We start from the raw sequence: 57671 nt of genomic DNA on the forward strand, positions 1-57671 counted from the left end.
GGGCGTGGTGGCCGAATGGGAAGAGTCCGACGAAATCCGGCGCTATCGCATAGGGCTTCGCGCTAGCTTCTGAAGCGCAGGGCCTGGTCAGCCGGCGTGTCCGCTCCTGGCCGATAGCGGACGTTCGGCAGCCGGGCTGCTAATGTCCGCTTTCGACCCGAAGCGGACATTGGATCTGGGATGCGACTCGGACTGGTAGGGGCAGTGCTCCGAATTGTTTTGCTCATGAGCCTCGCGGTGATTTCTGGTTGCGTACGGCCGCCAGATGAGTGCTCCCGATTAGGTAAGGTCGTGGAGGACCAGCTCAGTCTGGTTAAACAGCTGCGCCAAACGCTCGCGCGTCCTAATGGCGCTGATGAGGTCCGCAAAACCATCGAATCTGCCAGCGGTTTCAAGGAAACGCTCGATAGTTGTAGGCGGTTTTTCATTGCTGAGGGCCCATCGTGCGCGGAATTTGAACAGCTGATAGCGCTTTCGAACCTGTCCGGACAGCTCTCCGCGGTACACGAGGCGCTGCAGCCACCAAGTGAAAGAACGCACAGGCGTTTTGTCGAGCAAGTCCTTGCAGATGCAGAGAACGAGCCACGTAAGAAACCTGTTGCTGCGTCTTGCTGGAGATAGAAAGGCGCAGCGAGGAACGTCCGCTTCTGGCAGATAGCGGACAGTGCGGCGGTCGAAGTGGGCTCGCAGTGCTAATGTCCGCTTCCGACCCGAAGCGGACAGGCGGGACAATCCAAAATCGAGGTGTTCTGATGCAGAAGCGGGTGCTGACAGCCATCCTGGTGCTCGCTTCCGGATCAACCTTCGCGGAACAGGAGCGGGCCGCGATCCTCAGAAGCCCTCAGGACAGCGGTGTGGCCCTGAGTCGCGATGAGGCGCTGGCCGTTGCAAGGAAGGCCGCGGAGGCTCACGGATACGACCTTGCCAGATACGAGTTGGACCCGTTTCCGAGATCACTCTCGGAAGACGGGAGCGAGTGGTCCTTTTACTATCACTGCAAACCGTTGCCGCCACCTGGCTGCTTCTTCAACGTCACGGTGAACCGTAGGACGGGTGCCAGCCGGGTCTCCAAGGGCGAATGAGTGTATGTCCGCTCCTGGCCGATAGCGGACATGCGGGACAGGACGGGCGGGCGAGCAGTGCCAATGTTCGTGGTCGACGCATACCGGACATTCGTATTTCATGGAGGATGACCGATGGAGCGCGCTGAAACATCCGCAGGACGAGCCTCGGCCGCGGTGCTGTTCACGCTGGTTGCGTTCCTGTGCGCCGGGTGCTCGCGGGATACTTCGAGGGTGACGGGAAAGGCACCGGAGCAATCGATCACTTCAGCACAGCACTTCCCGCCCCCTCCGGACGTCGGGGACATCGGGCACTTTCACCAATGCCGGCAACGACCACAGCATGAGCTAAATCCGTATCAATCCTGTCTCGCGGCAAGGCTGGGCGCTGCGCAATGTACGCCTGCTGTCGACTGCGTGCTGACCTGCCTGGCCAGCCCGGACGGCCGGAACGTGGGAGGCGGCTGCGACCACGTGTGCTTCGGCTACAACGTCTACCACGAGTGGAAGGATCGACCTGCGGCGATGGACGAATGCCGGCAGGACCGCACTGCCGGCGAACGCTTCGAACGTGAGGCGTCCGCTCCGGGCCGATAGCCGACGTCGCCTCGATCGTCGGCGCAACGATGCTGAAGAGGTGTCGCCCCTGGCCGCCTCAATCCCCCACCTTCGCAAGCTCATCGCACCTCAGCGCAAGGCTCGTCGCCAGTTCGAGCGTCGCGGGAGACGCGCCGGCGGGATGGTGCATCGCCAGCCAGAGCGCGGGCGACTGCGCGAAGCCTTCCTTCTTTCCAAGCAGCCGATGGGAAGAGAGCACCGCGCGCAGCGGCAGCAGGCTGAGACCGAGGCCGTCGCCGACGGCCGCCTGCAGGTTCGCGAGGTTCGGGCTGCTGTAGGCCACGTGCCAGTTCCGGCGCTGCGCATCGAGCCAGCCGAAGATCTCCTCGCGGTACAGGCCGCCTTCCGGGAACACGGCCACCGGCACGGGATCGCGGTCCAGGCAGGGGTGGCGGAGGCTGTCCACCCACGCCAGTTTCTCCGGCCACGCGCGGACGCCGCCGGGACGACGCTGCTTCGCCAGGATCAGTTCGAACTCGCCGCGTGCGTACCGCGCGATCAGGTCGTTGCTCAGGCCGCTGGTGACTTCGAGCCGCACCACCGCGCCGCGGCGCCGTGAGAACGCGGCGAGCGTGGGCGTCAGTGCCCGTCCACCGAGGTCTTCCGGAAGGCCGATGCGGATGACCTCCTGCCGCGGCGCCTGGCCCATGGCGGCGCGCGCTTCCGTCCCCAGCGCCAGCAACCGTCGCGCGTAGCCCAGCAGGCGTTCGCCGGCTTCGGTCGTGGCCGCTTGCGGGCCGCTGCGGTCCAGCAGGACGTGCCCGGTGTCCTGTTCCAGGCGCTTCACCTGCTGGCTGACGGTCGACTGGGTCAGGTGCAGCGTCTCGGCCGCGCGGGTGAAACCTCCCTGTTCGACCACGGCGACGAAGGCGCGCAGCAGCGTGGGATCGTACATGGCTATTCGATTCTCCACTGGGGCGGATGGATTTATTTAATTTTACAATGATGCGGGACGACTCCTAGGCTTGCTCCATGGTCGCAGTCGGCACGACTGGAGCACGCATGCGTTCGGGAGCGAAGATCATGGCAACGATGGTGGGCGTCGCCTCGGCGGCGGCAATGGCGACGGGGTTCGCCCTGTCGAAGGACACGCTGCTGGTGGAGGCCGCGGAGTCGGGCCATACGCGCACGGTCGAGCGGCTGCTGCGCGATGGCGCCGATATCGAGCAGCGCGACTGGCGCGGACGCACGGCGCTGCTCGCCGCGACGCACGGCGGCCGCGTGGAGACCGCGCGTGTGCTCATCGGCGCCGGTGCCGACGTGAATGCGAAGGACGCGATCGACGACAGCCCGTACCTGTACGCGGGCGCGCGCGGGCACCTGGAGATCCTCGAACTGACGCTCGCGCACGGCGCGGACCTGCGCAGCACCAACCGCTATGGCGGCACGGCGCTGATTCCGGCTGCGGAACGCGGCCACGTGGAAACCGTGCGCAGGCTGATCGACACCGGCGTCGACGTCGACCACGTCAACCGGCTGGGATGGACGGCGCTGCTCGAGGCGGTGATCCTCGGCGACGGAGGCGAACGTCATCAGGCGATCGTGCGTTTGCTGCTGGAGGCGGGCGCGGATCAGGCGATCGCCGATCGCGAAGGCGTGACGCCGATGGAGCATGCGCGCCGGCTGGGCTACACCGGGATCGAAGCGATCCTGGCAGAGGAGGGTGCGCGATGAGTCGCGCCATGACATCCATCGATCATGCCCTGCGGGGCTGTGCCCGCGGGCTGCTGGCGTTCACCCTGTCGATGCTCGCGGCAGGGCCGCTGCTGGCGCGCGAAGCGGCCTCCGAACCGGTCGACGTGCTGGTGTGCGATGTGACCCTCATCGACGTGGTGGACGGAAAACGCCACGCGCACCGCGACATCGCGCTGAGCGACGGGCGCATCGTCGCCATCACCGGAACCGCCGCGAAGCCCGACCGCAAAGCGCGCCGGATCGTGGACGGCCGCGGCAAGTACGCGATCCCCGGCCTGTGGGACATGCACGTCCACTTCGGCGGCGGCGAGAAGCTGATCGAGGAGAACCGCGCCCTGCTGCCGCTGTACGTCGCCCATGGCATCACCGCGGTGCGCGACGCCGCCGGCGATCTCAGCCCCAGCGTCTTCCAGTGGCGCGACGCGATCGCGGCAGGGCGCGAAGCCGGGCCGACGATCTTCACCTCCGGGCCGAAGATCGAAGGCAAGGACTCGATCTGGCCCGGCGACATCGAGATCGACAGCGAAGCCGGACTCGACCAGGCCCTCGACCGCCTCGCCGCCGAGCGCGTGGACTTCATCAAGATCACCGACAACACGCTGAGCCCGGCGCTGTTCCTGAAGGCGCTGGAGAAGGTGAAGGCGCGCGGCATGATCAGTTCCGCGCACATTCCGATGGCCGTTCCGGTCGCGCAGGCCAGCGACGCGGGCCTGGGGTCCATCGAGCACATCGCCTACGCGTACAAGGCGGGCGCCCCGGGCGAGGCCGGACTGAGCCGGCGTTTCGGGGCGGGCGAACTGGATTCGCGCGGCGTCTGGGACCAGGTCGACGCGACGTTCGACGAGAAATCGGCACGCGTGGCGTATCGCCGGCTTGCCCGCAACGGCACCGCGGTGACGCCGACGCTCAACGGCAGTCTCGTCACGGCGTACCTGGACCAGAACGACCACGCCAGCGACGACTACCTCAAGTACATCGGCCCCGGCCTGCAGGCCACGTACGCGTGGCGCGTGGAGCGCGCATCGAAGGACGATGCGGCGGCCATCGCCCGTCGCCACCGGCGCTTCGAAACGCAGGCGGCGATCCTGCCGCTGTTGCAGGAGGCCGGCGTCACGATCCTCGCGGGCACCGATGCCGGCTTCCTCAATTCGTTCAACTACCCGGGCATCGCGCTGCACGAGGAACTGGCGTTGTTCGTGCGATACGGCCTCACGCCGCTCCAGGCGTTGCAGTCGGCGACGATCAACGGCGCGCGTTTCCTGCACAAGGACGCGACGCACGGCTCCCTGGTGGAAGGCAAGGCCGCCGACGTGGTGCTGCTCGATGCGGACCCGACGAAGGACATCGGCGCGATCCGCCGCATCGACACCGTCATTCTGCGAGGCGAGGTCCACGACCGTGAGGCGTTGGATGGCATGCTGGAAGATGTCCGCAAGCGTGTTGCTGCGATGCCTGCGGAAGGGTAACGCCGGCAAGGAGGATGTTGATGCTAATGTCCGCTTCCGACCGATGCCGCGCATGCTTCCGGGTCGTCTGGCTGTCTCTTGCTCGAGGATGGATCGACGTTGAATTCCCGCTGCAACCTCTGCGGTCGCACGCTCGGAATTGCAGCGGATCCGCTTTCGATCGATTGCGGCGGTGATTGCTGGGGATGCGTCGGTCCGATGGAAAGCGGGTGGCCCTCGTCTGGCGCCAGGGTCGTGGAAGAAATCGAGGCGGGGCTTCGCGAGCCGGACGGCAGTGCGAAGCCGCCGCCGGACGGATAGCCGGCAGCGCCAACGCGCCAGGCAGCGTGATTACAGCGCTACGGCCGCCCAGGCCCCATCGAGTCCCGCAGATCCAGCATCGGCTGCTGCGGCACATTGATCATCCCGGTGGATGGCCGATCCAGATCGATCACCAACGCCGCCGCCAGCGTGAACAGCGCAAGCAGCAACGTGGTGGACCTGCGGTGCGAAGCGCGTTCGTAGCCGGCCATCGCCGCGGCCAGCAGCGCGAACAGCCACAGCATGCGCAGGATGCGCGGCGGGACGTGCGCCTGGCGCGTGGCGAAGCGTTCGGCGGCCAGGTCGATGGAGTCGTTGGTCGTGCTCACCAGCAGCGATGCGCGCGGCGTGTCGCGGAAGGACGCGGTGGCCGACATCAGCGTCGTCCAAAGCTCGTTCTGCAGGGCTTCGGTACGCCGCTGCTGCTGCAATTCCTCGTCCGCATTGCGCGCCTTGCCGAAGGCGAGCCGCGCGTCCACGTAGCGCCGCAGCTGCGCCTGCATGCGCTCGCGGTCGGGTGAATCGAGCAGTTGCGTGCGCAGCCACGTCGTGCCGAGCGCATTGGCTTCCTTCACCACCAGTACGCGGCGCTCCTCGTAGCGCGACAGCGCGATGGAGAAGGTGAAGCCGATCAGCAGCGCGAACAGGCCAAGCACCGAGGTCATCGCGAAGGCGTCGGTGTCCGTCGCGGAAGAACCGCGACGCCGTCGCACGTAGGCGCCGACCTCGCGCGCGACGATCAGGCTCGCGAAGAACACCAGCGCCAGCAGCCACAGCGGCGCATAGGGGAACGACGAGGAGTACGTGCCCATCCAGCCTCCCGACAGCTTGACGAACGCACTGCGCCGCCTGGGCAGCGCAGTGCGACAGGAACGCGTCGATGCGAGAGCCGACGCTCAGTCCGCCGCCATCGCCGCCGCCGCGAGCTTCTCCAGGTCGAGGTACTGCGCCTTCTCGACCGTGACGCCGACGAACTGGATGCGTCCGCCCTTGAAGTCACCCGGCGTAATGTACTCCTCGCTTACCGCGTCGCCACTGTCGCGGCCGATGCACAGGCCATCGCCCGACAGCGTGAACTTGCCCAGCTGGGTCTTCATCCTGCCCTCGGCTTCCACCTGGTCGTTGACGTACAGGCGCGTGGAGCCCAGCGATTCGCCGTGCGGGCCGGCCTCCTCGCGGGTGAACTCCATGCCCAGCGTATAGCGGCCGGGTTTGAGCTGCGTCTTGGACACGAACTTCTGCTCCGGCTTGATGCCCAGGAAGTTCGATACGTAGTAGAGCTTGCGATCCTTGATGAACAACGCGTGCCCGCCAAAACGCGAACCGTGCGCGAAGATCACGCCCGAACAGTCGGCGTCGGCGATCTCCACGTCCGCGAGGATCTTGTACGAACGCCCGCGCGTGTTCACCGCCACGCCTTCCGGCACGGGCGAGGTGCCCGGGTAGTAGATGTAGCGCTCGCGCGGCGGCTCTTCGGTGGGGCGCTCCACGCCCAGCAGTTCGGCCGCGCTGCGATCGTCCAATGGCAGCACTTTGTTCTTCTCGGCTTCCTCGAACCACGCCTTCACCAGCGCTTCGACCTTCTCCGGATGCTGGTCGGCGAGGTTCGTCGATTCCGAACGGTCCTTGTCGACATGGAACAGCTCCCACTGGTCCTTGTCGAAATGCCCCTTGCCGGTGAGCGGTGCGTGCAGCGCCGCGACTTTCCAGCCGTCTTCCCACAAGCCGCGCGTGCCGAGCATGGCGTAGTACTGGCGTTTCTTCCGGGTCGGCGCTTCGGGCGTGGCGTCGAAGGTATAGCGCATCGAGATGCCCGACAGCGGATACTGCTCCACGCCGCGGTAGACCTTGGGCATTTCCAGTCCGCAGGCCTCCAGGATGGTCGGCACCAGGTCCACCGAATGATGGTACTGGTTGCGCACCTCGCCCTTGGCCTTGATGCCCCTGGGCCAGTGGATGACCATCGGGCACGCGGTGCCGCCGGCGTACTGCGAATAACGTTTGAACATCGGGTAGGGCGTGGAGAACGCCACGGCCCAGCCGGTGGGGTAGTGGTTGTAGGTCTCGGGTCCGCCGAGCACGTCGAGGTATTTCAGGTTTTCGGACAGTTCGTCGGGATAGTTGTTGAAGAACTTGTTCTCGTTGACCGAACCCGACGGGCTGCCTTCGCCCGATGCGCCGTTGTCGGCGCAATAGAACACCAGCGTGTTCTCCAGCTGGCCGCTCTGTTCGAGGTAATCGATGATGCGGCCGATCTGCGTGTCGGTGTATTCGGAGAATCCCGCATACACCTCGGCCATGCGCGCGAACAGGCGCTTTTCCTCATCGTTGAGCGAATCCCACGGCCGCACCGCATCGGCGACGTTCGCCACGCCGTCGGGAACCGGATTGATCGGCGTGAGCTTCGTTCCGGCCGGCAGCATGCCGCGCTCGATCATCCGCTGCATCACCCATTCGCGGTACGCCTCGTAGCCGTCGTCGAACTTGCCCTTGTACTTGTCGACGTATTCCTTCGGCGCATGATGCGGCGCATGGTTCGCACCCGGGCACAGCCACATGAACCACGGCTTGGACGGATTGCTCGCCTTCTGGTCGCGGATCATCTGCAGCGCCTGGTCGACCAGATCCTTCGACAGGTGATAGCCGTCCTCCGGCCCGTAAGGCTGGTCGATGAACCGGTTGTCCTCGACCAGGTCCGGATACCACTGGTTCGTCTCGCCGCCGATGAATCCGTAGAAGCGGTCGAAGCCCTTCTGCACCGGCCATTCGGAACGGTTGCCGCCGGCGCAGATGTCCTGCTCGGGCACGTTGTGCTGCTTGCCCAGCCAGAACGTGCTGAAGCCGTTTTCCTGCAGCACCTGGCCGATGGTGGCGCATTCCTCGGGCGTGCGCCCGCTCCAGCCGGGATAGCCCTGCGCGCCTTCGGTGATGCACGACATGCCGTTGAGATGGTGGTTGCGTCCGGTGAGGAACGTCGAGCGCGTCGGCGAGCACAACGCCGTCGTATGCCACTGCGTGTAGGTGAGCCCGCCGTCGGCGAGCCGCTGCAGCGTCGGCATGTGGATGCGCCCGCCATACGGCTCCCACGCGGCCTGGCCGGTGTCGTCGTACAGGATGATCAGGATGTTGGGCGCACCGTCCGGCGCCTTCGGTGGGGTGTACGGGTCCCAGTCCGGGGTGGAATCGCGAACGTCGAGCTTGATGACGCCCTTGAACGGTTTCCTCGCCATGATCCTGCCTCCTGAGTTGTTCACGCACGCTCGGTAGTGCGCGATGGGGGAACTTCGCCGCGCGCGGTTACGTGCGCTCGTCCTTGCGCTTGAGCTTCTTGTTCCTGGTGCCCACCGAACAACGGTTGAGCGCGTTGCGATGGAACAGGTGCTTGTCGTTGTAGCGCGTGAGCGACCAGCAGCCGTTCACCGGCGGTTTCCGGCCCGCCGGGAAGGTCACGCTGTGGCCATGCGCATGCATGCCGAAGCCCGCACCTGGCGCCAGCCTCGCAGCCGTGCCTTGGCCCGGGTCGACGCCGTTGACGGTCAACGCGTGCGAGGAACCCAACGGAACGAACAGCGTGCCGACGTCCGCCAGGCAAGCGGCTCGATCGAAGTTTCCAGCGACATCGTCGCCGTGCATCAGCATGACCGCGCCCGGTTCGACCGCGCGCAGGCGCCACGGCTGGCTCGCGGCCTGGAGGGGCAGGTAGCGCCCGTCCACGCCCGCGGCGCATCGGCGAACTCGTCGAATTCGGAACAGACAAGGCCGACCATGCCTTCTCCGGACAGGCGGGAATATTTGCCCGATTTACGTAGCGACGGCGCGCCACGCCGCGCATAGTCGCATCGTCCTGCGTGAAGACCGGGCATACGGACGTTAACAGGATCGCGCGTCGTGTTCTGGAGTGAGGGCTTCTGGTGTGCGTCATCACGCCCGCCGGTGAGCCGGTCGCGCGCGGATACGCGGCAACGCGTGCCCGCACGAGTCGAGCGCGACGAACCGCCGATCATTGCGGGTTCGACGAGGAAGCGGAACGCCGCCGCCATGCGGATACCGCGCTTGTCGCGCAACCGTGGCCTGCGATCCACACGCGCGATCGCTGGCGACGGGTGGACTTCGAGCGTGCGCAACGATCGTTCGAACGCACCGTGACCGCGTATACGGAAAAGGGATACCGCTGCTGCGTGATCCCCAGGTGTCGGTCGAAGCGCGGGTGGCGTTCGTTCTCCAGCAGATCGGGATGCGCGATTGAGGTGGCGCCTTGCCGTTGCGCAGGGGCTCGCAGGAAGTCCGCCTCTGGCCGAAAGCAGCGCGTGGGTGCTGCCCCATGCAAAGGCCCGCATCGTGCATCTGCCGCGACGTGGCGAGCTCAACCGCTCCGCACATCGTCCATACCGCAAGTCACGAAACCTCCATCACTCAGCCTCGTGAACACTGCGCGACAGCGCCGCTGTTCACCATGAACAAGCGTGCCTTTCCCCTCGGGCGGGACGATACTCGGCCGGTGCGTCGTCCACTGCCCGGGAGGGGACCATGTACGCGCATCCACTTCGTTTCGCGCCCGCCGCGCTCGCGGCGCTGATCGCCGCCGGCGGCTTTCCGTCGCCCGCCCACGCCGCCACGCGCGTGGTCGCCAACTGCAACGACAGCGGCGCGGGCAGCCTGCGCAACGCAATCTCCGTTGCGCAGAGCGGCGACAACATCGACCTGCTCGGACTCGCGTGCACGCGCATCCTGCTGACGTCCGGGCAGCTGGTGGTTCCGCAGGCGTCGTTGACGTTGCTCGGACGCAACCGCGACGCGCTCACGCTGGACGCCAACGCGAACGGCCGCGCGATACGGCACACCGGCACGGGCACGCTGCGCGTGTACCGCATGACGGTGGCCAATGGCCGCATCGCCGCGAGCGTCGCCGAGGGCGGATGCATCGCGTCGGCCGGCACGGTCGAGCTGATCAGTTCGGCGATCCACCATTGCCAGGCCATCGCGAGCGGCGGGCTGGATCCATGGGCCTACGGTGGCGCGGTGAGCGCGCGCAACGTGCTGCTCGCGCACAGCCGGGCCCACGCGAACCTGGCCGAAGCCGGCAACGGCGGCGCGTTGCATGCGTGGGGACACATCAACCTGCATTACAGCCAGGTGCTGGGCAGTTCGGCGTACTTCGGCGGCGGGGTGTACGCCAATTCGGTGGCGGCCACCTATTCGCTGGTCCGCAACAACGTGGCGAGCGGCGGCGGTGGCATCTACATCTCCGCACAGCAACCGGCGGAGCTGAGCCTGCTGCTGAACAAGAGCACCGTGGCGACCAACCATTCCACCGGCTGGGGCGGCGGGGTGGACGCCGGAGGCGCGCCGGATCCGGCGCTGATCATCGACAGCACGATCTCCGGCAACATCGGCTACTACAGCGGCGCTTCGCTGCCCGCGCGCACGCGCATCCTCAACAGCACGATCACCGCGAACGAGGAACGCAATCCGCAATGCAACGGTGCGCTCGATCCGACGCTCGAACTGCACATGGAGAGCACGATCGTCTCCGGGAACCTGTGTCCGTCGGGCGGCGTCGACATCGGCGCGATGTTCGACAACGCGCCGGTCACCGGCAGCCACAACCTGGTCGGAGCGTCGCTCGCGCCGCTGCCGCCCGGCACCATCGTGAGCAGCGATCTGCTGCTCACGCCACTGTTCAACAACGGCGGCCCGACGCCGACCCATGCGCCCGAGCACGGCAGCCCCGCGATCGATCGCGGCAGCAATCCGCAGAACCTCCAGTACGACCAGCGCGGTCCGGGATTCCCGCGCGTACAGGGGGCGTTCGCCGAGATCGGCGCCGTCGAGAGGCCCGCGCCGAGACCGTGACGCCGCGCTTGGCAACCGCCGATGGCACACGAGGAGCCCGCTCATGTCCCGCCATGCATCCACTTCGATGCTGCTGTGCGCCGCGTCGCTCGCGGCCGGCGCATTCCTTCCCGTCGCCGGCGCGCAGGCCGCCACGCGCGTGGTGGCCAACTGCAACGACAGCGGCGCCGGCAGCCTGCGCGGCGTCATCGCCGGCGCGCTGAGCGGCGACGTCATCGACCTGCGTTCGCTGGCGTGCACGCGCATCGCGCTGACCAGCGGCGAGATCGCGATCGCGCAGAACAACCTCACCCTGATCGGCCGCAGCCGCGATGCGATGACGCTCGATGCGCGCCAGTCGTCGCGCGTGCTCCGGCACACCGGCACGGGGACGTTGCGCCTCCAGGACCTCACCGTCGCGTGGGGCGATCTCGATCCCGTTCCGGGCGAGGTGAGCCGGGGCGGATGCATCGCCTCGGACGGCAACGTCGAACTGCACCTGACCCGCATCCACCATTGCCGCAACGCGGCCGGCGGCTGGCTCGATTCGCCGGCGGCGGCCGGCGGCGGCATCAACGCGCTCGGCAACGTGACGGTGACGCACAGTTCGGTGTTCCTGAACGTCGCCACGTCGAACTCGACCGGCGGCGGCATCGATGCGGAAGGCCGCGTGACGCTGCTGTACAGCCACGTCTTCGACAACTACGCCTTCTACGGCGGCGGCGTGCGCGCGGGGCAGGGCGCGAGCGTGACCTACTCGACCGTTCGCGACAACGACGGCGGCAGGGAAGGCGGCGGCCTGCTGCTCGAAACCGGCGACCTGCTCGTCAACAAATCCACGTTCTCGAACAATCGCCTCCATCAGGATCCGCCGTGGTCGCAATGGCCGCTCGGCGGCGGGCTGTATGCCGATGGCGTCGGCGCGCGCACGATCGTCGACAGCACCTTCTCGGGGAACGAAGCCGTGATCGCCAGCGCCGCCTACATCGAGGGCGATGCGCGGATCAACAACAGCACCATCGCCTTCAACATCGCGAAATGGGGCGACGATCCGCCCACGCCGCCGTGCGAGGAGCGCGGCGCGCTCTGGGCCGATACGCTGACGCTGTACAGCACGATCGTGGCGAACAACCCCTGCACGAACGGGGTGGGCTACGACGTGGGCATGGATGCGCCGGCGATCCTCGGCGCCGACAACCTGATCGTCCGCGCGAACGTCGCCGTGCCCGCCGACACGATCACCGCCGATCCGCGCCTGGCGCCGCTGAGCAGCAACGGCGGGCCCTCGCGCACGCACATGCTGCTGTCCGGCAGTCCGGCGATCGATCACGGCAACAATTTCCTCAGCCGCGCGTACGACCAGCGTGGGCCGGGATTCCCGCGCGTGAAGGGCGCCTTCCCGGACATCGGGGCGATCGAGCGTTGAGGGGGCGTTCGCGGACCGGCCGGGCCGGCCTCGCGCGATGCTAATGTCCACTCCGGACCGGGGCGGGTACCGCCCGCCGCGCGTCCGTTGCACCAGACGATCGCAGTCCCACGGCATGGCAGTCGTCGCCGCCATGCGCCCAGTGATGTGACCAAAGGATGGATGCATGACTACGACTCAGGAAGGAATTGCCGTAAACGCCCGGCTGGTGCGCGATGTGCGCATCCTCAAGCTGTACGCCGGGGCGACCACGCTCGCGCTGGCCGCGCTGGCATTGACCGCGGCGAAGACGCCGGATCCGGACGCGGAGATCACCGTCGAACGGATCAACATCGTCGATCCGACCGGCGTCAAACGCATGGTGATTTCCAATGCCGAGCGCTTCCCCCTGCCGAAGGTCGAAGGACGCGAGCTCCCGCGTGCGATGGCGCCGGCGGGGCTGGTGCTCTACGACTCCAAGGGGAACGAAGTCGGCGGCGTCGCGGCCAGCGATGCGAGTTTCGGCAAGATGAACGTGATGGCGTTCGATTACCCGAACTACGACGCGATCGGGCTTCTCACCCGCATCAGCCCGGACGGCAGCGACGCACTCGCCGGACTGGCGATCAACGCGCGTCCGCCGGCGAACCTGGACCCGATCGCGGCGGGGAAGGTGGCGCACACGCGCATCGCCATCCAGAACCAGAACGAGGACGCGCAGATCCTGATGGCCGATCCGCAGGGGCGCGACCGCATCCGGCTCATGGTCGATCGCAAGGGGCAGGCGAGGATCGAAGTCCTCGACGCGGATGGAAAGGTCACGTTCCGCGCGCCGGAAGGCGGCTGAGCGATCCGCATGTCGTGACCGGCAAAGGTCGCAGCCGGGATGACGCTTCGATGCACGACGTCATCCCGGTGCGCCTGGTTCGCGTGGATTACGACGTCGCTTCGAACGACGCGTGATACCGGACCGTTCCCGCGGGCACCTGGCCTTCGAAGCCGAGCGCCTGGAAGTAGGCGGGCGGTACGTCCGCGAGGGTGAGCGCGGAGTGCGCCGAGAAGCCGAAGCGGCCGTAGTAGGACGGTTCGCCGAGCACGACACATCCGCGCGCGCCGGACGCGCGCAGGCGATCCAGCGACGCGCGAATCAGCCGGCTGCCCACGCCGGTGCCCTGGCAGTCCGGCAGCACCGATACCGGGCCCAGTCCGTACCAGTCGCGGGCGCCATCGGAGATTTCCACGGGCGAGATCGCGACGTGGCCGACGATGCCACCGTCCATCTGCGCGACGAGCGACAGCGACAGCTGTCCGGCCGAACGCAGGGCCGCGATGATGAATTCCTCCGTGCCGCTGGAGTGCTCGGCGGTGGCGAACGCGGTGCGCGTCACTTGCGCGATCGCGGCGGCGTCGTCCGGGCGCTCGTCGCGGATCAGCAATGTCTGGGGATGGATCATGTCGCTCCTGTTCGCGATCAGGTGGGGGTGGTTGGGGAACGGTGCGTGCGTGCCCGGGGGCGTCTCGCCGCCGGGCCGTCGTAGGCCGCGCCCTGCATGAAGAAGTCCAGCGCGTGCGAGAACTCGTCGGCCAGCGCGACGTCCGCCTTGCCCAGCCATGTCATGACGGCGCACAGATAGAGGAAATGCAGGTACACCGCAAGGCGTTCGGCGGGCACGTCGGCCTTGAGTTCGCCGGTCTCCTGCGCGTGCGTCACCAACTGCACGTACAGGGGAATCATGCCGGACGCGTGCTGTTCGTCCGCGCCGTCGCGCACCTGCTGGAACCGATGACGGATGTACGGCGCCGCGTACTGCCGATGCGCTTCCCACCATTGCGCCGACGCCTCCAGCAGCGTCGCCACGCGTGAGACGAAGGAGCGCCGGCTCAGGACATCCTGCAGCACCGAGTGGAGATCGGCGCCCAGTTGCCCATGCATCCAGTGCACGAGCACCGCTTCCTTCACCGGGAAGTGGTTGTAGAGCGTGCCGCGCGCGACGTCCGCCTGCGCGGCGATCTGCTCCATGGTGACGGCCTCGTATCCGTCGCGTTCGAACAGCGCGTGCGCGGTGCTGGCGATGTGGTCGCGGGTCTGCCTGCGTTTGCGGGCGGCTCGGTCGTTGCCGGTCATGTGTGCCTTGCACTGAATTTGTACGTCGTACAATAATGGACAATGTCCAATTTCACAACGGGCCGATCCATGCGCAATCCAGAAGGACTTCCGGTGATCGTCATCGGGGCGGGGCTGTCGGGAATGGCGGCGGCGCTCGCCATCGCACGCCGGGGCAGGGACGTGATCGTGCTGGAGGCGCAGGACGCCACCGGCGGATGCTGTTCGACCACGAACGCGAACGGTTACACGTTCAACAACGGCGCGGTCTACGTCGCCGTGCCTTCACTGCTGCGTGCGGCGTTCCAGCGGCTTGGGCTCGAGTTCGACGACGAGGTTGCGCTCGCCGCGATCGAACGGCCGCATGTCACCTGCCTGGAGAACGGAACGGCGGTGCACCTGTCGACGGTGGAGGACTCGTTCGTCGACGGCGTGCGCGATGGGCCGCGGACGCGCGAACTCCGCGACGGCCTGCGCAGGCTGCGCGAGCAGTGGGGTCCGATCTACCGGACGCTGGTCGCCGACGTGCTGCCCGAAGGGCCTTCGCTGCTGCGCACGCTCGCGAGGCTCTGGCGATACCTGCCGCGCATGGGCGGGCATGCGGGCGATCTCATCGCGTCGTACTTTTCCGACGACGACCTGCGGGCCGCGGTCGCGTCCACGCTGCTGTACACCGGGCTGCCGCCGGAACGCCTGCCTTCGACGCAGATCATCGGACTGCTGGCGCTGCTGGAGGAAGGCTTTCACCTGCCGCGCGGCGGCATGGGCGCGATCTCCGCCGCGCTGGAGCGCGAGCTTCGCCGCCGTTCGATTCCCGTGCGTTCCGGCACGTGGGTGCGCGAGATCACGGTGGAGCACGGACAGGTGCGCGGCGTCGTCCTCGCCGACGGAGAACGCATGCGGACGTCCCACGTCGTGGCGACATGCGCCGGCTTCGATGTGCTCGAACGCCTGCTGCCGGCGGATGCGGTTCCTCGCTCGCTGGCGGCGAAGGCCGAAGCGGCACCGTTGTCGCATCGGGCCGTGTCGATCCAGCTCGGCTGCTCGGGCCTGCATGCGCCGGACGCCTTCATCGTCAATCACGTCCCGTCGATGCGCGAACAGGGCGCGATGCACGTGCTCGGGGCCGCAACGCCGCAATGGCTCTCGTACACGCGGCCGACGCAGGTGCTTCCCGAACTCGCTCCATCGGGGCGTCAGATCATCGAACTGTATGCGCCCGCTACCGGTATCCGGCGTGCATCGGAGTGGGACAGGGCGATGACCGATGCGGTGGTCGGCCGGTATCTCGAAGCGTTGCAGCGGCGATTGCCGGGCTTGTCCATCGACACCACCCGCGTGCTCGACCCACGGGATTTCGCGCGCGAGCGGAACCTGTACGAAGGCGCCCTCTACGGTATCGCGCCCGGTGTCGCGCCCAACCGGTTCTTCCCGCATCGCACGCGGATCGGTGGCCTGTACCTGGGCGGACAGACCACGTTTCCGGGCTATGGCGTGCCGTCCGCGATCCTGTCCGGCATACAGAGCGCCGAGGCGTTGCTTGGCGATGCGATGCGCTGAGGGCGCGCGGCGACCGCGGCGATGTCGTTACACCGCATTCCCCGCCGCATGCCCCGACGCCCACGCCCACTGGAAGTTGTAGCCGCCGAGCCAGCCGGTGACGTCGATGACCTCGCCGATGAAGTACAGCCCCGGCACGCGCCGGGACTGCATCGTGCTGGACGAGAGTTCGTCGGTGTCGACGCCGCCGAGCGTCACTTCGGCCGTGCGATAGCCCTCGGTGCCGCTGGCGACCAGCGCCCAGTCGCCCAGCACCTGCGCGATCTCGCGCAGTTGCGGCACGTTGTACTGCTTCATCGGACGATTGGGCAGCCAGTGCTCGCACAGCCGCTGCGCGAAACGCTTCGGCATCGCCTCGCCGAGCAGCGTCTTGAGTTCGGCGGCGGGCCGTTCGCGCTGCCATTGCTGCAGGGTTTCCAGCGCGTCGCGGCCGGGGAGCAGGTCCAGGCGCAGGTCATCGCCGGGTTGCCAGTACGAGGAGATCTGCAGGATCGCCGGGCCGCTGACGCCGCGATGCGTCACCAGCATGTAGTTGCTGAAAGCCGCGCCGTTGCAGCGCGCCGTCACCGGCAGCGCGACGCCGCTCAGGTCCGCCAGGCGTTCCTGGTGCTTTCCGCTCAGGGTGAGCGGCACGAGTCCCGCGCGCGTGGGCAGCACGGCGTGGCCGAAGCGGCGCGCGAGGTCGTAACCGAAACCGCTCGCGCCCATGCTCGGGATCGACAACCCGCCGCTCGCCACCACCAGCGCGGGCGCCGCGAAGTTGCCGCGCGTGGTGTGCAGGCGGAAGCGCGCGTCGTCGCTGTCGCCGTGTGCGAGCTTCTCGATGCTGCAACCGGTCTCGACGCGCACGCCTGCCTGCGCGCATTCGTCCAGCAACATCTTCACGATCAGCTTGGACGATTCGTCGCAGAACAGCTGCCCGAGTTCCTTCTCGTGGTACGCGATGCCGTGGCGTTCGACCATGTCGATGAAATGCCACGGCGTGTAGCGCGCCAGCGCCGACTTGCAGAAATGCGGGTTGGCCGACAGGTAGTTCGCCGGCGTGGCGCCGGTGTTGGTGAAATTGCAGCGACCGCCGCCCGACATCAGGATCTTCTTGCCGACGCGGTTGGCGTGTTCGACCACCAGCACGCGCCTGCCGCGCTGGCCGGCGGTCAGCGCGCACATCAGCCCGGCGGCGCCGCCGCCGACGATCATCACGTCGAAATGCGCGTTCATGCCGGACGGGCCATCTCAGGCCGCGTGCGCGGCCGGCGCCATGCGCGTGCGGGGACGCAGCGCGACCGAGGCGCGGTCGCCCATCAGCTGCAGTTCGCCGTCCTGCACGATCGCGTTGAAGCGCATGCTGCGCTCGATCATCGCGCCGAGCGCCTCGACCGATGCGGCGTCGACGTCGATGACGGTGAGGTTGTCCAGCCGCGCCAGCGCGGAGGCGTGCCTGTCCCACCACAGGTCGGCGGCGCGTCCGCCGTAATTGACCACCACGACCTGCCGCGCGCGTCCGCACGCCTTGCGGATGCGCGATTCGTCGGGTTGCCCGAGATCGATCCACAGCTCGATGTCGCCGGTGTAGTCGCGGCGCCACAGGTCGGGTTCGTCGTCGGTGCTCAGGCCCTTGCCGAACTCCAGCCGTTCGCTGGCGAACAGCGCGAAGGCGACCACGCGCACCATCAGCCGCTCGTCCGTCTCGGACGGATGCTGGGCGAGGGTGAGCGGGTAGGTCGCGTAGTGATGCCGGTCGAGGTCGCTGAGCTGGAGCTCGGCCTTGACCACGGTCGCCTTGAGCGCCATGTGCGGGGATACCTTGCGGGAAAAGCGGAGCGCGCATTCTAGGCGCTCGCGGGTGTGCGACGGGCGATGCGGGCGCGCTCCTGTCAGTCCCGAATCCCGAATCCCGACTTCTTCAGGCCACCACCTCGTCCCCGCGCTCCGGCACCCGCACCGGCGCCTCCTCCGCGAGCGGCGCGGCGCACGGGATCCGCAGCGAGAACGTCGATCCCTCCGGCCCCGCGTCGGCGAGCACCAGGTCGCCGCCGTTGCGGCGGGCGATCTCGCGCGCCAGATGCAGGCCGAGGCCCGCGCCGGGTCGGCCGCTGCCGTCGGAGCCGCGCACGTAGCGCTGGAAGATGCGCTCGCGGTCGGCCTCGGGGACGCCGCCGCCGCGATCGCCGACATCGATGCGCACCTGGTCGCCCGCGTGGTACGCGCGCACCCGTACGGTGGTTTCCAGCGGCGAGTACTTCAGCGCGTTGTCGATCAGGTTCGACAGCGCGATGGTCAGCAGCGGCAGGTCGCCTTCGACCTCCGGCAGTTCGACGTGGCAGACCGCGTCCAGGCGCTCGTCCATCGCCGAATGCAGTTCGGCCGCCGCGGAGATCAGCGTGCGCGGCGCGAAGCGCGTGGCGGCGCGCGCGGCTTCCGGTTCGCGCATGCGATCGTCGGCGAGGTAGGTTTCGATCATCGCCGTCATGCGTTGCGTCGCGCGATCCAGGCGCGCGAGCCGCTGCTGAAGGTCCGCCCCGGCCAGCGAGGAATGCGTGCGCAGGCGCTGTGCGACCGCCTTGATGATCGACAGCGGCGTACGGAATTCGTGCGAGACCATCGCGACGAACTCGCGCTGCGTCTCGTGCGTCGCCCGCTCGGAGCGCAGCGCCGCGTCGAGTTCGGCCTGCGCCGCGCGGCGTTCGGCGATCTCGGTTTCCAGGCGGCGGTTGATCGACGCGAGTTCGGCGGTGCGTTCGGACACCTTCTGGTCGAGGCGGGCCTCGGCGCGGATCGACATCTCCAGCGCGCGGCGCTCGGAATCGCGCAGGCGCGACATCAGCGCGACGCTCAGCATGACCATGTGCACCAGGCCGATGAAATCCAGGCTGTGGCGCGTCCATTCGTTGCTCGGCAGCAGCCCGAGCGTGTGGCCCATCGCGGCGGACGAACCGGCCACCTGCACCGCGAAGGCGATGACGACCCAGCGCAGGTCCGGCCGCGCGCGCCACTGCATGACCAGCAGGCACGCGAACACCGGCTGCCACAGCACGCGCAGCCAGAGCATCGCGACCAGTACCACACCATCGGGCAGGAACAGCAGCAGCACCGTGCCCGACACCAGCGCGAGCGACAGCGCGCAGGCCAGCGCGTACGCCCAGGGCAGGCGGCGGCCGATCTCGATCAGCTGCACGCCGAACCACAGCGTGTAGCCCATCGTCACCAGCGCGAGCGCGCGCGTGAGGTACACGACGCTGCCCGGCTGGCCGCGGAACCACCACTGCGCGGCGAAGCCTTCCAGCAGCAGCAACAGCGCCAGGAACAGCGACAGGTACATCGCGCAGTACAGGTACAGCGACCGGCGCAGGTCGAACCAGAAATACACGTTCAGCAGCACCAGCAGCCCGAGCGCGCCGAAGTACAGGCCCCAGATCGCGTACTCGCGCCCGGCCATCGCGGCGAAGGCCTCGGGCCGCCACAGCTGCGGCGTGACCAGGATCGCCCCCTGGCTCGCGACGCGCACGAACAGCACGCGCGGTCGCGCATCGTCGTCGCGCACGTCCAGCGCGAACACCGGCTTGCGGAACGCAACGTCGCGCTCGACGAACGGCGTCGACGCGCCGAGCTCGCGGCCCTCGTCGCCGATGCCGTCCGCGTACAGCCGCACCGAACCGATCCGCGCGGGGCAGGGCACGAACCACCACGTGCCCGGCGTGAGGTCGTCCGGCAGCGCGATGCGCACCCACACCGCGCCGTCGCGATAGGTCGCGCGTTCGAACGGGCCGCCGCCGGAGAACGCCTCGGCCGGCATGCGCCGTACCGCGTCGTACGTGAGCCGGCCGGTGGGATCGGCAAGGTGGGAGGCGTACGGCGCCAGGTCGATCCCGCCGGAAGCATGCGCCTGCGCACGCGCGCCCGCCGGCCACGCGCACGCGGCCAGCGCAAGGAGCAACGTCAACAGCAGACGCGAGGACATGGATGACGGCACGTGCACGGAAGGAGGTCCGATGGCCGCCTGCGGTTCGTCCCGCGCGGCACCCCTCATCGGACCGTGGCGCTATCGATACCACATCCAACCCGCACAATCGGCAAAGACCGCCTTGCCGGCTCCGGTCGTAACATGGAGCGCATGCCCAACCGTTCTGCCGCCATCGACACGGCCCCGCGCGAACTCGCCAACCTCCGGGTGGCGCTGGTCGAAGACGACCCGGACCTGCTCGAGGAACTGGCCGACGGCCTGCGCGACGCCGGCTTCGAGGTGAGCGCCTGCGCGAGCGCCGAAGCCTTCTGGCTCGCCAGCACCCACACCGCGTTCGACCTGGTCGTGCTCGACCTCGGCCTGCCGCGCGAGAGCGGCATGTCGGTGCTGCGGCGCCTGCGAGAAAGTTCGGGCATCGGCGTGGTGGTGCTCACCGCGCGCATGCTGCCGGCCGACCACGCGCAGAGCCTGTCGGAAGGCGCCGATGCGTTCCTGTCCAAGCCGGTCGACCTGCACGTGCTCGAAGCCACGCTGCGCAGCGTCGTGCGGCGCATGAAACCGGTGGCGCCCACGATCGCGTGGCGCCTGACCGCCGACGGCTGGTCGCTGTGCACGCCGCGCGGCGGCATCGTCGAACTCAGCGCGCAGGAACGCCTGCTGCTGGAGGTCGTGATGGAATCGCCCGGCAGCGTGGTCTCGCGCGAAACGCTGCTGGAACGCTTCGACCGCACGGGCGAGGAGATCGATCCGCAACGGCTCGACATGCTCGTGCACCGGCTGCGCAAGAAGGTGGCGCAGGCCGGGCATCGCCTGCCGCTGCGCACGCTGTATCGCAGCGGATACGTGTTCCAGGTCGACCCGGCCTGACTTCATCGGTCTGATCCGGACGCGACGGGCCGCACGACGGGCCGCACGCTTGGCCCGATCTGTCGGTTCGGAAGAATTCGATAGATTCGAAAAGATTTCGTCATTGAGCGTGCGCTGCGTCACAGTTACAGTGCCGCCCGCTCAGCGACCGGCGGAGTCGGCCATGCCTGCATGGCGACCTCGCGTCGCGTTCCAGATCCGCTTTTCCTGGCACATCCCTTGCAGCGAACGCGCCCGTTCACCGGGCCGCCGCATGGCCACGCCGTGAGCTGAGCAGACAGGCCGGCCGAATGCCGGCGCTGCGACAAACCAGGGGATTACGCATGGATCCGGTCCGTTCCGCCCGCCGCTTCGCGTGCGGGGAGAGGTTGTGCACGCTCGAAAAAGCCGACGCGACGAATGCGCGCGGCCGTACGCGCCGTTTCATGCGCGCACTGGCCTGCGCGGCGCTGCTCGCGTCGTGGTCGCCGCTGGCGTGGGCGGTCGACCTGCAGCTGACGAACCTCTCCGACGACGGTTCCGATCCTTCGCCGGCCGGCAGCGTGGTGACCTACAGCGTCACGCTGGAGAACATCGCCGGCGACACCGCCGGCAACGTGCGCAGCGTGTTCGACCTGCCGGCCGGAAGCACGGCGGTGAACCTGCCGGCGTTCTGCTCGGTCGATGCGGGCGAGGCCACGCGCGTGGTGTGCAGCCACGGCGACGTGCTCGGCACGCTCGGCGGCGGCAACGCGGTGAGCTTCCAGCTGCAGGTGAGCACGCAGGGCATGCCGGTCGGGACGATCTCGATCGACGGCGCGGTCGGCAGCGGCGAGGCGCCGCCGGCGTCGGTGAAGGTGCCGGAGCTCGGCGCGCCCTTCATCAGCGACACCAACGTCGACAACAACCGCGAAAGCCAGACCACCACGCTCACCACGGCGGGCGATCTGCAGCTGACCAAGACCGCCGACGTCGATCCGGTCGTGGCCGGCGCGCTGATCACCTACACGCTGACCGTGCGCAACAACGGTCCCAGCGCGAGCAGCGGCTTCAACGTGGTCGACACGCTGCCCAGCGGCGCGACCTTCGTCGGCCCGGCGACCGGTTCGGGCTGGAACTTCGACGGCGCGAACGCGACCCATCCCGGCACGCTGGCGGTCGGCGCGAGCGCGAGCTACCAGTTCCGCGCGCGCGTGACCGCCGCCGGCGGCACCGTCGTCAACAGCGCGGCGGTGCACGCGGGCGCCACGCCCGATCCGATCATCGCCAACAACACCGACGACGTCGGCGCGACCGTCGTGCCGGGCGCGGACATGGAGATCACCAAGTCCGCATCGCCGACGCCGGCAACCGGCGGACAGCCGATCACCTTCACCCTCACCGCGCTCAACCGCGGCCCGAGCGTCGCGGCGGACGTGAGCCTCACCGACACGATGCCGGCGGGGTTCCTGATCACCGGCGGCACCCAGCCCGCCGGCTGGACCTGCACCACGACCGTCGACCAGACCGCGCGCACCTGCACGCATGCGGGCAGCTATGCCGCCGGCGAAAGCGACACCTTCACCATCGAGGCGATGGTGCCGTCGACCGGGCAGGGCAGCAGCGGCGACCAGACCAACACCGCGACGATCGCCAGCGGCACCGCCGATCCGGTGGCGGCCAACAACACCGACAGCGTGACCTTCACCGTGCTCGCCGACGGCGCGGACCTGGAACTGGCGAGCAAGACCAAGTCGCCGGGCATCGTCACCACGTGGAGCGGCAGCGGCGACGACAGCGACAGCCGCATGACCTCGACGATCCGCGTGCGCAACCTCGGCCCGCGTCCGGCGACGGGACAGGTGCAGGTCGCCGATCAACTCGCGGCGGGCGAGGAGTTCCTGTCCTCCAGCGGCCCGTGGACCTGTACCGCGCCGCCGTACACCGGAGTGTCGACGCGGCAGACCGTGCTGTGCTCGCTCGATCCGGGGACGTTGCCGCTGGCCGTCGCCGACGGCGGCGGCAATCCGCTCGCGCCCGCGCTCACCATCGTCACGCGCGCCCGTGCCGCGGGCGACCTGATCAACAACGCGTGCACCGGCGGCAGCGGCGGCACGGCCGAACCGCTGACCGGCAACGGCATCGACGTCGACGGCAACACCGCCAACGACTGCACCGGCGCCGGCGTGCGCACGACCACCGAACGCGCCGACCTTCGCATCACCAGGCAGACCAACGGCCTGGGCAACACCGACAACACGCTGCCGCTGGGCTACACCGGCGTGGACTTCACGCTCACCGTCACCAACGACGGCCCGAACGGGACCGCCGGCGTGGTCGTCAACGACCAGATTCCGGGTTTCATCTCCGGCACCTCCAGCGCGAGCGTCGATGCGCCGTCCGGCTGGAACTGCAACGTCGATGGCAATGGCAGCGTGCAGTGCCGTTCGAACAACACCGTGCTGGTGCCCGGTGCGTCGGTCGCGCTGGTCGTGCACGTGACCGGTCCGCTCAACGACAGCGCGAACCAGGGCCCGACGACCTGCGCGGGCGGCACGCTCAGCGGCATCCGCTGTGGCCGGGCCGGCGTGGGCGTGGACGCGGCCATCGAGGGCGCGGTGGGCGAGGTCGACACGACCAACAACTCGGCGTCCGACTGGGTCCGCATCCCGCGCATGGCGAACGTGCGAACGCTGGAGAAGGAAATCACCAGCGGCGCGCTCGGCCGCGAAGGCGTGGAGAGCGTCTACCGCATCGACTACGACAACCAGGGTCCGTCCACCGCGGTGGGCGTGGTGTTCCGCGACGTGTTCACGCTGGCGGCGAACGACGCCGGCTTCGTGATGATCGGCGCGCACCGCACCACCGGGGGCAACGGCGAAACCGCGTGTTCCGTCGCGGCCGGACCGGGCGTGACCGTGGTCGGCGCGGCGGGCGGCGATTCGTATTCGACGTCCGGCTCGTCGGGCACCGTCACCGTGACGTGCCCCGCGCTCGACATGGGCAGCGGCGTCGGCGAAAGCGTCACCATCACCATCCGTCCGAACAACCAGCCGGGCGGCAGCGCGGGCCGTCGTTTCGACAACGTCGCCGATTTCACCTTCACCGGCGCGTCGACCGGCACCGACGGCCTGGGCGAATTCGACTACAACGCCGTCGACACCGCCGCCGACGACGAGAAGACCGCCACGCTCACCTTCCAGGCGAACGCGGTGGACCTGCTGACCAACCAGGTCGACACCGGCTTCGGCCCCAGCGGGCAGGACCCGCTGGGTTACGACCCGAACACGCCGTCGGCGAACGTCATCAGCTATCGCACGAGCGTGACCAACCAGGGTCCGTCGGTCGCCAACAACGTGCGCATCCGCGAGACGATCACGCCGTTGCCGGGGCGCACGGTCACGTTCCTCGGCACCTCGCTCACGCCCGATGGCGCGATCGAATCTCCGTCGCGCTGCAGTGTCGTCGGCGGCAGCAATCCGACCACGGGCGCGCCGCTGGAACTGGACTGCGTGATGCCGGGCGCCGGCTTCGGCACCAACCTCGACGGCGTGGTCGGCGTGGGCCAGACCAGCACGGTCTTCCTGCGCTTCCGCTACGACACGCCGCCGGGCGCCACCGGTGACACCATCACCAGCGCCGCCGTCGCCAGCTCCGACGAAGCCGACACGCAGCCGGGCAACAACAGCGAGGGCGAGAACACCTCGATCCGCTCGCGCGCCGACGTCGCCGTGAGCAAGACGATGGTGCTCACCGCCGACCAGGACCCGAACGTCCCGCTGCCCGCGACGGTGACGAAGGTGTCGATCCTGCAGCCGTTCTTCTACGTCATCGACGTGGTGAACGAGGGCCCGGGTTCGAGCCTGTCGCTGGACCGTGGCGGCTCCAATCCGTTGAACGGCACCGGCACGGTCGTCACCGATACGCTGCCGGCCGGCGTGGCAATCACCGGTCCGATCACCTGGCGCAAGCGCGGCGTCAACGCCGGTGGCCAGGAGCCCAACGGCACCGGCCAGTGCACGCGGTCGGGCAACGTGGTGACCTGCAACCTGGGCGACGTCACCTTCGATCCGTCCGAAGCCGGCCGCGTGCGCATCCTCGTGCCGGCGCGCTGGGACAACGTGCCCGCGGGCAACACCAGCAACAACCGCGCGAGCGTGGACAGCGAACAGGTCGATCCGGATCCGTCCAACGACAGCGTGACCGTGCGGCTGGACATCACCAGTTCCTCGCTCGCCGGCACCGTGTTCGAGGACCGCCAGCGCGACGGCACCAATGGCGGCACGCCGCAGGCCGCCACCGGCGAACCGCGCGTGGCGAACGTGACCATCCGCCTCACCGGCACCGATGCCTACGGCAACGCGGTCAACCGCACGACCACGACCGACGCCAGCGGCAACTACCGCTTCGCCAATCTCGCGCCGTCGAATGCGACCGGCTACACCATCACCCAGACGCAGCCGACCGGTTACGTCAACGGCCCGGTGAATCCGCCGGCGTCGGGCGCCAGCGCGCCGTCGCTGGGCGGCACCTACGACGCCGGCGCGCCGAACTCGGCCTACACCGCCGTGGTGGTGGGCGCGGAGGACACGGGCCAGCGCTACCACTTCCCGGAAGTGCGCCGACCGAGCCTGTCGGGCTTCGTCTACTCCGACGACAACTTCGACGACGTGCGCAATCCCGGCGTGGACACGCCGATCGCCGGCGCGACCGTCGAGCTGCTCAACGCGACGACGGGCGCGGTGATCGCGACCCGGACCACCAACGCGTCGGGCTTCTACCAGTTCACCGACCTCGACCCGACGATCCCCTACACGCTGCGCGAGCCGCTGCCGGCGGGCAGCTTCGTCAACCGTCCGGGCGCGGTGAATCCGGGCCTGATCAACGGCGCGGCCTGCACCAGCGGCTGCGTCGTCGGCACCGGCGTCGCGCCCGATGCGCCGACCACCGACCGCATCGCGCAGATCGATCTGTCCTCCGGCGCCAGCGGCACCGAGTTCAACTTCGGCGAAGCGGCGAACGGCGCGTCCATCGCCGGCCGCGTGTGGCTGGACGTCGATAACGACGGCGTCGTCGACGCGGGCGAAACCGGCATCGCGAACGTGTCGGTCGTGCTCACCGGCACCGACCAGACCGGCGCGCCGGTGAACCTCACCACGACCACCGGTCCAGACGGCACGTATTCGTTCACCGGTCTCGTCGCGGGCAACTACACCGTCACCGAACCCACGCAGCCGACCGGCACGCTCAACGGCCGCACGGTCGCAGGTTCCGCGGCCGGTACGCCGAGCGCACCGGCGGTCGTGCCCTCGACCATCAACGCCATCGCGCTGGGCGTGAACCAGGCCGCGACCGGCTACAACTTCGGCGAGATCCAGCCGGCCTCCGTCAGCGGTCGCGTGTACCACGACCACGACGACGACGGCCGCATCGATGCGGGCGAAACCGGCATCGCGGGCGTGACCATCACGCTCACCGGCAACGCCGACGACGGCCGTCCGGTCAGCCTGACCACGGTCACCGACGCGAACGGCGCGTACGCCTTCCTCGACGTGCGCCCCGGCACTTACACGGTGACCGAGCCGACGCAGCCGGCGAACACCACCAACGGCCTCACCACGCCGGGCAACATCGGCGGCGTGCCGATGGGCACGGCGACCGGTCGCACGGTCGTGCCGTCGGCGATCGCCGGCATCGTGCTCGCGCCGGAACAGAGTTCGGTCGAGAACAACTTCGGCGAGATCGCCGATTCGCCGGACCTGCGCGTGAGCAAGTCGGCGACGCCGGGGACGTTCACCGTCGGCACCGAAAGCGCCTACACCGTTCGCGTGCGCAACGCCGGCAACGCGCCGACCGCCGGCGAGTACGAGGTCGAGGACCGACTGCCGACCGGCGTGACGCTCGCCGCCACGCCGGTCGGCACGGGCTGGACCTGCGTTGGCGCCGTCGGCGCGAACCGCTTCCGCTGCACCAGCACGGTAGTCCTCGCGCAGGGCACCACGCATCCAGCCGACATCGCGGTGCCGGTCGAGGTGTCCGCCGCCGCAGCCGCCGCGTCGCCGATCGTCAACGCGGTGATCGTGCGCGGCGGTGGCGAGACGCCGGCGCGCGCGCCGACGCAGGCCGAGGAGGACGCGTTCGCCGGCAACGTCGACACGCTGCCGGTGTGCGATCCGGCCATCGCGCACAACGCGTGCCGCATCGAAACGCCGGTGCAGCGCGGCGCGTCCATCGCCGGCCGCGTGTTCTACGACAACAACGACAACGGCGTGATCGACGCCGCGGACGAAGTCGGCATCGCCGGCATCGACCTCGTGCTGACCGGCACGGACGAACTCGGCAACGCCGTGAACGTCACCGTCGCCACCGACGCCGACGGCCGCTACGCGTTCCCCAACCTGCGCCCGGGCACGTACGTGGTGACCGAACCGACGCAGCCGCCGGGCAGCACCAACGGCATCACCACCGCGGGCACGATCAACGGCGCGAGCGTGGGCACGGCGACGGCGAAGACCGTCGTGCCGTCCGCGATCTCGGCCATTGCCGTCGCCGCCGGTCAGGATTCCATCGAAAACAACTTCGGCGAAGTCGCCGATTCGCCCGACCTGGTCGTCACCAAGTCCGCCACGCCCGAGCGCTTCACGGTCAACAACACCGCGACGTACTCGATCCGCGTGCGCAACATCGGCCCGAAGACGACCGTCGGCGAATACGCGGTCGAGGATCGCCTGCCGACCGGCGTGACACTGTCGGCGACGCCGACGGGCAACGGCTGGACGTGCACGGGCAAGGCGGGCGAATCGCGCCTGCGCTGCGTGAACCGCGCGCCGATCGCCTCGGGCGCGACGCTGGGCGACGCGATCACCGTGCCGGTGAAGGTCTCCGCCAGCGCGGCGGCGGCTTCGCCGATCCGCAACGCGGTGATCGTGCAGGGCGGTGGCGAGGACGCGCAGCACGTGCCGACCGCCGCCGAGCGCGCGGCGTTCGAAGGCGACGGTTCGAAGCTGCCGGTGTGCGATCCGGCGATCTCGCAGAACGCCTGCCGCATCGAAACGCCGGTGCAGGCCGCGGCCTCGCTGTCGGGCACGGTGTGGTTCGACATCGGCGATGACGACGTGCGGCTCGACGGCGGCGATCGCCGCCTGAAGGGCTGGACGGTGGAAGTCGTCGATCCGGCGAGCGGTCGCGTCGTCGCCACGACCACCACCGCCGCCGACGGCAGCTATCGCGTGGCCGACCTCGTGCCGGGCGTGCGCTGGAACGTGCGCTTCCGCGATCCGGATTCCGGCGCGCTGTGGGGCTTCCCCGTCACCGGCGAAACCGCGCGCGGCCCGGTCGCCAAGTGCGACACCGCCGGCGCGCTGGCGAACCATCACGCGTCCTCGTGCCGCAACACCGCCGGCGGCGTGAGCCAGCTGGAGGTGGTGCTGGTCTCCGGCGAGAACCTGCCGCAGCAGAGCCTGCCGATCGATCCGAGCGGCGTCGTCTACGACGCGGTGACGCGCGATCCGGTGCCGAACTCGGTGGTGACGCTGGAACCGGCGGGCGTGTGCCCGGCGTTCGATCCCGAAACCGCGCTGCTCAACGTGGCCGCGGGCGGGTACGAGGTCGAAGGCAACCGCGTCTCGATGACCGTCGGAAACGACGGCTTCTACCAGTTCCTGTTCGGCCCGGCCGCGCCGGCGAGCTGCGAATTCCGCCTCACCGTCACGCCGCCGTCGGGCTACACCTTCCAGTCGCAGATGATCGCGCCGCAGTCGGGCACGCTCGCGCCGCCGGGCGGGGTGGGCACCACGTACCCGGTGCAGCCGCAGTCCACGCCGCCGTCGGGCGCGGTGGGCGATGCGACGCGTTACTACCTGACGCTGGTCGGCGGTTCCGGCACCGCGGGGATCATCCACAACCACATCCCGCTCGATCCGGCCGTCGCGCCGGGCCTGGCGATCAGCAAGACCGGCGACCGCCAGACGGTCGAGGTCGGCGACACGCTGCTGTACACGATCACCATCCGCCAGACCGCGGGCAACGCGCTGGCGTCGGTGAACGTGCTCGACCGCCTGCCGCCGGGCTTCACCTACATCGAAGGCACGGCGCGCGCGAACGCGGCGGCGATCCCCGAACCGCTCGGCAAGCCCGGCCCGCTGCTGTCGTTCCAGGCCGGCGGCATCCGCCTGGGCGAGCAGATCGTCCTGAACTACCGCGTGCGCGTTGGCGTCGGCAGCCAGCAGGGCGACGGCATCAACCGCGCGCAGGCGCACGGCTGCAACATCGCCGGCGGTTGCGTCGATGCGAACTCGCTGCAGCCGCGCGCGGGCGCCGTGGCATCGAACCGCGCCGAGTACCGCGTGCGCGTCACCGGCGGCGTGTTCACCGAAGAAGGCTGCGTGCTCGGCAAGGTGTTCGTGGACTGCAACAACAACCACGTGCAGGACCGCGAGGAACTGGGCGTGCCGGGCGTGCGCATGTATTTCGAGGACGGCACCTGGATGGTGTCGGATTCGGAAGGCAAATACAGCTACTGCGGCCTGCCGCCGAAGAGCCACACGCTCAAGGTCGACGGCTCGACCTTGCCGGTCGGCGCGCGCCTGACCACCAGCAGCAACCGCAACCTCGGCGACGCGGACAGCCTTTTCATCGACCTGAAGAACGGCGAGCTGCATCGCGCCGACTTCATCGAGGGCAGCTGCTCCAACCCGGTGCTCGAACAGGTGAAGGCACGTCGCACGCAGGGCGAGGTGCGCGCGCCGGAAACCGAAACCGACCAGAAGCCGCTGCGTTTCGACAGCAAGTCGCCGCGCTGGCCGCAACAGGGCACGGATTCGTCGAAGCAGACGCCGCGCATCGTCGAACCGCGATCGACGGAGCCACCGACCACGAGTGACGCGCGCAACCCGGAGGCGCAGCCATGAGCCGTGCACGCATGCAACATCCGCGCGCACCGAAGCTGCGCATGACCACGCTCGCCTGCGCGCTGCTGGCGTTGCCGGCCTTCGCCCAGACCGTCGGGCAGCCGGGCCGCTTCACGCCGGTGCTGGGCGAAGCGGAAGCGCTGTATCCGCGCGCGCCGCAGGCCACCGATGCGCCGCCGCGCGTCACCGCCGTCGCATCCGGTGACGTCGACTACGCCGTCAACGCGCAAGCCGCGCTGGTCGAAGTGGAGCTCGATCGCGACGGCGTGCCGGCCGACGGCCAGTCGCCGGTGCACGTCACCGTGCGCATCCGTGGCAACGCCGGCGAACCGCTGCGTGGCGAAAGCTTCGCGACGATCGAACATTCCGGCGGACGCGTGAAGCTGCCCGGCGCGCGCACCGATGAACTCGGTCCCGCGCACCTGGACGCCGACCGCGCGACGCCCGGCGTGCAGCTGCGCGTGGTCGACGGCGTCGCCGAGTTCGACCTGCTCGCGCCACACGATCCGCAGGACGTGCTGCTGCGCATCACCGCCGGCGGCGAAACGGCCGAAGGCGTGGTGAGCTTCCTCCCGGAAATGCGCGAGATGATCGCGACGGGCCTGATCGAAGGCATCGTCAACTTCAAGCGCGACCGCAACAGCGTCATCGATCCGGTGCGCAGCGACGACGGTTTCGAGCGCGACATCCGCCGCTGGGAAAAGCAGTTCAACAACGGCAAGGCGAACGCCGCCGCGCGCACCGCGTTCTTCGTCAAGGGTCGTATCAAGGGCGAGTACCTGCTCACCGCGGCCTACGATTCGGACAAGGACGTGCGTGGCCGCCTGCTGCGCGACATCGATCCGGAGGAGTTCTATCCGGTGTACGGCGATTCGTCGCTGCGCGGCTTCGATGCGCGTTCGGCCGAGCGCCTGTACGTGCGCATCGACAACAAGCGCAGCTACCTGCTGTACGGCGATTTCCAGACCGGCGACGGCCTGGCCAACACGACCGGCGTCGGCACGCGCGGCGGTGCGATCCCGCAACGCAGCCTGGGCACGTACAACCGCACGGCCACCGGCCTGGGCTGGCATTACGAGAACGATCGCGCGCGCACCAACGTGTTCGCGATCGAGGACTCGCTGCGCCAGGTCATCGACGAGTTGCCGAGCCAGGGCAGCGGCCCGTACGGCCTGAGCAACAACGCCGTGCTGGAAGGCAGCGAGCGCGTGGAAGTGATCGTGCGCGATCGCAACCAGCCTTCGCGCATCGTTTCCGTGCGTCCGCTCGCGCGTTTGGTCGATTACAGCTTCGAGCCGTTCTCCGGACGCATCCTGCTCAACCAGTTCCTGCCGTCGTTCGACAGCGGGCTCAATCCGGTGTCGCTGCGCGTGACGTACGAGCTCGACCAGGGCACGGAGAAGTTCTGGGTCGTCGGCGCCGACGGGCAGGTCCGCATCACCGACCGCTTCGAGATCGGCGGCAGCTACGTCGACGACCGCAATCCATTCGCGTCGTTCGAGATGGGCAGCGCGAACGTCGGCGTCCGTCTGGGCAAGAACACGTATCTTGCGCTGGAAGCCGCGCGTACGCGCAGCGACGTCAACACCAACCCGATCAACCAGTACTCGACGCCCGCGCTGCAGGACCTGAGCGGTGAGGTCGAAGGCGATGCGTACCGCCTGGAGTTCGCGCACACGGGCGAGGCGTTCGACGCGCGCGTGTTCGCGGCGCAGACCGATCCGGCGTTCAACAATGCGGCATCGCCCTTGTACGGCGGCCGTGGCGAATACAACGCCGAGGCGACGTACCGCGCGGGCGAGCGCACCGAGCTGTACGTCGAGGCGCTGCGCAGCGAGGACCGCAACCCCGACGGCGGCGAACGCGATGCGGCCGGCGCCGGCGTGCGCTACCAGGCGACCGAACGGCTCACGCTGGACGGCGGTTATCGCGCGATCCGCGAAACCGTGGGCGCGTATTCGACGTGGTCGAGCCAGATGCCGTTCGGCGACACAGGCGGACTGAGCGGCGGTTATGCGACCGGCGCGGGAGGCGGTGCGCTCGGTTACGGCCAGCAGCCGCTGGATCCGCTGAGCGGCCTGCCGGTGATCCGCAGCAACGGCACGGTGCCGACGAGCGACCTGCCGGTGGGCACGGAACTGTCGTCGGACACGGTGCGCCTCGGCGCCGGTTACAAAGTCACCGACCGCATCGTCATCGGCGGTGAAGCCGAGCAGGACGTGCGCGGCGAGGATCGCAACCGCGTCGCGCTCGGCGCCGATTACCAGTGGCGCGAACGCACGCGACTGTATGGCCGCTACGAGAAGCAGACCGGCCTGACCAGCGAGTACGGCATCGCGCAGGCGCATGGCGAAAGCGATGCGCTGGTGCTCGGCGTGGACAGCAGCTACCTGCGGGACACGCAGGCGTTCACCGAATACCGCATGCGCGATGCGATCTCCGGCCGCGACCTGCAGGCCGCGTCGGGCATCCGCAACCAGTGGGACATCCGCGAAGGCCTGCGCCTGAGCAGTTCGGCCGAACACGTGAAGGTCTACGACGGGCAGACCGGCGACGCGACCGGCCTGGCGTTCGCGCTGGATTACAGCGCCAATCCGCTGTGGCGCGGTGCGGCGCGCGTGGAGCACCGCATCTCCGGCGACGTCCGCGAAACCGACACCGACGAGCGTTTCGACACCACGCTGGTGCAACTGATGGCCGCGCGCAAGCTCAATCGCGACTGGACGCTGCTCGCCCGCAATTACCTGCTGCGCACGGATTACGCCGCGCGTGGCGATGTGTTGCAGGACCGGTTCCAGCTCGGCGTGGCGTATCGCGATACCGATCGCAACCGCGTCAACGCGCTCGCCCGCTACGAGTACAAGCTGGAGAAGGACGAAAGCGGGCTGGTGACCGGCAGCGCGAGTTCGGGCGACGGCGGGCAGGACCTGCGCGTGGCGGCGCACATCGTCAGCACGCATGCGGACTGGCATCCGTCGCGTCCGTGGTGGCTGACCGGCCGCGTCGCCGCGAAGTGGCAGCGCGACGAGTTCATCTACGCCGACGGCCAGCGCGTGGAAAGCCGTTTCCGCGGCGTGCTCGTCTCCGGCCGCGCGGTGTACGACATCACCGAGAAGTGGGACGTCGGCGTGCTCGCCGCGTCGTTCCGAGGGCAGGACGGCGCTAACCAGTACGCCGCCGGCTTCGAAGTCGGTCGCCTGCTGCGCCAGAACCTGTGGCTGTCGGCCGGCTACAACTGGAGCGGCTTCCGCGGCGACGACGATCTGAGCGGATACGAATACACACAGGAAGGCCTGTTCCTGCGCCTGCGGTTCAAGTTCGACGAGGACCTGTTCCGCCGCGAGGACCGCCGTTACCGCGAACCCCAGCATTGAGATGAAGGCCATGACCCAGCACACCAACGCACTCACCGTGGCCGCGCTGACGCTCGCGCTCACGGGCCTGGCGCACGCCGCCGAACTGACGCCGCAGCAGGCGCGCATCAGCGACGAGGCGATCTACAGCGACCACACGACCTACCAGCAGACGCAGGACCGCATCCAGGCGCTCAACGACGCGGGGCGTCCCGTGCGCGACTATGCACTGTCGAAGGCGCAGTGCTGGCTCGACGTGTCGTTCCACGAGTACACGCGCAACGATCGCAGCGATTTCCCGCAGGAAGCATTGGCCGAGTCGGAGAAGCTGATCGTCGCGATGGAGCAGGGCGTGTCGCCGATCCCGACCGGAACGCCGCTGGTGAACGGCGCCGCGCGCGTGCGCGAGGACCTGTGGAAGCTCCTGGGCGCGATCCACGGCACCCCGGGTTTCGCGTGTGCGCAGCAGGCGGTGGCGTGCGGCGAAGTCGAACTCGTCCACGCCGGCAACGAATACAACCAGCAGCAGTGGCGCCACGCGAAGCCGTACATCCAGATCGCCGAGGACAGGGTGGCCGATGCCGAGGCGATGGCGCGCACCTGCGGCGGCGTCGCGCCGCCGGTCCCGGTGCAGCTGACGGCGAACGTGCTGTTCGAGTTCGACCGTCGCGGCCTGGCCGACGTGCGCGAGCATTCGCTCGGCACCGTCGATCGCGCGCTCGGGCGCGTGCGCGAGGAAGGTCTGTCGATCGCCGCCGTGCGCCTGGTCGGCCACGCCGATCGCATGCAGGGTCGTGGCTTCGACTACAACCAGTCGCTGTCGCGCGACCGTGCCGAAACGGTGAAGGCGTATCTGGTCGGACAGGGCGTGGATCCGGCGCTGATCGCCTATGAATACCGGGGCGACACCGAGCAGGTGCAGTCGTGCGAAGGCCTCCGCGATCGGGCCGCGCTGCACGAGTGCCTGCTGCCGAACCGTCGCGTCGAAGTGAAGCTGGAAGCGGTGAGGGCGCCGGGCGCGGATCGCTGATCCGCGCGCCATCACCTCAAGGCATCATCCACCCGTCGTCCCGGCGAAGGCCGGGACCCAGGCCCGCAACCTCCGGGCACACCGGCATCACGCCACCAGCACCCCATCGCGCAACACCAGTCGCCGCGTAAGCCCCAACGCCTCCAGGAACGCCGCGTCATGGCTGATCACCACCAGCGCGCCGCGATAGCCCCGCAACGCGCGTTCGAGCTCGCGTGAAGCCCACAGGTCGAGGTTGTTCGTCGGCTCGTCGAGTACCAGCAACTGAGGCGCGGGCGAGGCGTGCAGCAGGCAGGCGAGCGAGGCGCGCAACCGTTGTCCGCCCGACAGCGCGGCGATGGGCAGGTGCATCTGCGCGCCACGGAACAGCCACCGCGCGAGCAGGTTCGCGCGTTCGACTTCGCCCAGCTGCGGCGTGCATGCGGCGAAGCAGGCGCTCAGCGTGCCCGCGCCATCGAACGCATCCAGCGCCTCCAGCCGTTGCGAAAGCAGCGCGACGCGCCCTTCGCTGCGTCGCACGCGGCCGGCGTGCGGCGCGAGGTCGCCGCTGATCAGCCGCGCGAGCGTCGTCTTTCCCGAGCCGTTCGCCCCTTCGATGGCGATGCGCTCGGGACCGCGGATATGCAGATCGATGCCGTCGCCGGCGAACAGCGCACGGCCGTCGTGCATCACCTGCAATCCCTGCCCGGAGAACATCAGGCGCGTGGACGGAACCTGCGTGGCGGGAAGCTCGATGGACAGATCCGGTTCCTCGCGCAGCGAACGTCGCGCCGTCGCGAGGCGTTCGCCGGCATCCGCCATGCGGTCCGCGTGGATTTCGTCGGAGCGCGCGGCCGATACCTGCGCGGCACGCTTGCGATTGCCCGCGACGATGCGCGCGAGTCCCGCATCGGGCGCGTTGCGGTTCGCATTGGCGGTGCGTCGTTCGTTGCGCTCGCGCGCCTGCTGGCGTTCGCGCTGCTCGCGCTTCACTGCCTGGCGAAGCTGGCGCACGTCGCGTTGTGCCGCTTCGGCTTCCACGCGCACGGCCTCGTCGTAGAAACCGAAGCCGCCGCCATACAACGACAGCTCCGATGTCTCCAGCGCGGCGATGCGGTCCATGCGTTCCAGCAGTTCGCGATCGTGGCTGGCGACGATCAGGCACCCGTCCCACGCCTCGATCGCCTGGTACAGGCGTTCGCGCGCCCGTGCATCGAGATGGTTCGACGGCTCGTCCAGCAGCAGGATGCGCGGCGCGCGCAACTGTTGTGCGGCCAGCGCGAGCGCCATCGTCTCGCCGCCGCTGAGCGTGTGCAGGCGGCGATCGAGCGAGAGGTGATCGAGCCCGAGTCGCGCCAGCGATGTGCGCGTGCGCTCCTCCAGATCCCAGTCGTCGCCGACGATGTCGAACAGCTGCGGCTCCACGGCACCAGAAGCGATCGCGGCGAGCGCGTCGAGCCGCTTCGCCACGCCCAGCACCTCGCACACGCGCAGTTCGCCGGAAAGCATCAGTTGCTGCGGCAGATGACCGACGGTGCCGGACAGCTCGATCGTGCCCGACGCGGGCGCGAGCTCGCCCGCGAGCAGGCGCAGCAGCGTGCTCTTGCCCGCGCCATTGGGCGCGACCAGGCCGGTTCGCCCGGCGCCGAGCGTGAAAGCGAGATGGTCGAAGACCGGCGTGCCATCCGGCCAGGCGAAGCAGAGATTGGAAACGCGAACGTGCGCGTGCGTCATGGGCGACCTCCATCGGCCGGCGGACGGTTCCGCGCGGCGATCAGAACGGCGGTGGACGCGGGCGCGTCGACCGGCTACGGGTTCTGCGAAAGGGGTCGTGCGATCACATGACGCGTGGGGATCTCCGTGCTGCCGTCGCGAACGCGCGTGGCAGGGCGCGCATTATCGGCCGCCTGGAGCGGATTGTCGCGTGTGGAGGGCCGATCCGTTCAGCCGGCCCGGCTGCATCGCCGGGCCGCGCCATCAGAACGTGCCGAAGCGGATCTTCACGCCGCCGCCGGGCACGCCGTTGATCACGCCGATCTCGTCGGGACCGAACTGGTACACCGCCGGCCACGTATGACGGAAGCCGAACGGCCAGGCGGGCTGCGTCACGCGCTGCCAGGTCGCGCCATCGTCGTCGCTGAAGGTGACTTCGTTCTGGCACGAGGTGACGAACACGGTGCCGCGCGTGGTGGTCGTCAGCTGCGGGCCGCAACGCTGGCCGGCGAGCGGCGTGCCCAGGCCTTCGGGCCAGGTGACGCCGTCCTTCGACGTCTTCGTCGACACGGGGCATTGCGGGTCGTCGCCACAGGTCTCGAACACGAGCAGGTAGCGGCCGTCCCGCATGCGCGACATCACCGGCATGCCGGGACGCAGCTTGCCACCGCCGGGTTCCTTCACGAGGATCGACTTCGCGCCCCAGGTCCTGCCGCCATCGCGCGAGAGCCGCTGCGACACGACCTGGTTGTACGACGGCGTGCCGTCGGCGAGCGTCTCGTCGGCGTACAGCACCGACAGCGCGCCGTCCGCGAGCTGCGTGAACACCGGCTCCCACACGCCGCGATCCTTGCGTCCGCGCGGGTCTTCGTTGCGGTCGATCGTGCTCAGGAAACGCCAGGTCCGGCCGTCGTCGTCGCTGGCGTGCACGTTGAGGCGGTACGACTCGCCGTCGATCAGCGAACGCATGCCGAGCAGCACGCGCCCGCCCGGCAGCACGAACAGTTCGCCGTTGTCGATCTTCCGGCCCGGCTCGGCGACGCTCGACAGCGGCGTCCATTCGCGACCGCGCGCGTCGCTCACGGAGATCGCCAGCGTGCTCGGCGCATCGTCGTGGAAGCGCGTGGTCACCGCGAGCCAGCGGCCGTCGTGAAGGCGTGCGAGCCGGCCCCATGCAGCCCTGCTTTCGGCGACGGTGGCGGTTTCGGTCCACTTCACCGTCGCCGTCGCGCAGGGCGCGAAGGCGAGGACGGCGAGTGCCAGCAGGGTGCGGCGCAGCGTGCGCATCATCATGATCACCAGAACGTCGCGTACAGCGCGACGAGGATCGCCAGCACCGCGAGCGACGCGACGTTGAACGACGGCGCCGACGCATAGCTCACGTCGTCGGTGCGGATGCGGTCGCGCGCGCCGCTGGCGGGCGTCATCAGCGCGACCACCGTCGCGAGCACGAACGACAGCAGGAACACGATGCCGATGCGGTCCATGAAGGGCAGGTCCGGCCACAACAGCTTCAACACCAGCGACAGCACGAACGAGCCGATCGCGGCGGCGAGCGCGCCGGCCTCGTTCGCGCGCTTCCAGAACAGGCCCTGCAGGAAGATCACCACGATGCCCGGCGTGAAGAAGCCGGTGAACTCCTGGATGTACTGGAAGCCCTGGTCGAAGCTGCCCAGCAGCGGACGCGCGGTGAGCACGGCGACGATGATCGACACGGCGGCGGTGATGCGGCCCACGCGCACCAGCTTCGGCTGCGAGGCCTGCGTGTTGCGCTTGGCGTAGAAGTCGAGGGTGAAGATCGTCGCGACCGAATTGATCTTCGATGCGAGCGAGGCGACGATCGCCGCCACCAGCGCGGCGAACACCAGCCCCAGCACGCCGCTGGGCAGCAGGCGCATCATCGTGGGATACGCCGCGTCGGGGCGTTCCAGCGACGGCGCCAGCATCACCGCGGCGATGCCCGGCAGCACCACGATCACCGGCATCAGCAGCTTCAGGAACGCGGCGAACACCACGCCCTTCTGCGCCTCGCGGATGTCCTTGGCGGCCAGTGCGCGCTGGATGATGTACTGGTTGAAGCCCCAGTAGCTCAGGTTCGCGATCCACAAGCCGCCCAGCAGCACCGACAGGCCCGGCAGGTCCTTGTAGAAGGGGTTGGACGGGTCGAGGATCATCTCGAACTTCGCCGGATGCGTGGTCCACAGCGTGTGGAAGCCCGCGACGATGCTGCCGTTGCCGATCTGCCCGAGCGTGATGCCGGTGACCAGCAATCCGCCCAGCACCAGCAGCGTGACCTGCACGATGTCGGTCAGCGCCACGGCCTTGAGTCCGCCATACAGCTGGTAGGCGAGGGCGAACAGGCCCAGCAGCACCAGCGCCACCGTCTGGTCGAGGCCGGCGACCTGCGACACCGCGATCGAACCCAGCCACAGGATCGAGGTCAGGTTCACGAACACGTACAGCCCCAGCCAGAACACCGCCATCAGCGTGCGGATGCGGTTGCCGTACCGTTCCTCCAGGAACTGCGGCATCGTCGTGACCTGGTTGCGCAGGAAGATCGGCAGGAACCACTTGCCGACGATCAGCAGCGTCACCGCGCCCATCCATTCGTACGACGCGATGGCAAGGCCGATCGCATAGCCCGAGCCGGACATGCCGATGATCTGTTCGGCGGAAATGTTCGCCGCGATCAGCGACGCGCCGATCGCCCACCAGGGCAGGGCGCGGCTGGCGAGGAAGTAGTCCTGCGCCGATTTCTGGTGCCCGCCTTTCTCGCGCGAGACCCACTGCGCCAGCACGAAGATGCCTGCGAGGTAGGCCAGCACGATGCCGACGTCGAGGGGGGAAAGGCTCATCCGCTAAATCTCCGCAGGGTGGGGCGCGGCGTCAGCGACGCGGCGCGGCATCGGGGTCGCCGGCGAAACGCGGCTCGCGCAGGCCTTTGAGGCCGGGCTCGAACGCGAACACGTCGCCGGCATGGCGATCGATGGAGCGCGCAACGTCGGTCAGGCCGTCGTGCGCACTGGTGACGTACAGCGTGGACAGTGCCGGGCCGCCGAACGCGGGGCGCGTGGGCTGCACGGTGGGCATCGCGACGACGCGATCCTCCACGCCATCGGTGCGATAGCGCACGACGCGCGACGCGCCCCATTGCGCGTTCCACACGCCGCCTTCGCGGTCGACGCACGAGCCGTCGGGCTCGCCGCCTTCCAGCGCGGTGAGATCGACGAAGGTCGAGACGCTGCCGACCTCATCGCCATACTCGCAGCGCAGGATCTTCTTCTGCAGCGAATCGCAGAAGTACATCGTGGCGCCGTCGGGACTGAAGGCGACCGAGTTGGCGATGGCGACGCGCGGCAGCGGCAACTCGTGCAGCTGAAGGTCCGCGTCGAGTCGCAGGAACGTACCGACCGCCTGTTTCGGCCCCTGCGCGGGTTCGTGCAAGGTGCCGAAGACGAAACGTCCCTGGCGGTCGCAGGCGCCGTCGTTCGCGCGCGTGTCCGGTGCGATGGGAAGCGTGCGGATGTCGCGGACCTCGCCGCTGACCGTATTGAAGAACGCAAGCCGCGAGGCCAGTGCGAGCAGCAGCCAGCCATCGGCGACGCACAACGCGAACGACGCCAGGCGCTCCGGCATCGGCCAGCTGCGCACCGTCCCGTCGGCGGGCACGTAGCGCCACAGCATCGAGGCGTGGATGTCGGTCCAGTACAGCGCCTGCGCGCGGTCGCACCACACGACGCCTTCGCCGAGCCGGTTGCCCGCCTGCACCGCGACGCGGACGCCGCTGTTCAAACCCAGCCTCCGTCGACGATGAAGTCCTGGCCGGTGCACATGCGGCTGTCGTCGGCGGCGAGGAACAGCGCCATGCGCGCCAGGTCCTCCGCCTTCAGATGGCCCGGCAGGCACTGCGAACGCGCGATCTGCGCCTCGCCTTCGGCGTCGAGCCACAGGCGCTGCTGCTTCTCGGTGATCACCCAGCCCGGCACGAGCGCGTTGATGCGGATGCGGTCGCGGCCGAGTTCGCGCGCCAGTCCGTTCACCAGTCCGTGCACGGCGGATTTCGCCATCGCGTACATCGGGTAGCCCGCGTTCTTGATCATCCAGCCGGTCGAGCCCAGGCAGATCACCGAGCCGCCGCCGAGCGCGCGCATGTCGTCCACGACCGCCTGCGTCGCGAAGTACTGATGGCGCAGGTTCACGGCGATGTTGCGTTCGAAGTCCGCCGGCGTGGTGCTGCCGAAGGCGTGGCGCACGTCGTTCGCCGCGTTGTTGACCAGCACGCCGATGCGGCCGATGCGTTCGCGCGCGTGCGTGATCGCGCCGTGCAGCGCGTCGAGGTCGGTGACGTCGCAGCGCAGGTACACGGGCGCGTGTTCGACGTCCGCCAACGCATCGATCAGTGCGCGCGCGCCTTCATCGTCGATGTCGAGGAAGGCGACGCGTGCGCCCTGTCGCGCGAAATGCTCGACGAAGCCCGCGCCGATGCCGGTTGCGCCGCCGGTGATCAGGACCGCGCGGCCCGCGAGGCTGGGGTAGGTCGCCATCGTCATGGTGCTCACCACTCCGCCACGCTGCCGTCGGCGTGGCGCCAGATCGGATTGCGCCAGCGGTGGCCTTCGGCGGCGCGTTCGTTCACGTAGTCCTGGTTGATCTCGATGCCCAGGCCCGGGCCCTGCGGGATCGCGACGTAGCCGCCTTCGTAGGCGAACGGCGCGCGATCGGTGAGGTAATCGAGCAGGTCGTTGTTCGCGTTGTAATGGATGCCCAGGCTCTGTTCCTGGATGAAAGCGTTGTAGCAGACCGCATCCAGCTGCAGGTTCGCGGCCAGCGCGATCGGACCCAGCGGGCAGTGCAGCGCGAGCGCGACGTCGAAGGCTTCGGCCATCGCGGCGATCTTGCGGGTTTCGGTGATGCCGCCCGAATGCGAGGGATCGGGCTGGATGATGTCCACGCCGCCGGTCTGCAGCACGCGCTTGAAGTCGTACCGCGAATACAGCCGCTCGCCCAGCGCAATCGGGGCAGGGGAGAGCGCTGCGAGTTCCGGGATGCATTCCAGGTGTTCGGACAGTACCGGCTCCTCGATGAACATCAGGCCGAACGGCGCCAGTTCGCGCATCAGGACCTTCGCCATCGGCTTGTGCACGCGGCCGTGGAAATCCACCGCGAGGCCGACTTCGCGGCCGACGGCATCGCGCACGGCCTGCACGTTTTCAAGCACGCGCGAGACCTTCTCGTGCGTGTCGACGAACTGCACTTCCTCGGTGGCGTTCATCTTGACCGCGCTGAAGCCGCGCGCGACGGCGTCCTTCGCGGCGCGTGCGGTTTCGGCGGGACGGTCGCCGCCGATCCACGAATACACGCGGATGCGATCGCGCACCTGGCCGCCGAGCAACGCGTGCACCGGCACGCCGAGCGCCTTTCCGTGGATGTCCCACAGCGCCTGGTCGATGCCGGCCAGGGCGCTCATCAGGATCGGGCCGCCGCGGTAGAAACCGCCGCGGTACATGACGTTCCAGTGGTCCTCGATGAAACGCGGGTCCTTGCCGATCAGGTAATCGGACAGCTCGTCCACGGCGGCGGCGACGGTGTGCGCGCGACCTTCGACGATGGGCTCTCCCCAGCCGGTAATGCCGGCGTCGGTGTCGATGCGCACGAAACACCAGCGCGGCGGCACGAGGAAAGTGGTGATGGCGGTGATCTTCATGCGTGGGGGTCCGTGCTCGTTGCTTGCGTCGGTCAGGTGCGGTTGATGGAATTCCAGCCATCGACGAAGGCGCGTGCGCGACGCGCGACTTCGTTCGCGTCGATGCCCGGCGAATACAGCGCCGAGCCGATGCCGAAGCCGGCCGCGCCGGCCTTGCGGTAGGGCGCCATGTTGTCGGGCGTGATGCCGCCCACGGGCAGCAGCGCGGTGCCCTTGGGCAGCACGCTCGACCATGCCTTCAACACGGAGGGCGGGAGTTGTTCGGCGGGAAAAAGCTTCAGCGCATCGGCGCCCGCGGCGAGCGCGGCGAAAGCTTCGGTCGGCGTCGCCACGCCCGGGGTGCAGACCATGCCGGCGACCTTCGCGGCGCGGACCACGGTCGTGTCGCCGTGCGGCATGACGATGAGTTTTCCGCCGGCGTCCTTCACCTGCGACACCTGGTCGGGCGTGAGCACGGTGCCGGCGCCGACGAGGGCGCGGTCGCCGAACTCGCGCGCGAGCAACGCGATGCTCTCCAGCGGCTGCGGCGAGTTGAGCGGAACTTCGAGTGCGCGGAAACCGGCGTCGAACAGCGCGGTTCCCACCGGCAACGCGTCCTGCGGGGTGAGCCCCCGCAGGATCGCAACCAGGGGAAGGGGTTGCAGCCAGGCGGTGCTCATGCGCACTCCGTCGATGTGTGGGGTTGCGTGTCCCGGGCTAGCGAGCCGTCTTGCGCGCGCGCCCTCGTCGTTTGATGTTCGCGCGCGAGTCCACGATCATGCCGTGCATCGCCTCGCGCGCGGATTCGGGCCGTTTCAGCCGGATCGCGTCGTACACCGCGAAATGCCGCGGCAGCGAATACTTGAAATCCACCGCGGTCTTCGCCGACAGCAGGAAGTACGCGCCCAGCGCCGTGTCGATCACCGAGAACAGCGAGCCCATCAGCTCGTTGTTGGCCGCGTCGAGCACGCACTCGTGGAATTCCAGGTCGGCCTTCGCCCAGGCGTCGAGATCCTGCGCCGCCGCCATCGCCTCGTACGCGGCCTTGATGCGCGCCAGCTGCTCCGGCGTGCGCTTGCGCGCCGCCGCGGCTGCGGCAGCCGGTTCGATGATCTCGCGCATCTCCACCAGCTTCTCGACGAAGTCCTCCGTCGGCATCGACGCGCAGCGCCACGCCAGGATGTCCGCGTCGAGCTGGTTCCAGTAGCGCGTGTCGCGCACGCGCGAGCCGGTTTTCTGCCTGGTCTCGATCAAGCCCTTGGAACCGAGCACCTTCAGCGCCTCGCGCAGTGCCGTGCGGCTGACTGCCATGCGCTGCGCCAGCGCTTCCTCGCGCGGCAGCAGTTCGCCCGGCTTGATCTCGCCGCTCACGATCATCCGGCCGATTTCCTGGATGACCTGGTTGTGCAGGTTCCGTACCGCGATCTGTCTCACTGGTCCCCCTCCGCGACGCATCCGGCGTCGCTCCTATTATCCGACAATAGGGGTATAGCATGAGTTCGGTTGCACGTACCGCTTCGAGGTTCATGGCGACACCGGCCCGCCGATCGCGAGGTAGTCGTAATCCAGCGGGCGTTCCGGGTTCGACACGACGATGCGGTTGTGCCCGGCCTTGAGCGGCGCGGTGAACCGCGCCTCGCGCCAGCCTTCGGCGCTGGTGGGCTCGACGCCGCCGGCCGCCGCATCGCCGTTGACGCGCAGTCGCGGCGCGGCGGCGAAACCGATGTCGGCGAAGCGCACGGTGATCTCGCGCGGGCCGGCCTCGCCGACGACCACGTCGAAGGCCAGCGCCGCATCCGGGCCGCTGGCCAGGCGTACCTTGCGATAGGCCGACGCGTCCACGTTGTCGATCTGCGCGCCGCCGCGACGCACGGCGTCTTCGGCTTCATAGCGGTTGAGCGCGAGTGGCGCCGACGCGAACAGGATCTCGTTGGTCTCGTCGGGCGCGGGTGCGTTCGCGGTGGAGGACGAGGTGACGTGCAACAGCGTTCCGTCGTCGCGCGGAATCATCGCCTGCGTCCAGCCCGCGTGGATGTTGCCCGTGCGCTTGCGCACCGGCGCGCCGGCTTCCCACCACGGGCCGCGACCGCCGTCGGCGTTCCAGTAGAACGTGCGTCCGCCTGCGTCGCCGCCACCGCCGGCGCGTTGCGCGGCGACGACGATCACGCCGTCGGGCGTTTCGCCCGGCAACCAGCGGATGGTCGGGCAGGCGGACGGATACGCGCCGGACGCGGTCTGGATCGGCGTGCCGCGATCGCCCGCGTCGCCCCAGTCCAGCCCGTCGCGGCTGAACTTGATGTGCACCTGGCCGTTGCGTGCGCCGCCGGTGTTGTCGATGTTCTCGTAGACCATCGCGTAGCCGCGGCCGGGAATGCGTTCGACGATCGCCATGCCCGGACGCTCCACGCCGCCCGGAAGCGCGACGTCGAAGACTTCCTTGCCCCAGGTGCGTCCGCCGTCGGTCGACACCCGATGCGCGAGCAACTGGTTGAAGCCCTGTGCCTTGTGCTGTTCGGTCGAGTAGAAGACCACCATGCGGCCGTCGTCGAGCACAACGATGTACGGCTCCCACACGCCCTTGTTCAAGCGGTCCGAGGGCTGGCCGCCACCCTTCACGATGCTGCTGCGATACGTCCACGTCTTGCCGCCGTCGCGGCTGGCGTAGAGCTGCAGGTCCTGGTCGGTGATGCGCTCGTCGCCGTCGCGACGGATCGCGTTCGCCGCCAGCAGCAGCGTGCCTGCGGGAAGATCGCCGCTGCTGCGCGCCAGTTCGCTCAGGTGCGGCTGCCAGCGCAGGGCCCAGGAGCGGTCGCCGCGATGCGCCGTTTCGTCGACCGAGCCGATGCGCTTGAAACTGTCGCCATCGTCGCGGCTTTCGAACAGCGGCACGTTGCCCGGACCGGACGGCTCGTACACCAGCAGCAGGCGGCCGTTGTCGTCGGCGTTCGACTGGTGCGCGAGCTTCACCGCCGACGCATAACCGATGCCCGGCGCGAGCTTCTGCCCGACCACGTCATCCGGCGCGTCGGCCATCGCCGCGCCCGTGCACAGCAGCACGGACGCGGCGAGCAGAGCCAGCGCGGGGGAGGGCGCGCGTCGCATCACAGCTTGAACCGGTAGCCCAGGCCGATGGTGCGGTCCTGGAAGCGGATGTCGCGCGGACGCGTGTCGCCATCGCCCCAGAACTGGTGCAGGTTGTTGCCCAGCAGGTTGGTCGCCGAGAGGATGACCGTCTGGCGCGGCGTCACGTCGTAGCTGACCGAGAAGTCCAGCGAGCTGGCCGGTTCGACCTGGTCTTCGTTGCCGGCCACGGTGGGCTGGGTGAAGAAGTCGATGTAGCGGCTGCGGTAACCGTAGGCCAGGCGCGCCGAGATGCCGAAGTTCTCGTAGAACAGCACCGCGTTGTAGTTGTTCTTCGACACGTTCTGCAGCGGCTGTTCGATTTCCGGGCCGCCGATGAAGGCCGGCGAACGCGTCGAACCGTCGATGTAGGTGTAGTTGAACTGCGCGCCCAGGCCGCTCCACGCGCCGGGCAGGAAGTCGAAGGTCTGCTGCCAGGCGAACTCGACGCCCTGCAGGTGGCCGCTGCCGGCGCTCTGCGGGGACGACAGTTCGAAGTCCTCGCCGCCGATGACGACGTTGGTGACGTAGTTCTGGATGTAGCCGTCGATGTCGCGATAGAACAGGCCCAGGCTGGTGTAGCCCACCGGCGAGAAGTACCACTCCAGCGACGCGTCGTAGTTCATCGACTCGATCGGCGTCAGGTCCGGGTTGCCGGACGAGGCGATGCCGGCGCGGTTGATCGTGCCCGGGTTGAGCGAGATCGACGGATTGAGCGCGCCGAAATCCGGATAGCTCAGCGTCTTCGCCGCGACCAGTCGAAGCTGCCACTCATCGTTGAAGTGCAGGTTCATGCTGGCGTTGGGCAGCGTGTTGGTGTCCTTGGTGTTGCGCGAGATCGGACTGTAGACGCCGGTGGAGGCATCGAAGGAGAACGCGTTGAGGTCGCGCTCCACGCGCTCCACGCGCACGCCGACCAGGCCGTCGACGCGCAGGCCGAACATCTCGGTGTCGTACTTCGCCTGCAGGTAGCCGGCGAGCTTTTCCTCGCCGATGTCGAAGAAGCGGCCGGGGTTTTCCGCCGCCAGGCCCGGGTCCAGGCCGTACAGCTGGCGCAGGTAGTCGGCGCTGTCGATCAGCGTGTCGTAGCACGGCGTCAGCCAGCTCTGGTGCAGGGCGTCGTTGCCGCGCTTGCTGCAGAAGAAGTCCATGCCCGGCAGGCGCGCGATGACCTGGTTGTCCGGGTTCGGATTGGCCGTGATGTTGCCGGTGCCGGCGCCGCCCGGCGGCGGCGTGGAGATCTCGACGGAGCCCTTCGCCTGCGCGCTGCGGTCGGCGTAGCGCAGGCCGAACTGCAGCGACGCGATCGGACCTTCGATGAAGTCGAAACGGCCGTCGCCGCGCCAGGCGTTCTCCTCGCCGTACGAATAGCCCCAGGTCTGGAACAGGCCGTTGAGGTAGAAGCGCGAGGGATCCAGCGCCGGATCGCCCTGCAGGTACCAGTTCTGGTGGCGGCCGGAGGTGCCTTCCCAGACGGTGGTGATCGGACCGGAGAGGAAGGTGTCGATGATGAAGTTCTCGTCGCGGTAGTAACCCGACGTGCGCGAGAACTCGGTGGACAGGTGCAGCTGGTCGCCATCCCACTTCACGCCGAGCGCGTTCTGGATGTCCTGCCCGCGCTGCTTGTGCGCCTGCGTGCTGGTCGCGGCGTACGTGTCGCCGGTCCACACGCCGTTGGAGGCATCGCAGATGGTCTGCCCGGCCAGCGGGCCGTCGAGCTGGTTCGGATAGCAGTGGCCGGTCACGCCGAGCTGCGACGGCGTCACCACGCCGACCGGGAAGGTGAAGTAGAACGCGTTGGAATAGCTGTCGCGCACCCAGTCGTACAGGCCTTCCAGGTAGATCTCGGTGTCCTCGCGCGGCTTCCACTGCAACGCGTAGTTGAATGCGCCGCGCTCGCGGTAGCCGTCGTTGTAGGAGGTGCCCCAGCCGTTGGGCGCAGCGATCAGGTTGCCGTCGGCGGTGCGGATCGGCTCGCCCGTGCCGTCGGTGACGACCTTCGGGAAATCGCCCCACACCGCGTCGTACGCGTATTCCTTCGCCTGGTAGCCGAAGTTGACCAGCGCGCCGAACTCGCCGGCGTCGGTGTCCCAGCGATCGCTGAGCATCAGGCTCGCGTTCGGATCGACGCTGCCGCCGTACTCGCTGTGGGTGGCGGTATAGGTGCCGGCGATCTCGCGGCCATCGAAATCGAACGGACGGCGCAGCTGGATGTCCACAAGACCGGCAATGCCGCCGAGAGGGAGGGAGGCCTCGGATGTCTTGTACACGCTGAGCGTCCTGACCGCGGTCGCCGGCAGGTTCTGGAATGCGAAGCCACGGCCGGAGCTGGAGAAGATCTCGCGGCCGTTGAGCGTGGTGATGACGTTGGGCAGGCCGCGGATCACGACGTTCGTGGTCTCGCCCTGGTTGCCCTGCGCGATCTGCACGCCGGTGACGCGCTGCAAAGCGTCGGCGACGCTGTTGTCGGGCAGCTTGCCGATGTCCTCGGCGACGATCGAATCCACGACCATGGCCGCGTCCTGCTTGAGGGCCTGCGCGGTTTCCAGGCTCTGGCGCAGCGCGGTCACCGTGACGGTGTCCAGTTGGGTCGCTTCCTGCGACGAGGCCGGTTGCGCCTGCTGGGCGGTGGCGTCGGCGGCGCCGGTGGTGGCGTCCTGCGCGTGCGCCAGCGGCGGCAGCACCAGCGCGGACAGGATCGACAGCGACAGCAGCGAACGTGGGAAGCGGCGGTTCATGGGATCGTCTCCGGACGAATGGCGTGGGTGTCCGCGGCGGCCACGGGGCCGCGCGCGGATCACGGATCAGAGGGCGGGAACTTCGTTCTTCGGGGCGCGGGTGAGGGCGCGGATGATCTCGATCTCGCGCGCGCGATACGGCTTTCCATCGCCATGCAGCAGATCGTGGAACCACAGCGTCGGCGGCTTCTGCGTGTACGGACGCTCCCACGAATCCCACGGGAAGCGCGTCTGCGTCTTGCCGTCGACGAAGCCCCAGTTGTACATGCCGACGTTGAGCTTCTTCGCCACCGGCAGCACGCCGTCGATGGTCGAACCGGCGCCGCGCGCGAGGTATTCGGTGCACAGCAGCGGCCGGCCGTAGACCTGCAGCTCCTGCACGCGCTGGGCGAAATCCTCCGGCCAAGCGTAGGTGTGGAACGAGATGACGTCGGACAGCTCGATCTGCGCCTTCTCGACGCGGTTCAGGCCTTCGAGCTTGTTCCAGTCGGGGTTGTGCCACAGGCCGCTGGTGAGCGGCTGGGTCGGCTTCTGCGTGCGGGCCCAGGCGAAGGCCTTCGGCAGCAACTCGGCGACGCGGTCGAACTTGTGCTTGCTTTCGCGCGGCTGGTAGTAGCCGCTGCCGCCGCCTTCGTTGTCCGGCTCGTTCCAGATGTCCCAGGCGAGCACGCGATCGTCCTTGGCGAAGCTGCCGACGATGTCCTTCACGTACGCCTCAAGGCGCGCGTGCTGCTTCGGATCGTCCAGCGCGGCCGTGCCCGGACCCTGCACCCAGCCGGAGTTGTGCACGCCGGGAATCGGCGGACGCTGCGGGCCGAGCTTCGGATCCGGGTCCCAGCACGAGTCGAACAGCACCAGCATCGGCTTGATGCCGTGCTTCGCGGAAATCTGCAGGAAGGTTTCGAGGCGGCGCTTGAAGCCCTTCGGGTCCTGGTGCCAGGCCATGTCGTGCAGGAACACGCGCATGGTGTTCATGCCCATGTCCTGCGCCCAGCCCAGTTCCAGGTCGATGCGCTTGGGATCGAACGTGTCGGCCTGCCACATCTCCAGCTGGTTGATTGCGTTGGCGGGGATGTAGTTGCTGCCGACCAGCCACGGCTGCTTCGCGTACCAGGCGTTCGCTTCGGCCTGCGACCAGCGTTCGCCGTCGGCCGCATGCGCGAGGGGCGCGCCCGCCAGTACGACGGCAGCCAGCACCAGCGAGGCGAATCGTTGCGGTAGCCATTTCAACATCGGGAGCATCTCCTTTCTGCGTATGCGTTCTGCGTTCTGCGTTCTGCGTTCTGACGGGCATGCCTCCGGCATCCACGACGGCCGTGGCCGTCGCGTGGCAGGTGGCAATGGACCGCGTGGGGGCCGGTTTACGGCTTCGCGCGGGCGCCCTGATCGGTGGTGAAGCGGTAGACCATGCGGTTCACGTACTGCTTGCCCGGAACAAGCCGCGCCGAACCGAAGGACGGCTGGTTCGGCGTGTCGGGGAACAACTGCGGTTCGAGCACGAAGGCATCGCCCTGGCGATACACCTGGCCGCGCTTGCCGACCGTGGTGCCGTCGAGGAAGTTGCCGGAATAGAACTGCAATCCGGGCTGCGCGGACGACAGCGTCATCACGCGGCCGGAGCGCGGGTCGTGCACGCGCGCGACCTCACGCGGCTGCTTCGCGATGCTGCGGCTGACGACCCAGTTGTGGTCGTAGCCACGGCCGCGCAGCAACTGCGGTTCCGAACCGGTGCGAAGGTCGCGGCCGATCGGCTTGGCGGTGCGGAAATCGAACACGGTGCCCGCGACCGGCACGACTTCGCCGGTGGGGATGAGCGTCTCGTCGACCGGCGTGTACGCATCGGCGGCGATGGTGAGTTCGTGGTCCATCGCCGTGCCCGAACCTTCGCCGGAGAGGTTCCAGTACGCGTGGTTGCTCAGGTTGACGATGGTCGGCGCGTCGGTGGTCGCGCGGTACTCGATGGCGAGCGTGCCGTCGCCTTCGAGCGCGTAGCTCGCGGTGACGGTGAGCTTGCCGGGATAGCCCTGGTCGCCGTCCGGGCTGACGTAGCGCAGCGTGGCGCGATCGGGCTTCGCCTCGACCACCTCCCACACCACCTTGTCGAAGCCGCGCGTGCCGCCGTGCAGGGTGTTGGGGCCGTCGTTGGTCGGAATGGCGTACTGCTTGCCGTCGAGCGTGAACCTGCCCTTGGCGATGCGGTTGGCGAAGCGGCCGACGATCGTGCCGAAGTACTGCGGCTTGGCGAGCGTGGCGTCGAGCGTGGCGTCGGCCAGGATGACGTCGGCGTACTTGCCGTCGCGATCGGGCACCTGCAACGCGTGCAGCGCGGCGCCGAGCGTCCACAGTTGCGCCTGCATGCCGCTGCCGTCGCGCAGCGTGATCGATTCGACCTTCGTTCCGTCCGGCAGCGTGCCGACGACGGTGCGTTCCTGGGCGCCTGCGGCACCCGTCGCCGCGAGCGCCAGCGCGCCCATGCACCAACCCGCGATCCCCTTGCGAAGCCCCATCACTCTCGACCCTCCCGAACACGGCCCTTGGCAGCGTGGGACAGACAAAAACATATAATCAGACAATATGCACGTTGCGCCGCAACACGGTGAGGGCAGCAATCGCACAGGTTGCGGTGAAGAATCTGGCAAGAAGCGCAAACCATGTGCGCCAACGGGCGAAAGCAGCGGCGCCGGATCACCAGGCTCGTCCAGCCTTTGTAGCCCGGGTAAGCGCAGCGCACCCGGGGCGCGGCAAGCCTTCCGGGTCGCTGCGCTCACCCGGCTACGAGAGCAACGCGTGCGTGATGGCGGATCAGCGAGCGCGAACCCGCGCATCGATCTCCACGAACCCGCGCGCGATCGCATCGGCCGACGCCACGGTGCGCGACGTCAGTCCCAGTTCCTCCAGCGCCGCCGCGTACAGCGCGCACACGGCGGGCGAGCCCACCAGGGGGATCGCGACGTCGTCGCGGCGTGGAAACAGCGCCAGCGCATCCGCGATCTCGGAGCCGATCAACAATCCGCGCAGGTACGCGCTGGCGTCCGCCTTCGGGAGCATTCCGCGAATCACCCGCGCACGCGCGCCGAAGAGCAGCGCGCCGAGCCCCAGGGTGCGCGACGCACTCGTGCGAACGCCGTCGCGGAAGGCGTGGCCATCGCGGCCAGCGCCTTCGACGATCGACGCGAGCAGGCCCGCGGCGGTGAGCCGGTCGTAGACCTCGCCCGACATCGCGGTCATGAACTCGACCACGCGACCGTCCGCGATCGCGACCCACTTGGTGTGCGTGCCCGGCAGCGCGACCAGGGGCGCATCGCCGAGCCGGCCGCTGGCGTGCAGGCCGAGCAGTTCGGTTTCCTCGCCGCGCATGACGTCCGGCGCGCCGTCGCGTTCGCGCACGCAGGCGAGTCCGGGGACGATGTGCAGCGCGAGTTCGCCGATGCGCGTGGGCACGAGGCGTTCGCACAGGCGCTCGATTCCGGCGGGGCAGTCGGCGTAGCCGGCGTCGGTCCAGCCGACGTTCGAACCGATCATTCCGGCGGCGTACACGCGGGTGGCGTGCGGCCATCGCGCGCGGACGCGGTCGGCCATCCCGACCATGCCGTCGCGTTGCAGCGAGGCCACGCCGGCGGGCGCTTCCAGCGAATCGAGCACCAAGCCGTCGGGCGCGATGAGGTGGGCGCGGAAATTCGAACTGCCCCAGTTGATGCCTACGATGGCGTCGGAGGTTTCGCTCATGGCGTTGGAAGACCGGATGCAGGCCGCGCGTGCGGCGGGAATGTGCGGCACCTGTCCGGCGCCTTGCGAATTGTCCGATTATATGTTTACGTCGATGGCCGCGCGCAATGCTCCGTGCCGGCGTCAGGAAGCCGCACGAAGCCGCGACGAATGCGAGCCGCACGCGATGCGGACGCGTTTCCTCCATCCCGCAAGGAGAAGGCCGCATGACCCGATGCCGGGGGCTCCTGTCCGTCACGTTGATGCTGTGTCTCGCCGGAGCCGCGAACGCGGCCGGGCAGGGCACGTTCGAGAATCCGCTGCTGCCGTCCGGGCCCGATCCGTGGATCGTGCGCGACGGCGCGACCTACTACTACATGGCCACGCGTGGCGACCGGCTCACGATCCGCAAGACCTCGGACCTCACGCGCCTGGCCGACGCGCCGGAAACCACCGTGTGGACGCCGCCGGCGAGCGGGCCGAACGCGCAGTCGATCTGGGCGCCGGAACTGCATCGCATCGACGGCAAGTGGTACCTGTACTACACCGCCGCCGCGAGCGGCCACGACGACGACGCGCATCGCGGCGTGTTCGTGCTGGAGAACGCGGGCGCGGATCCGACGCAGGGCGAATGGATCGATCGCGGCCAGCTGAAGACCGAACACACCGGCATCGACGGCACCACGTTCGTGCACGAAGGCAAACGCTATTTCGTGTATTCGCCGTACGTGGGACCCGACAGCGTGCTGTCGATCGTCGCGATGGCGAATCCGTGGACGCTCAGCGGCAAGGAAACGATCATCGCGCGCCCCGACCAGGCGTGGGAGCGCCAGGGCGGGCGGCAGATCCTCGAGGGACCGGAGTTCCTCAAGGGCCCCAACGGCGATCTGTTCCTGACGTATTCCGGCAGCGCGTGCTGGTCGGACGATTACGCCATCGGCCTGCTGCGCGCCGCGCCCGGACGCGATCCGCTGGATGCGTCGTCGTGGACGAAGGTCCCCGGCCCGGTGCTGGCGAAGGATGCGGAACGCAGCGTCTACGCGCCCGGCCACAACGGCTTCTTCGAAGCGGCCGACGGCACGACGTGGATCGTCTACCACGCCAATCCAGGCCCCGACATGAAGTGCACGGCGAAGCGCTCGCCGCGCATGCAGCCGGTGCGCTGGACGAAGGACGGGCAGCCGGAGTTCGGCAGGCCGGCGGGGAAGGGCGTGAAGTTGAAGGCGCCGGGCGGCTGACGGAACCGCTCCTACCAACGCTCGAGGGGGCGGGGCAACGCCGCCCGCCGGGCCGTCCGGACGCACCCGGCAAACCCCGCCTGTTGAATAATGAGAATTATTCGCATTTAATAATGAACAGGCAGGGACCTCTCTGATTGCGCGAAGGCCGTCGATGTGACTGGCGTCAGCGAACGCGGGGTTCGCCCCACATTCCCGTTCGCATCCAGACACCCCCACATGCCTTCTTCCGGTTCCGCACGCTCGTCCTTCGCCGTTTCCCATCGGCAACGCCCCGTTTCGCCCAACCGACTGGGCCTGGCGATCTGTTTCGCGCTGCTCGGCGTCCCGCACGCCGCACTGGCGGCCGATGCGTCCGCCGACAGCGCCACCGACCTCGACGCGGTTCTCGTCGTCGCCCAGCGCGCGCAGCGCGTCAGCAACGGCGCGACCAACCTCGACCTGGACATCAAGGACACGCCGCAGTCGATCAGCGTGGTGGACAACGTGCAGATGCAGCAGTTCGGCACGGACAGCCTCAACGAGGCGCTGCGCCTGGCCACCGGCATCCAGGTGGACGAGTGGGAGACCAACCGCACGACCTTCACCTCGCGCGGCTTCGACATCGAGAACACCCAGATCGACGGCGTCGGCCTGCCCAACGACTGGGGCATCGTCACCGGCGCGATGGACATGGCCGGCTACGAGAAGCTGGAAGTCATCCGCGGCGCCAACGGCCTGCTGACCGGCGTGGGCAACGCGGCCGGCACCATCAACTACGTGCGCAAGCGTCCAACCAACGACAGCCGCGGCTCGCTCGGCCTCGGCTACGGGTCATGGGACACGCTGCGCGCGGAAGTCGACTATTCCACGCCGTTCACCGCCGACGGCACCTGGGCCGGGCGCGTGGTGGCCGCGCACGAGCAGGGCGATTCCTACCTTCGCGGCAAGGAAGACCAGCGCGATTTCGTCTACGGCGTGGTCGACGGCCAGGTCGGCGAGAACGGCACGCTGACGTTCGGCTATTCGTGGCAGGAGGCGCGCACCGACGGCAACATGTGGGGCGCGCTGACCTTCATGTACAACGATGGCACGCAGGCCGAGTGGAGCCGCAGCGCGTCGACCACGCAGGACTGGACGTACTGGGACACGACCAACCAGAACGCGTTCGTCGAGTACGTGCACCAGCTCGGCATGGACTGGCAGCTGAAGCTGTCGTACGACTACCGCCGGAGCGAGAACGACGACAGGCTCTTCTACGCCACCGACTACCAGGGCACCGGCCTGGAGCCGGGCACCAACCTGGGCCTGTACGGTTATCCATGGGGCGGCGACGATGAAATGACCTCGCACCTGGGCACGGCCACCGTCAACGGCCGCTTCCCGATGTGGGGCCGCGAGCACGAGGCGATGTTCGGCCTGGGCTGGGCGAAGAGCGAAGCGACCAACCGCGAATTCGCCAACGCCGTTTACGACAGCGATCTGTTCGGCTACATCGTCATGCCGGCGTTCCCGTGGGGCGGCGACGTGATCCCGGAGCCGGAGTGGGGCGAAAGCTCGGTCTACAGCGTGCTCGACCAGCGCGTGAAGCGCGCGTTCGGCGCGATGCGGCTGGCGCTCACCGACCGCTTCAAGGCGGTGCTGGGCTTCAACTACGCGCAGTACCATCGCGACGGCATCAACTACGGCGTCGTGTTCGACCAGACCGAAGGGCACACCAGCCCGTACGCCGGCCTGACGTTCGATTTCAACGAGCACGTGCTCGGCTACGTCAGCTATTCGGACATCTACCACCCGCAGAGCCAGTCCGACCAGGACGGCCGCTTCCTGGACCCGACCAAGGGCACCAACTACGAGCTGGGCGTGAAGGCCGACTGGCTCGACAAGCGCCTGCTCACGACCTTCGCCGTGTTCCAGGCGAAGCAGGACAACCTCGCCACCGGCGCCGGCTACAACCAGCACGGCCAGTACTACTACACGGGCGTGGACGTCGAATCCAAGGGCGTCGAGTTCGAAGTCACCGGCCGCCTCACCGATCACGTGGACCTGGTGTTTGGCGCCACCGCGCTGAAGCTGACCGGCCAGGACGGCGACGACACCTACCGCTGGGTGCCGCGTCGCACCGCGAACCTGCTGCTGACCGCGCGCGTGCCCGGTTACACGGCGTTGTCGTACGGCATCGGCGGGCGCTGGCAAAGCGACATCTCGAACGTGGAAAGCAACGGCTTCACCGTTCGCCAGGACAGCTACGCGGTGCTCAACGGCTTCGTGGCGTGGGACTTCGTGCCCAACGCGACGCTGCGGCTCAACGTCAACAACCTGACCGACGAGAAGTACATCAATACGCTGCGCTACAGTGGCTTCTACGGTGCGCCGGCCAACTACATGCTGAGCCTGAACTGGCGGTTCTGACCGCCGCCACCCGTAACGCAAGGACCGCCAGACGCCATGTCCAGCACGATCGCCCGCTCTTTCATCACCGCGCACCGCCTGCGCACCGCATCGCGCGTGGGCGCGGCGGTGCTGGGCGGCTACGGCTTCGCCTGGGGCGTGGTGGCGCTCACCACCTGCCTGCTGTTCGCGGCGGGACTCGGCTTCCACGACGCGGAATTCCTCGGCGCCCTTACGGGCCTGCTGGCGTACCTGGTCGTGTTCCTGTGGGCCATCGCCGCGCGACGGCTGGCGGTGGTGTGGGCGGTGCTCGCGGGCAGCGGTGCGCTGATGACCGGCGCGGCGTCGCTGCTGCAGTCGTTGCTGGCCTGAGGAGGGCTCGATCATGCTCAACAGCTTCCGGCAATCCATGGCGTGGCTGCACACCTGGTTCGGGCTGGTGCTCGGCTTCGTGCTGATGGCCGCGTTCTTCTTCGGCGCGCTGTCGGTGTTCGATCGCGAGATCGACCGCTGGTCGATTCCCGCCACGCGCATCGAGCCGCAACCGATGCCGTCGTTCGAACAGGTGCTGCGCCCGGCGTTCGAGCGCATGCAGCCCACGCGCGAGGCCGTGGATGCGATGCGTCCGCGCGTGGACGGCGACATGCCGGCGCGCTTCGACACGGTGGAGAGCTGGAGCGCCTACACGACGCATCGCGATCCGGTGCTCGCGCTGTACGCCGGTTACGACGTGCCGAATTCGAAGGATCCGGAAGAGGCGATCTGGGCCTACGGCACCATCGATCCGCGCGATGGCCGCGTATTGCCGGACGACCAGCTGAAGATCGGCAGCGGGTTCTTCTATCCGATGCACTACAGCCTGACCCTGGACTGGAAGAACCTGGGCTTCTGGATCGTCGGGCTCTCCGCGCTGGTGATGCTCGCCGCGCTGGTGAGCGGCGTGGTGATGCATCGCAAGCTGTTCCGCGAGTTCTTCACCTTCCGCCCGGGCAAGGCGCGCCTGCGCAGCGTGCTCGACCTGCACAACCTCACCGGCGTGGTCGCGCTGCCGTTCCATTTCTTCTTCGCCTTCACGGGGCTGGTGATCTTCGCCGCCACCTATTACTTCCCGGTGGGCCACACCCAGCTGCACACGCTGCACGATCTGCACGCGCAGGTGGAAGCGCGGGAAACCGGCCTGCCGCACCAACGCGCCGGCGTGCCGGCCGGGCTGGCGTCGGTGGACGGGATGGTCGCGCAGGCGCAGCGCCGCTGGGAGGCGAAGGGCAAGGCGGGCGAGGTCGGCTTCCTGGTGCTGATGCACGTGGGCGACGCGAACGGCTATGTCAGCGTGTATCGCGCCGGCACCGACCGCATCGCGCTGGTCGGCGACGGCATCCACTTCAAGGCGTCCACGGGCGAGCTGATCCGCGAGGATCCACCGGCGACGTCGGTGGGCCGCGTCAGCGAGTTCCTCACCGGCCTGCACCTGCAGCACTTCCGCCACTGGCTGCTGCGTTGGCTGTACGTGTTCGGCGGACTGGCCGGCGCGGTATGCATCGCCACCGGGTTCGTGTTCTTCGTCGAGAAACGCAAGCGCCAGCACGCGCAGCAGGGCAGCCAGGGCGCGCGCATCGTCGATGCACTGGCCGTGACCACGGTGACCGGCATGGTGCTGGCGGCGCTGGGCATCCTCGTCGCCAACCGGTTGCTGCCCGAAGCGATGCCGGGCCGCGGCGACTGGGAGCGCTACGCCTTCTGGGGCACGTGGGCGCTCGCCTTCGTGCATGCGGGGTGGCGCAGCGCGCCGGTCGCGCAGGGCAGGGCGAATCCCGCCTGGCGCGAGCAGTGCATCGCGATCGCGGTGCTGGCGGTCGCCGCCGTCGCGTTGAACTGGATCACCACCGGCGACCATCTGCTCAAGACGCTGTCGGCCGGCTACTGGCCGGTGGCCGGGGTGGACCTGTTCCTGCTGTCCGGCGCCACCGTCGCGGCGCTCGCGTGGCGCGCGTTGTCGAAGCGTGCGTCGGTGGCGCGGTCGGGCGTCGTCGCAACGGAGCCCGCGCATGTCTGAGTCGTTGTTGTCCGCGTGGCTGCTGTCGGCCGCGATGCTGGCGAACCTCGCCGGCATGGGCTGGCTGGCGCTTTCCATGCCCGTGCATGCGCAGCAGGTGTGGGGTGGTGTTCCTTCGGCCGGAATCGCGCGCATGTTGCGATGGATGGGCGCCGCCGGCCTGCTCGTTGCGCTCGCGCTGTGCCTGGTCGTCGATCACGCATCGATGGCGTCGCTGGTGTGGGTGATGACGCTGGCGGCGTCGGCGGTCGCCACCGCCTTCCTCCTGTCGTGGCAACCGCGATGGCTGCGCGCGTTGGCGCCGTGGGTTCGCGCAGGGCAGGTGAGCCGGACGAACGCCGCAGGCACGTTGCCGCCCGGCTGAGCCGCGGGCTCACTCCAGCCGCACGTCGAGTCCCAGCGCCTCGGCGATCGTGATCGTCTGGTCGATCGTGATGATCGCGTTCCGGATGCTGTTGTTCGCAGGATCGAGCGCGCTGAGGTCGCTGCCCCGCAGGTCGCTGCCGGAAAAATCGGCGCCGTGGAGCCATGCTCCCGAGAGATCCGAATCCCGTAGCGATGCGCCCTGGCATCGCGCGCCGGTCAGGTCCGCTTCCCTCAATCGCGTCCGCAGGAAAGTGGCGCGGCGTAGATCCGCGCCCGGCAAGCCGACGAAAGCCCAGTCGCAGTCGGTCACCTGCATCTGGTCGAACTGGCATCCGTCGAACATGCTCCCCAGCAGCTTGCAGCCGGTGAACCGGCTGTCGAAGAAGTTGCACGAGACGAACGTGCAGTTCACGAAGGCGGCGCCGGAATGGGTCGATGCGTTGAATCGTGCGCGACGAAACGTGCATTCGTGGAACGACGCGCCGATCGCCTCGCCCTCGGTGAAATCCAGGTCCCGGAAGAGCGTGCTGCGGAACTGTTCGCGCTGGAGCGTGCGGCCATACCAGTCGGCGGAGGCGATGGTGGTC

Annotated in this window: 39 protein-coding genes and 1 pseudogene (1 of these 40 running past the window's edge); 17 read left to right on the forward strand and 23 right to left on the reverse strand. The window is 68.6% G+C overall.

Features of this window, described 5'->3' with window-relative positions; all coding sequences use genetic code 11:
* Positions 1 to 695 precede the first annotated feature (695 nt).
* Positions 696 to 1082 (forward strand): hypothetical protein, encoded by a 387-nt coding sequence (locus I4U41_RS07025; protein WP_206860443.1) that lies wholly within the window; start codon positions 696 to 698, stop codon positions 1080 to 1082.
* A gap of 634 nt (positions 1083 to 1716) precedes the next feature.
* Here I4U41_RS07025 and I4U41_RS07030 read toward each other — a convergent pair.
* A complete protein-coding gene (locus tag I4U41_RS07030; RefSeq protein WP_206860444.1) occupies positions 1717 to 2574 on the reverse strand; it encodes a LysR family transcriptional regulator in 858 nt (285 codons plus the stop codon).
* Between the two features lie 128 nt (positions 2575 to 2702).
* Here I4U41_RS07030 and I4U41_RS07035 point away from each other — a divergent pair, with 128 nt between their 5' ends.
* Positions 2703 to 3353 (forward strand): ankyrin repeat domain-containing protein, encoded by a 651-nt coding sequence (locus I4U41_RS07035; protein WP_242525090.1) that lies wholly within the window; start codon positions 2703 to 2705, stop codon positions 3351 to 3353.
* Between the two features lie 8 nt (positions 3354 to 3361).
* Positions 3362 to 4840: an amidohydrolase family protein gene (locus I4U41_RS07040; protein WP_242525091.1), complete on the forward strand. Its 1479-nt coding sequence runs from the start codon at positions 3362 to 3364 to the stop codon at positions 4838 to 4840.
* Positions 4841 to 5178: 338 nt separating this feature from the next.
* On the opposite strand, the gene I4U41_RS07045 is transcribed toward I4U41_RS07040, so the two are convergent.
* The 3 genes and pseudogenes from I4U41_RS07045 to I4U41_RS18560 form a co-directional block, all read right to left on the reverse strand.
* Positions 5179 to 5952: a bestrophin-like domain gene (locus tag I4U41_RS07045; protein WP_206860446.1), complete on the reverse strand. Its 774-nt coding sequence runs from the start codon at positions 5950 to 5952 to the stop codon at positions 5179 to 5181.
* A gap of 1110 nt (positions 5953 to 7062) precedes the next feature.
* Positions 7063 to 8370 (reverse strand): annotated as a pseudogene (locus I4U41_RS18615) (sulfatase-like hydrolase/transferase); the annotation flags it as partial.
* 67 nt (positions 8371 to 8437) lie between these two features.
* Positions 8438 to 8854 carry a DUF1214 domain-containing protein gene (locus I4U41_RS18560; protein ID WP_206860448.1) on the reverse strand — a complete coding sequence of 139 codons (417 nt, stop codon included), beginning with the start codon at positions 8852 to 8854 and terminating at the stop codon, positions 8438 to 8440.
* Positions 8855 to 9051: 197 nt separating this feature from the next.
* On the opposite strand from I4U41_RS18560, the gene I4U41_RS18620 reads away from it, so the two are divergent.
* The 4 genes from I4U41_RS18620 to I4U41_RS07075 all read left to right on the forward strand — a co-directional run bounded on the left by I4U41_RS18620 (position 9052) and on the right by I4U41_RS07075 (position 13224).
* A complete protein-coding gene (locus I4U41_RS18620) occupies positions 9052 to 9597 on the forward strand; it encodes an AAA family ATPase (RefSeq protein ID WP_206860449.1) in 546 nt (181 codons plus the stop codon).
* Positions 9598 to 9667: 70 nt separating this feature from the next.
* Complete coding sequence (locus I4U41_RS07065; RefSeq protein ID WP_206860450.1) at positions 9668 to 10993, forward strand: choice-of-anchor Q domain-containing protein; 1326 nt, start codon at positions 9668 to 9670, stop codon at positions 10991 to 10993.
* Positions 10994 to 11036: 43 nt separating this feature from the next.
* Complete coding sequence (locus tag I4U41_RS07070) at positions 11037 to 12398, forward strand: choice-of-anchor Q domain-containing protein (protein ID WP_206860451.1); 1362 nt, start codon at positions 11037 to 11039, stop codon at positions 12396 to 12398.
* 166 nt (positions 12399 to 12564) lie between these two features.
* Positions 12565 to 13224 (forward strand): hypothetical protein, encoded by a 660-nt coding sequence (locus I4U41_RS07075; protein ID WP_206860452.1) that lies wholly within the window; start codon positions 12565 to 12567, stop codon positions 13222 to 13224.
* Between the two features lie 88 nt (positions 13225 to 13312).
* Here the strand turns inward: I4U41_RS07075 and I4U41_RS07080 are convergent, their stop codons facing one another.
* Positions 13313 to 13831 carry a GNAT family N-acetyltransferase gene (locus I4U41_RS07080; RefSeq protein WP_206860453.1) on the reverse strand — a complete coding sequence of 173 codons (519 nt, stop codon included), beginning with the start codon at positions 13829 to 13831 and terminating at the stop codon, positions 13313 to 13315.
* 17 nt (positions 13832 to 13848) lie between these two features.
* On the reverse strand, positions 13849 to 14502 hold the full coding sequence (locus I4U41_RS07085; protein WP_206860454.1) for a TetR/AcrR family transcriptional regulator: 654 nt from the start codon (positions 14500 to 14502) through the stop codon (positions 13849 to 13851).
* A 69-nt stretch (positions 14503 to 14571) separates the two neighbouring features.
* Here I4U41_RS07085 and I4U41_RS07090 point away from each other — a divergent pair, with 69 nt between their 5' ends.
* The gene (locus tag I4U41_RS07090; protein WP_206860455.1) at positions 14572 to 16041 is read left to right on the forward strand and encodes a phytoene desaturase family protein; all 1470 of its coding nucleotides are present in this window, start codon (positions 14572 to 14574) and stop codon (positions 16039 to 16041) included.
* A gap of 27 nt (positions 16042 to 16068) precedes the next feature.
* On the opposite strand, the gene I4U41_RS07095 is transcribed toward I4U41_RS07090, so the two are convergent.
* From I4U41_RS07095 to I4U41_RS07105, 3 genes are all read right to left on the reverse strand, one after another.
* Positions 16069 to 17259, reverse strand: a complete 1191-nt coding sequence (locus tag I4U41_RS07095; RefSeq protein ID WP_206860456.1) for a BaiN/RdsA family NAD(P)/FAD-dependent oxidoreductase — start codon at positions 17257 to 17259, stop codon at positions 16069 to 16071.
* Positions 17260 to 17274: 15 nt separating this feature from the next.
* Entirely contained in the window at positions 17275 to 17832 is a 558-nt protein-coding gene (locus I4U41_RS07100) for a YaeQ family protein (RefSeq protein WP_206860457.1), read from the reverse strand.
* Positions 17833 to 17944: 112 nt separating this feature from the next.
* The gene (locus I4U41_RS07105) at positions 17945 to 19999 is read right to left on the reverse strand and encodes a sensor histidine kinase (protein ID WP_206860458.1); all 2055 of its coding nucleotides are present in this window, start codon (positions 19997 to 19999) and stop codon (positions 17945 to 17947) included.
* A gap of 153 nt (positions 20000 to 20152) precedes the next feature.
* On the opposite strand from I4U41_RS07105, the gene I4U41_RS07110 reads away from it, so the two are divergent.
* The 4 genes from I4U41_RS07110 to I4U41_RS07125 all read left to right on the forward strand — a co-directional run bounded on the left by I4U41_RS07110 (position 20153) and on the right by I4U41_RS07125 (position 34119).
* Positions 20153 to 20869, forward strand: a complete 717-nt coding sequence (locus I4U41_RS07110; protein ID WP_206860459.1) for a response regulator transcription factor — start codon at positions 20153 to 20155, stop codon at positions 20867 to 20869.
* A gap of 425 nt (positions 20870 to 21294) precedes the next feature.
* Positions 21295 to 29736 (forward strand): SdrD B-like domain-containing protein, encoded by an 8442-nt coding sequence (locus I4U41_RS07115; RefSeq protein WP_206860460.1) that lies wholly within the window; start codon positions 21295 to 21297, stop codon positions 29734 to 29736.
* Complete coding sequence (locus tag I4U41_RS07120; protein WP_206860461.1) at positions 29733 to 33110, forward strand: hypothetical protein; 3378 nt, start codon at positions 29733 to 29735, stop codon at positions 33108 to 33110. Before I4U41_RS07115 ends, I4U41_RS07120 begins: the two co-directional genes overlap by 4 nt.
* A 10-nt stretch (positions 33111 to 33120) precedes the next feature.
* Entirely contained in the window at positions 33121 to 34119 is a 999-nt protein-coding gene (locus tag I4U41_RS07125; protein WP_206860462.1) for an OmpA family protein, read from the forward strand.
* An 87-nt stretch (positions 34120 to 34206) separates the two neighbouring features.
* On the opposite strand, the gene I4U41_RS07130 is transcribed toward I4U41_RS07125, so the two are convergent.
* The 13 genes from I4U41_RS07130 to I4U41_RS07190 all read right to left on the reverse strand — a co-directional run bounded on the left by I4U41_RS07130 (position 34207) and on the right by I4U41_RS07190 (position 51078).
* Positions 34207 to 35832 carry an ABC-F family ATP-binding cassette domain-containing protein gene (locus I4U41_RS07130; RefSeq protein WP_206860463.1) on the reverse strand — a complete coding sequence of 542 codons (1626 nt, stop codon included), beginning with the start codon at positions 35830 to 35832 and terminating at the stop codon, positions 34207 to 34209.
* A 243-nt stretch (positions 35833 to 36075) separates the two neighbouring features.
* Positions 36076 to 37110 (reverse strand): sialidase family protein, encoded by a 1035-nt coding sequence (locus tag I4U41_RS07135; RefSeq protein ID WP_206860464.1) that lies wholly within the window; start codon positions 37108 to 37110, stop codon positions 36076 to 36078.
* Positions 37107 to 38666, reverse strand: a complete 1560-nt coding sequence (locus I4U41_RS07140) for a sodium/sugar symporter (protein ID WP_206860465.1) — start codon at positions 38664 to 38666, stop codon at positions 37107 to 37109. Before I4U41_RS07140 ends, I4U41_RS07135 begins: the two co-directional genes overlap by 4 nt.
* A gap of 31 nt (positions 38667 to 38697) precedes the next feature.
* Positions 38698 to 39603, reverse strand: coding sequence for an SMP-30/gluconolactonase/LRE family protein (locus I4U41_RS07145; RefSeq protein WP_206860466.1), 906 nt, complete (start codon positions 39601 to 39603; stop codon positions 38698 to 38700).
* Positions 39600 to 40361 carry an SDR family NAD(P)-dependent oxidoreductase gene (locus I4U41_RS07150; RefSeq protein ID WP_206860467.1) on the reverse strand — a complete coding sequence of 254 codons (762 nt, stop codon included), beginning with the start codon at positions 40359 to 40361 and terminating at the stop codon, positions 39600 to 39602. Before I4U41_RS07150 ends, I4U41_RS07145 begins: the two co-directional genes overlap by 4 nt.
* 5 nt (positions 40362 to 40366) lie before the next feature.
* A complete protein-coding gene (gene dgoD / locus I4U41_RS07155) occupies positions 40367 to 41515 on the reverse strand; it encodes a galactonate dehydratase (protein WP_206860468.1) in 1149 nt (382 codons plus the stop codon).
* 32 nt (positions 41516 to 41547) lie between these two features.
* The gene (locus I4U41_RS07160) at positions 41548 to 42174 is read right to left on the reverse strand and encodes a 2-dehydro-3-deoxy-6-phosphogalactonate aldolase (protein WP_206860469.1); all 627 of its coding nucleotides are present in this window, start codon (positions 42172 to 42174) and stop codon (positions 41548 to 41550) included.
* Positions 42175 to 42211: 37 nt separating this feature from the next.
* Positions 42212 to 42928, reverse strand: coding sequence for a FadR/GntR family transcriptional regulator (locus I4U41_RS07165; protein WP_320415154.1), 717 nt, complete (start codon positions 42926 to 42928; stop codon positions 42212 to 42214).
* 90 nt (positions 42929 to 43018) lie between these two features.
* Positions 43019 to 44596 carry an exo-alpha-sialidase gene (locus I4U41_RS07170; protein ID WP_206860471.1) on the reverse strand — a complete coding sequence of 526 codons (1578 nt, stop codon included), beginning with the start codon at positions 44594 to 44596 and terminating at the stop codon, positions 43019 to 43021.
* Positions 44596 to 47352 (reverse strand): TonB-dependent receptor, encoded by a 2757-nt coding sequence (locus tag I4U41_RS07175; protein WP_206860472.1) that lies wholly within the window; start codon positions 47350 to 47352, stop codon positions 44596 to 44598. The genes I4U41_RS07170 and I4U41_RS07175 overlap by 1 nt, the downstream gene beginning before the upstream one ends.
* 66 nt (positions 47353 to 47418) lie before the next feature.
* Entirely contained in the window at positions 47419 to 48585 is a 1167-nt protein-coding gene (locus I4U41_RS07180) for a cellulase family glycosylhydrolase (protein WP_242525092.1), read from the reverse strand.
* Between the two features lie 128 nt (positions 48586 to 48713).
* Positions 48714 to 49826, reverse strand: a complete 1113-nt coding sequence (locus I4U41_RS07185) for an aldose epimerase family protein (RefSeq protein WP_206860474.1) — start codon at positions 49824 to 49826, stop codon at positions 48714 to 48716.
* Positions 49827 to 50154: 328 nt separating this feature from the next.
* The gene (locus I4U41_RS07190) at positions 50155 to 51078 is read right to left on the reverse strand and encodes a 2-dehydro-3-deoxygalactonokinase (protein WP_206860475.1); all 924 of its coding nucleotides are present in this window, start codon (positions 51076 to 51078) and stop codon (positions 50155 to 50157) included.
* 206 nt (positions 51079 to 51284) lie between these two features.
* Here I4U41_RS07190 and I4U41_RS07195 point away from each other — a divergent pair, with 206 nt between their 5' ends.
* From I4U41_RS07195 to I4U41_RS07215, 5 genes are all read left to right on the forward strand, one after another.
* Positions 51285 to 52295, forward strand: a complete 1011-nt coding sequence (locus I4U41_RS07195) for a glycoside hydrolase family 43 protein (RefSeq protein WP_206860476.1) — start codon at positions 51285 to 51287, stop codon at positions 52293 to 52295.
* Positions 52296 to 52514: 219 nt separating this feature from the next.
* The gene (locus I4U41_RS07200) at positions 52515 to 54686 is read left to right on the forward strand and encodes a TonB-dependent siderophore receptor (RefSeq protein WP_206860477.1); all 2172 of its coding nucleotides are present in this window, start codon (positions 52515 to 52517) and stop codon (positions 54684 to 54686) included.
* A 36-nt stretch (positions 54687 to 54722) separates the two neighbouring features.
* Complete coding sequence (locus I4U41_RS07205) at positions 54723 to 55037, forward strand: iron uptake protein (RefSeq protein WP_206860478.1); 315 nt, start codon at positions 54723 to 54725, stop codon at positions 55035 to 55037.
* A 13-nt stretch (positions 55038 to 55050) separates the two neighbouring features.
* On the forward strand, positions 55051 to 56718 hold the full coding sequence (locus I4U41_RS07210) for a PepSY-associated TM helix domain-containing protein (protein WP_206860479.1): 1668 nt from the start codon (positions 55051 to 55053) through the stop codon (positions 56716 to 56718).
* Entirely contained in the window at positions 56711 to 57082 is a 372-nt protein-coding gene (locus I4U41_RS07215; RefSeq protein ID WP_206860480.1) for a DUF3325 domain-containing protein, read from the forward strand. The genes I4U41_RS07210 and I4U41_RS07215 overlap by 8 nt, the downstream gene beginning before the upstream one ends.
* A 9-nt stretch (positions 57083 to 57091) precedes the next feature.
* Here the strand turns inward: I4U41_RS07215 and I4U41_RS07220 are convergent, their stop codons facing one another.
* On the reverse strand, positions 57092 to 57671 hold the 3' portion of the coding sequence (locus tag I4U41_RS07220) for a pentapeptide repeat-containing protein (protein WP_206860481.1). It continues 41 nt past the right edge of the window; 580 of the gene's 621 nt are visible here — the last part of the coding sequence; its start codon lies beyond the right edge, outside the window; its stop codon occupies positions 57092 to 57094.

Origin of the sequence: Lysobacter changpingensis (assembly GCF_017308985.1) — a bacterium.
GTDB lineage: Bacteria > Pseudomonadota > Gammaproteobacteria > Xanthomonadales > Xanthomonadaceae > Lysobacter_J > Lysobacter_J changpingensis.

Bases quoted from the DNA above. Each gene is read 5' to 3' on its own strand.
- I4U41_RS07025 (WP_206860443.1), top strand. From the start codon at position 696: ATGTCCGCTTCCGACCCGAAGCGGACAGGCGGGACAATCCAAAATCGA.
- I4U41_RS07030 (WP_206860444.1), bottom strand. From the start codon at position 2,574: ATGTACGATCCCACGCTGCTGCGCGCCTTCGTCGCCGTGGTCGAACAG.
- I4U41_RS07035 (WP_242525090.1), top strand. From the start codon at position 2,703: ATGGCAACGATGGTGGGCGTCGCCTCGGCGGCGGCAATGGCGACGGGG.
- I4U41_RS07040 (WP_242525091.1), top strand. From the start codon at position 3,362: ATGACATCCATCGATCATGCCCTGCGGGGCTGTGCCCGCGGGCTGCTG.
- I4U41_RS07045 (WP_206860446.1), bottom strand. From the start codon at position 5,952: ATGGGCACGTACTCCTCGTCGTTCCCCTATGCGCCGCTGTGGCTGCTG.
- I4U41_RS07065 (WP_206860450.1), top strand. From the start codon at position 9,668: ATGTACGCGCATCCACTTCGTTTCGCGCCCGCCGCGCTCGCGGCGCTG.
- I4U41_RS07070 (WP_206860451.1), top strand. From the start codon at position 11,037: ATGTCCCGCCATGCATCCACTTCGATGCTGCTGTGCGCCGCGTCGCTC.
- I4U41_RS07075 (WP_206860452.1), top strand. From the start codon at position 12,565: ATGACTACGACTCAGGAAGGAATTGCCGTAAACGCCCGGCTGGTGCGC.
- I4U41_RS07080 (WP_206860453.1), bottom strand. From the start codon at position 13,831: ATGATCCATCCCCAGACATTGCTGATCCGCGACGAGCGCCCGGACGAC.
- I4U41_RS07085 (WP_206860454.1), bottom strand. From the start codon at position 14,502: ATGACCGGCAACGACCGAGCCGCCCGCAAACGCAGGCAGACCCGCGAC.
- I4U41_RS07090 (WP_206860455.1), top strand. From the start codon at position 14,572: ATGCGCAATCCAGAAGGACTTCCGGTGATCGTCATCGGGGCGGGGCTG.
- I4U41_RS07095 (WP_206860456.1), bottom strand. From the start codon at position 17,259: ATGAACGCGCATTTCGACGTGATGATCGTCGGCGGCGGCGCCGCCGGG.
- I4U41_RS07100 (WP_206860457.1), bottom strand. From the start codon at position 17,832: ATGGCGCTCAAGGCGACCGTGGTCAAGGCCGAGCTCCAGCTCAGCGAC.
- I4U41_RS07105 (WP_206860458.1), bottom strand. From the start codon at position 19,999: ATGTCCTCGCGTCTGCTGTTGACGTTGCTCCTTGCGCTGGCCGCGTGC.
- I4U41_RS07110 (WP_206860459.1), top strand. From the start codon at position 20,153: ATGCCCAACCGTTCTGCCGCCATCGACACGGCCCCGCGCGAACTCGCC.
- I4U41_RS07115 (WP_206860460.1), top strand. From the start codon at position 21,295: ATGCGCGCACTGGCCTGCGCGGCGCTGCTCGCGTCGTGGTCGCCGCTG.
- I4U41_RS07120 (WP_206860461.1), top strand. From the start codon at position 29,733: ATGAGCCGTGCACGCATGCAACATCCGCGCGCACCGAAGCTGCGCATG.
- I4U41_RS07125 (WP_206860462.1), top strand. From the start codon at position 33,121: ATGACCCAGCACACCAACGCACTCACCGTGGCCGCGCTGACGCTCGCG.
- I4U41_RS07130 (WP_206860463.1), bottom strand. From the start codon at position 35,832: ATGACGCACGCGCACGTTCGCGTTTCCAATCTCTGCTTCGCCTGGCCG.
- I4U41_RS07140 (WP_206860465.1), bottom strand. From the start codon at position 38,666: ATGAGCCTTTCCCCCCTCGACGTCGGCATCGTGCTGGCCTACCTCGCA.
- I4U41_RS07150 (WP_206860467.1), bottom strand. From the start codon at position 40,361: ATGACGATGGCGACCTACCCCAGCCTCGCGGGCCGCGCGGTCCTGATC.
- dgoD (WP_206860468.1), bottom strand. From the start codon at position 41,515: ATGAAGATCACCGCCATCACCACTTTCCTCGTGCCGCCGCGCTGGTGT.
- I4U41_RS07160 (WP_206860469.1), bottom strand. From the start codon at position 42,174: ATGAGCACCGCCTGGCTGCAACCCCTTCCCCTGGTTGCGATCCTGCGG.
- I4U41_RS07170 (WP_206860471.1), bottom strand. From the start codon at position 44,596: ATGCGACGCGCGCCCTCCCCCGCGCTGGCTCTGCTCGCCGCGTCCGTG.
- I4U41_RS07175 (WP_206860472.1), bottom strand. From the start codon at position 47,352: ATGAACCGCCGCTTCCCACGTTCGCTGCTGTCGCTGTCGATCCTGTCC.
- I4U41_RS07180 (WP_242525092.1), bottom strand. From the start codon at position 48,585: ATGTTGAAATGGCTACCGCAACGATTCGCCTCGCTGGTGCTGGCTGCC.
- I4U41_RS07185 (WP_206860474.1), bottom strand. From the start codon at position 49,826: ATGGGCGCGCTGGCGCTCGCGGCGACGGGTGCCGCAGGCGCCCAGGAA.
- I4U41_RS07190 (WP_206860475.1), bottom strand. From the start codon at position 51,078: ATGAGCGAAACCTCCGACGCCATCGTAGGCATCAACTGGGGCAGTTCG.
- I4U41_RS07195 (WP_206860476.1), top strand. From the start codon at position 51,285: ATGACCCGATGCCGGGGGCTCCTGTCCGTCACGTTGATGCTGTGTCTC.
- I4U41_RS07200 (WP_206860477.1), top strand. From the start codon at position 52,515: ATGCCTTCTTCCGGTTCCGCACGCTCGTCCTTCGCCGTTTCCCATCGG.
- I4U41_RS07205 (WP_206860478.1), top strand. From the start codon at position 54,723: ATGTCCAGCACGATCGCCCGCTCTTTCATCACCGCGCACCGCCTGCGC.
- I4U41_RS07210 (WP_206860479.1), top strand. From the start codon at position 55,051: ATGCTCAACAGCTTCCGGCAATCCATGGCGTGGCTGCACACCTGGTTC.
- I4U41_RS07215 (WP_206860480.1), top strand. From the start codon at position 56,711: ATGTCTGAGTCGTTGTTGTCCGCGTGGCTGCTGTCGGCCGCGATGCTG.